The organism is Granulicella sp. L46, from assembly GCF_009765785.1.
Classification (GTDB): domain Bacteria; phylum Acidobacteriota; class Terriglobia; order Terriglobales; family Acidobacteriaceae; genus Granulicella.
This window is the reverse complement of the sequence record NZ_LMUT01000007.1, coordinates 1-57,671: the sequence shown is the minus strand read 5'-3', so window position 1 is coordinate 57,671 and position 57,671 is coordinate 1. Positions and strand designations below refer to the sequence as shown.

Here is a 57,671-nt window from a genome sequence, read left to right as displayed (position 1 = left end):
CCACACCCTCAGGTTGGCTGCTTCCCCAGTTCACCTCTTGCACCATCTGGCGGTTCTTTCCAAAGCTTTCCAGGTTACCGAAAAGGTAACGGTCACTCTGCTGCTGAGCCTTGGTCGGCTCACCCATGGTCGCCATCTGGTTGGAAGTTTGGGTCATGATGCTCAGTATACGTTCTCGGAACCCTTTGATCTCATTAGGTTATGAGATTCGGCCCATAATCGGCCATAAAAGCCAGACGCTTAGCCAACCTTTCGTGGCTCCTCAAATTCAAAACTTGTCCCTCGTGTGATGCGGCAGCCCTTGAAGCGGTTGTTCAGGGACAAAATAGTTTGCAGATTGTGAACCGGATTATGGCGAGAGTCGTCTCAGCGGCTGTTCGCCTCAATCGCTTCGATCAACCCCTGATGCAACTCCTTTTCCTGCTCGACTGTCAGCCGTTTGCCTCCCGTCGTGAGATAGAAGACATCGATCGCGGTCTCGCCTTCGGTATCGACCAACGCTACTTCCACGTTGTGCCCCCGCTCACTCAGGGTCGCGCTGATCGCTCGCAGAAGCCCCGGAATATCCTGCGCAATTACTTGCAGGAGCGTGCTGTGCGACGACGCCGTCTCATCGAACTCGATCCTGGTCTCCACCGGGACGAGGGGTGGCCTCCGCTTTGCCCGGCGGCGTCCGCTCAGCAGCTTTTCCACGGACGCACGGCCCGCCACCAGGTCCCGCACACTCGACAGGAAGCGGCCACGCTCGCTCTCATTCAGCTCCAAGGTCTTGAAGGTATCGGTAAACCGAAAGGTGTCCACGACCACACCGGCCTGGTTGGCGAACGCGTCGGCCGTCACTACATTCATTCCCCAGGCAGCAAGAGCAGCCGCCATACCGGCGAACAGTCGGGGCCGATCCTGGGTAACCAGCGTAATCTCGCTCACCGATCCGGACCGTGTGTCTCCATGCTGAAAGGTCATCTGAAACGAGTCGTCCGCAAAATGTTGGGTCATCTCGAAGTGCTGTCGCATCGTCTCTGCAGATCGGGTGCTGACATATCGCTCCGGAAAGCCCTCGAGGAACTGCTCCATCGCTGCTTCCCTGCCCGGCACCAACGAAAGCACGCGGGTGATCTTCTCATCCTTCCGCCAGCCGCCCAGCGCCCCTCCAGACACGCGCGTGTGCACCCGCACCTCGTCAACATTCCTGTCCAGCTGATTGGCCGTCGCAATGTACAGACGCCACAGGTTCTCCGCCTTCCATGGCGTCAGTGCGTCTGGATGTACGGCGGCAATATCGGCGTAGGTGAACAGCGTCAACATACGCAGCGACTCGTGCGTCTGCACCTTACCCACAAACGCCCGAACTGTTTCAGCATCGAAGATGTCTCGCCGCATCGCAGCCGACATCTCAAGGTGTGTCTCGATTAACCGCATCACCACACCACCGTCGTAGGCATCCATCTCCAGTCGACTCAGCACGCTTTGAGCAAGCCGCGCACTCTCTGCCGCGTGATTCTCGCTGACGCGCCCTTTGCCGGTGTCGTGCAGCACCGCGGCCAGATACAAAAGCCCTGGATTCTGCAGCTCTGCAAGGATCGCGCCAAACTTGACGCGCCACTCCTCAACCTCTTTGCGCGCGTCTTTCTTGGGATCTGCGGACAGGCCGTGCAATGTGTCAATCAGCACGAACGTATGCTCGTCGACCGTATACCGGTGGTAGGCGTCCCGAATCACCAGCGCATCAATTCCATGGAACTCCGGCAGGATCAACTCCAGCACACCCAGGGCATGCATGGCGCGCAAGGCGTGTCCCGCGCGCTGACCAACCAGGATCGCACTTAGCTGCCTCCATAACCCCGGCCCTTCTTCGAGGTTCGACGACAGTCTTGGAATAGCATTCGCAATCCGCTCTTCGCTGCTCTGTGAGAGCCGCGCGCCACTCTCCGCCATCGCTCGAAACGCTGCCAGGACGATCTCCGGTTCGTACGCCGCATCCACGCCACCGGAAGACGTCTCCCTCAGATCCAGGACGCCGGCCTTGATCTGGAAGCCGGCTTCCTCGGGCACGCGAATCTTTCGCGCAACCGACGGAGTTTCCACCTCAAGCCCCGCACTCTCCGCCTCCCGAAGCAAGCATTTCTCAATGACCCGCGCGTGACGGAAGTACACTCGCATCCAGTACGCTGCATCGACACTGCCGTGCCCCGGTCCCGGCAACCCGATTCGGTGCTTCGCTGCCCCATCTTGTGCCTGCCAGTCGAGCGTATTGTCGTCGCACTCATGGCGATAGTGGAGGAAGCAACGGACGGCCGCTAGAAATGCCACCGCTTCCTGAAATTCCTCGCTGCTGGGACTCGACGCCACCGCGTTCCCCACGTTCTGCGAATTCTTTCCAGTCCGCAGCCCAACCAGCCACTGGCGGACGTTCGCATCCCGGAGGCCGCCGGGACAATCCTTAATATTCGGCTCCAGGTGAAACAGCGTGTCGCCGAACTTCGCATGGCGCTCGCTGGTAAGCTTCGCCAGCTCTACACCGATCGCTTTGCCATCGCATGACCTCAGCTTTGCGACACACTTTTCTTTTAGTCGGGCGAACACGTCCTGATCCCCGCCGAGCCACCGCAAGTCCAGCAGCGCCAGGGCAAACTCGGGATTCGCCACATCCAGGCGCTCACACTCCCCCGGCGGTCGAGTCACAAAGGAAACCTGCAGGCCGCAATCCCACAGCGACTGTGAAACGCTTCGAATCGGCTCCTTGGCCAACTTCTCCGAGCCCTTCTCCACCGAAAACATCAGGTCCACATCGGAGTAAGGAAACAGCTGTCCGCGCCCAAACCCGCCGATCGCACAGACGGCAACTCCCTTACCCAGTTTCGGATTTGCGGCAACCTGCTCCTCCCAAAACTGCATCACCAGTCCGCCGACCAGTGCCGAGCGGGCGGCCGCTGCCTGCAGTCCATCGCCGCTCGATTCAAAGTTGCCGCGAATCTCTGCGAGGCGCTCTTCATAGACCCCGCGTGCCGAACCCCCCGGCTTTGGATTCATCCCACCGCCGCCCTCGTTCGCGTTGTTTGATAGTCGGTTCGTCGCTGCACCCCTTACAGCGCGATCTCTCCGCGCTCGTCGTTGCGAATCCTTATAGCCTCGTCAATTCTTGAAACAAAAATCTTGCCGTCGCCGATGCGTCCTGTCCGCGCAACGCTGATGATCGCGTCGATGGCCTTATCCTTCAGTTCATCCGACACAACCAGCTCCAGCTTGACCTTTGGAAGCAGGTCGACGGCATACTCGCGACCTCGATAGAACTCCGTATGTCCCTTCTGGCGGCCATGCCCTCGTGCCTCGAAGATCGTGATCCCAGAGATACCGGCCTCTACCAGAGCATCCTTTACCGCATCCAGCTTGGACGGCTGGATGATTGCCTCAATCTTCTGCATCTTTGCCTCTCGTTCCTTCCTGCATCCATCGCGTGCCTACCCGCCTTCCCAGTCATAGCCCTCTTCGCCATGCTGCGACAGGTCGAGTCCCGCGCGTTCGTCATCCTCACTTACACGCAGGCCAATCAGCTTATCAACTACAAATAAAATTATCAGCGTACCCACGATGGAAATCGTCCAGGCGATTAACACTCCCACCAACTGATTGAGTACCTGCCCGTGATTGCCCTCAAAGAAACCGGTCGCCTTCCCTGCTCCAAAGATCGGATTGATCACCGAACTCGCGAAGAAACCGGTCAGGATCGCTCCCAAGGTCCCGCCGGCTCCATGCACGCCAAACGCATCCAGCGAATCGTCATAGCCAAAGATATTCTTCACAACGACGACCATGAAGAAGCAGAAGATGCCGGCGAGCAAGCCGATCCACAGAGCGCTCATCGGCGTCACAAATCCGGAGGCAGGCGTAATCGCTACCAGCCCTGCCACCGCGCCCGAAATCGCTCCGAGCGCTGAAGGTTTCCCATTGCGCAACCACTCTGCTACCGACCAGCCAATCGCAGCCGCGGCCGCCCCAAAGTGGGTGGCCACAAACGCAGAAGTTGCCAAGCCGCTTGCCGCCAGCGCCGACCCCGCATTAAATCCAAACCAGCCTACCCACAGCAGGCAAGCTCCGATAAAGCTCAGCACTACCGAGTGCGGCATGAAGGCCTTCTGCGGAAATCCCAGCCGCTTGCCAAGGTAGATCGCCGTTACCAGCGCGCTTACGCCGGAGGTCACATGCACGACAGTCCCGCCTGCAAAGTCCAGGCACGGAAACCGTCCCGCCAGTCCCCCGGTTCCTACCGCGGTCGCGTTCAGCAGCCCTCCCACGCCCCATACCATGTGCGCCATCGGTGAGTACACCAGGATCGCCCACAGCACCATGAACACCAGCATCGCCGAAAACTTCATTCGCTCGGCAAACGCTCCGGTGATGAGCGCCGGCGTAATGATCGCAAACATCAGCTGGTAGACCATGTAAGTCTGAAGCGGAATCGTAGCGGCATACGCTGGATTGGGGTCGAGCCCCACGCCGCGAAGAAACACGTTGTGCAAGCCGCCAATAAACGCGTTCCCGGTTCCGAACGCCAGCGAGTACGTCACGAACGCCCATAGCACCGTAATCACGGCCATCATCGCGAACGTCTGCATCATGGTTCCGAGAATGTTCTTTTTCCGCACCAGGCCGCCGTAAAACAGCGCCAGCCCAGGCCCACTCATCATCAGCACCAGCGCCGCGCTGGTCAGCATCCAGGCGTTGTCTCCTGCACTCTGCGCCTTGGCGATCGCCGTGGCGTTCTCTCCGGCGGTCTTCTCGAGCGCCGCAATCCTGTCGGCCTGGCTTGACGCGGGCGCCTGCGCCCATGCCATCCCCGCGGCCATGCCCCAACACAGTAAAAGGGCCATCAGCCACCGCGCAGCCATCGTCCGCGCAGCCACACCGCGAGCAGCCGATCCCAGGGACCGCCGCGATCTCCGCGCGCCGACCGCCTCAGGGGAACATTGCTTCATCCAACCCATACGTCCATCACCTTCGTCGGAAATCAGAGCCATTTGGTGTATGTGCCGGCAATCGCGCCCCGCGGCACAGAAATTTGTTTCGATCTGCGAGCATACTAACGCTCGCGGACCTGCAGCTTTTGTTCAGTTCCCCCTACTTTACAACATCCTGTTCCGCCTGCAGATGCCTTTGCTCCAAGGTTGCGATACTCTTTGGACATGTCTGAAGAACTGCTTCACACCCGCTGGTCCGACATCCCCGCAACGCAGCTCAATCCCCTGCTGACGCGCCAGTTCGTTACCGGATCGAAATCCATGTTCGCGCGCATCGAGCTCAAGAAAGGCTGCATCGTTCCGCGCCATCAACATCCCAACGAGCAGATCTCCTACATCACCCAGGGAGCCCTTCGCTTCCTGCTCGGCGACGAAGGAAATGCTGTAGAAAAGATCATCCGTGAGGGTGAAATCCTCATCATTCCCGGCAACGTTCCCCATTCAGCCGAGGCGCTCGAAGACACCGTCGACTTCGACATCTTCGCCCCGCCCCGCAAGGACTGGATCACAGGCGACGACGCGTACTTGCGCTAAAGCCAGGCAATTCATGTATCGTTTTCACGCATCGTAAACTCGGCAACATGAATCCGCGAACGCTCAGGCTCGCAACCCCCATTCGTGCACTCCGGGAGGACGCACCATGATCGACATCGTCAAACGCCAGCTCGCCCAGTCCATCTCCACCATGACACGCGTCCTCCGCGATGAGACCATCCACGACGCCGTCGTCGCCGCCGCTCGCCTTACCGCCGACTCCATGAAGTCCGGCCATAAGCTCCTCGTTTGCGGCAACGGAGGCTCGGCTGCCGACGCTCAGCACCTCGTCGCCGAGTTCGTCGCGCGGCTCACCATCGACCGCCCGGCACTCCGCGCCATTGCCCTCACAACGGACAGCAGCATCATGACCGCGGTTGGAAACGATTACTACTTCGACCACATCTTCGAGCGCCAGGTGGAGGCCCTCGGTCAGCCCGGCGACGTGCTCCTCGCGATCTCCACCTCGGGCAACTCGAAGAACTGCATCAAGGCCCTGAAGTGTGCTCGCACCCTCGGCGTCCACACCATCGCCTACACCGGCAACAACGGCGGCGCGATGAAAGACATCTCCGACATCAACGTGATCGTTCCCTCCGACACCACGATGAACATCCAGGAATCCCACCTGGCCCTTGAGCACATCCTCTGCATGCTCGTCGAGCGCTTCTACTTCGGCGAACACTTCGGTGAAAAGCCCCAACATTTAGCGGAGTAGCTCATGACCTATCGCGGCGCACAAAACCTGATCAAACGCGGCGACGAGGCCGGTCTCCGCGCGGCTTTGGAACAGGGCCTCGATCCCAACTTGGCCAACCAGAATGGCTGGACCCTCCTCATGCTCGCCGCCGTCGAAGGCGACGTGTCCATCGGCCGCCTGCTTATCGAAAAGGGTGCAGGCATTAACGCCCGCAACAACAAAGAAGACAGCGCGCTCAGCCTTGCGACCCATCGCGGCTACACTCTCTTTGTCGATCTCCTCAATCCCAACGGAGCAAGCGCGACGTAATTCGAACTTCGCTTACTTCGATCTAGAGCGTTCTCGTCAGCTTATACCGCACCGGCGACTTCGCGATCTCCTCCGTGCAATCCGAGTAGACCCGTATCGATCGGCCACCCAGGATCACCTTCTCCTCCACGGCGGCGTCGCAGAAGGGGTTTTCAACATTCTCGGTGTCCAGTACCTGCCTCCATGGATTCCCATCCGGCGGCGCAGGCAACACATACTCGACGCCCTCGGCTGCGGCATTCACGAGAATCAGGAAACTGTCGTCCACCACGGGATGGCCTTCGTCGTCCATCACCTGCAGCGTCTGTCCATTGAGCATTAGCCCAATCGAACGATTCCACTCCTCGCTCCAAGCATCGTCCGAGATCTCGTTCCCATCCGTTCCGTACCACGCGATATCGCGCACCACGGAACCACGAATCTCACGATCCTGGAAGAACCTTCGCCGATGCAGGTTGGGGTGATCCTTGCGCAACTTGATCAGCTTCGAGGTGAACTCTAGAAGCCGTTTACGCGGCTCATCGAGGTTCCAGTCAAACCAGGTCAGTTCGTCGTCCTGGCAATAGCAATTGTTGTTGCCGCGTTGCGACCGCGCAAACTCGTCGCCACCCAGCAGCATGGGAACACCCTGGCTAAACATCAGCGTCGCCAGAAAATTCCTCGTCTGCCGCTCTCTCAACTTATTGATCTCTGGGTCGTCGGTCGGCCCTTCCGCACCCATGTTCCAGCTGTCATTATGGTCGGCGCCATCGGTATTGTTGTCGAGGTTCGCCTCATTGTGCTTTTCGTTGAAGCTCACCAGGTCGCACAACGTGAATCCATCGTGCGCCGTGATGAAGTTGATCGACGCCGAGGGTTTTCGCCCATCGCTCTTATACAAATCGCTCGACCCCGTCAGCCGATACGCGAAGTCCGACAGTTGCCCATTGTCGCCCTTCCAGAACCGCCTCACCGTATCCCGATACTTACCGTTCCACTCCGCCCACAGCACTGGGAAGTTGCCCACCTGGTAGCCGCCCTCTCCAATGTCCCACGGTTCGGCAATCAGCTTCACGTCTGCAAGGGTAGGATCCTGGTGGATCGTATCGAAGAAAGCTCCCAGCTTGTTTACGTCGTGCAGCTCACGCGCCAGCGTCGATGCGAGATCGAAGCGGAACCCGTCGACATGCATCTCGGAAACCCAATAGCGCAGACTGTCCATCAACAGCTTCAGCGTCTGCGGGTGATAAACATTCAGCGTGTTGCCCGTTCCCGTGTAATCCACGTAATATCGGCCATCATCAGCCACCGTACGGTAGTACGTTGTGTTATCCACGCCTTTGAACGAAAGCATCTCGCCCTTTTCGTTGCCTTCGCAGGTGTGGTTGTACACCACATCCAGGATGACCTCGAGACCCTCGGCATGCAGCCGCTTCACCATTTGCTTGAATTCGGTGACCTGTTCCCCGTCATCGCCGCTTGAGCTATACCGCGACATCGGCGCGAAATATCCCAGGGTGTTGTACCCCCAATAGTCGCGCAACCCTTTATCCAGCAGGTGCCCTTCATCAATGAAGTGGTGTACCGGCAACAACTCCACCGCGGTGATTCCGAGCTTCTTCAGGTAGTCAATGCTGGCGTCGTGGGCAAGCCCCGCGTAGGTTCCGCGCAGCTTCTCGGGGATGGCTGGATTGCTCATGGAAAACCCGCGAACGTGCATCTCGTAGATAATCGAGTCCGACATCGGCGTCTCAGGCGGACAATCGTCGCCCCAGTCAAAGTGAAAATCCACCACGACGCTCTTGGGCACAAAGTCGGCATCATCGATGTTGCAAATTTTCATGTCATCGCCGGACGCGATGTCATAGGGCATGATCGGTCCCTTGTGGTCGACCTCGCCAGCGATAGCCTTTGCATAGGGGTCGATCAACAACTTGCTCTTGTTAAACCGCAGACCTTTTTCCGGCTCCCACGGACCGTCTACGCGATATCCGTAGCGCTGCCCCGGCTTAATCCCGCGCAGCAATCCATGCCACACAAACGCCGTCGTCTCCTTCAATTCAACGCAGTCGATCTGCTTGCCCGCGTCGTCAAACAGGCAAACATGCACCGCCGAAGCATTTTCGGAGTACAACGCAAAATTCGTGCCAAGGGAAGTAGGCGTGGCGCCGAGAGGGTAAGGCTTTCCAGGAAGCAGCGTGCGTGGCATAGATCTCGTTTCGATTGTTGGAGGTTAACGCCCTTTGGTTTCAAAACTGCGATTCCTGGAGCGTGTCTTCCTAGTAGATGCACAATTGCGTCGCGAACGCTGCTTGTCTCCAAGTGCTCGTTCCGCGGCATGAACAACATACCTGGCTGCCTATTCCACCACCAACGTAACCTGCATCGAGTGACTTACCACCGTTCCCGCAAGGTTAGTGGACGTTCCCGTAACTGTGAGCATGTACGTTTTTCCACCCGCGAGAGGCGTCGAAATGCTCCGCGCACCGCATCCCACCATTGCCAGCATCCCCATCAGCAAGGTGCAGGTCGCCAACCATCCCCGGCTGATCCGCTTGCGTCTTCCCACAATCCACACCGGAAACAGCAGGCCAGCCAACACCACAGTCGACACGCGTCTCCATCCAAGCGTTAGCAGCGCCGCGCTGGTCTGCACACTGATCGTCACGTTCACTGACCCAGTTCCGGGAACAACCTGTGGCGGCGAGAACGAAACCGTCGCTCCAGCCGGCAATCCACTCGCACTAAAGTCCACGATTCCTGTAAACGCTCCCGCCTGCTCCCCCACCACCATCGCATAGTTCGCCACATCGCCTGCGGCAACCGTCTGCGTCGTAGAGCCAGTCGCCACCATCGTGAAATCTGGCATTACCGACACCGTCGTTATCTGCGCCTGCGATGCGCTCGACAGGAAGTTCCCGTCACCGCCATAGCTGGCCACCAGCGAGTGCGTGCCTGTTCCCGGCGACAGATACGTGCCATTCGCCGCACCGTTCGTCAGTGGAGCGCTAGTGATCACCGTCCCGTTATCAAGAAACGTGACGATGCCCGTCGGCACTCCCTGCGTCGTAGAGCCGACACTAGCGCTCAACAACAGTGGCAGGCCCATGTACGAACCTTGCGTGAGCGGCAGCTCTGCCGTCACACTCGCCGCCGGCACAATCTGCAACGCTCCCGATGCCGGGCTCATCACGACCGTGTAATTCGCGCTCGCGGGCCCGCTCAGCGCCGCAACGATCGGATAGTTTCCCACCGGCGACAGTAAGCCCGCCGTCGTCGTAAACGTCACCACAACGCTGGCACCCTGTAGTAACGCACCCGTCAATGTCCCCGTGAGCAACGGTATCGCCTGCCCATACTCCACCATCGCGGGATTCGCCGTCGCCGTGATGACCCCGATGCCGCCGTTCACGCTCACCGCGGCGCTCGTCGACGCCGGATTCACTCCATCTCCCAGGTAGGCTGCGTACAGCGACTGCGTGCCAGCGGGGAGCGTCTGCGGAGCAAACGTCGTCGATCCTCCCGCCAGCGTCGTCTGCGTCACCAACAACCCTGCATCCAGCAGCTCCACCACGCCCTGCACCGTTCCCGCCGGGCCTGCAACCGTGACCGCTGCGTTCGTCTGTCCGTTGCTCGAAGTCGCACTAAGCGCGACCTGGGTCGTTCGTGCCGGCGCCAGCCCTGCCGGCACGTATACATTCCCATTCGCCACGCTCTCGCGCACCAGGTGATTCAGCACGTCTGCATACACTGGCGCACCGAAGCTCGACACGGCCACCCCGCGCGGCGAATTCATCGCCACCGTCCCCGCCACCATTCCATCACTCGAGCCACCCTGCACGCCGCTGCCCGCAATCGTCGTGATCACGCCACTCGCATCTACCATGCGCAGCCTCTGGTTATTCGAATCCGCAAAGATCACAGCACCATTCGACGTCACGAACAGTCCGCGCGGCATCGCCAGCTCCGCTTCAGCCGCGGGGCCACCATCGCCTGCATACCCTGCCGCGCCATTACCCGCGAATGTGGTGATGACACCGTTTGTCGCTATCACCCGGATGCGCTGATTGCGCGAGTCTGCAACAAAGATGCGGCCGTCGCTTCCCACCGCGACACCCTGAGGCGCGTTCAGCTCAGCGCCTGTTGCTGCACCGCCGTCTCCCGCAAATCCCTGCACCCCGTTGCCCACTGCTGTCGTGATTATGCCCGCGCTGATTCGCCTCACCCGCTCATTGCCAGAATCGCAAACCAGCACCGCACCAGTCTCATCGATGGCGAGAGCATTTGGCCAGCGAAACGTTGCGCTCGTCGCCGTTCCGCCATCGCCCCCAAATCCCACGCTCCGATTGCCGGCAAATGTCGTGATTACCCCGCCCCTGACCGCCCGAATCAGTTCATTGCCCGTGTCTGCGATATACAGCGTCCCATCAGGCCCGACCGCGACTCCCTGCGGCGCGTTCAACTCAGCACTTGTTGCCACGCCGCCATCGCCGCCAAATCCCTGCACACCATCGCCCGCCACCACGCTCAGCACACCGGCGAGGGACGATTCGTAGACCACCTGCCGATTGGTATCGGAAAAGTAAAGATTTCCTGCCGCGTCGAAGGCCACACTGCTCGGCAGCAACGGCATCGCAACCGGAAGCGTCATTCCCTGCGCCTTAGCCTGCGCATTAGCCAGAACCAGCAGCAAGCCGATCAGCGCCACGACCATGCCCACCAGCACCGCCTCGCCCGACACTGCCGCAAACGTTGCCAGCAACTCTCTGCCACGGCCCTCGCCCGCGCTTTTTGACATCGACAGACTGCGCATGAATCCTCCTCAGCGATGCGCCACAGTCTTTCGCGCAAATAACGGATTCGGTGTCATCCTACCCCAGTGTTCCGACCTCCTTCTGTGTCTCCGCGCACACGACCTCTACAAGCGATAAGCTCAGACCATGCGCTTCGTTCCAAAGTTCCTGCTCTCCGCCATGAGCCCCGACCACTTCCCCGACGCGTCCCGCACCTTCGACGCCCCGGAAGTCGCCTTCCTAGGCCGCTCCAACGTCGGCAAATCGTCGCTGATCAATACCCTGCTCGGCTCAAAGGAGGCGAAGGTTTCCTCGACTCCCGGTCGCACCCGCGCTATCAACTTCTTCGCGCTCCATGACGGTACCGAAGCCAAGTTCAACGCCCGGCCGGCGCTCATCTTCGCCGACCTTCCCGGCTACGGTTATGCCAAGATCTCCAAGTCCATCTCCGCCGAGTGGCCCAAGTTCATCGAGCCCTACCTCGCCGAACGCGAACAACTCGCCCTCTGCATCTGCCTGGTCGACACCAACATTCCTCCGCAGGAGAGCGATACCCTGCTCATCAACGCTCTGCACGCTATGCAGCGCCCGCACCTGGTAGTCGGCACCAAGTCCGACCGCCTTGGCGGCAACCAGCTTACCAAGTCGCTGGCCGCTCTCAAGAAGGCGCACGGCGTCGACCGCGTTCTGCCTGTCTCGTCCAAATCCGTCGGAGGAGTCAAGACCCTCTGGCCAGAGATCCTTAACGTCATTCAGAATTAGCGATTCAACGCAGAGCCATGACAACTGACCCCGTCTAAATTGCAGCCGAGTTCTCCACCGTTCTGCGCTCAGCCTCCGTCAACCACACCACTCGGGTGCCACCGGCCACTATCCTTTGATAGTGCCCGATTCGCTGCAACCACGTGCGCCGCTTCGCATCTGTCTCCGGCAACAGCGCCAGCAGCCGGGCATCCAACTTCCGCATCTCCGCCGTCGTCGCACACTCAAGCACCACCTCGTACCATCCTCGCTCCATGAGCCAAGCCTCAAGGCGCGCGCTCGAAACCAACACCGCACCTTCCCTCGCCAGCCACAAATTCTCGGCGCCAAGTTGCCCCTCATTGTCGGCTGCCTCTCCCACCGAAACCTGCAAATCCGGCAGCACGCCTCGCTCGCGCATCTCCGTTAGTGCTGGCTCCACCTCCCCCTCCAGCGCCACACTCAGCGGCCGATGCTTGCGGATCTCATTCTTCAGAACCCTCAGCGCCTCATCCAGCGTATTCACCACGAAGTCGACGCCGCCCTGCCGGAACACCGACTTCACCGCTGCCGTATCGGGATCCAGCAGCAACGACGTCCCGCCAGCAATGCTCACCGCCGCCGGCAACCCCGTTCCGGATGCTCTCGCTCCGCACGCGAAGACCAGTTGCCCAGCCCAGCTCTCGCGCCGCGCTGCCAGCTCACCGTATAGCCGCAGGGTCTGTCGTTGAAGATCAACTCCGCTCAAGTCCACGCGTCGCACCCTTCCCCTGCAAACAGAGAAGCCCTGCAACAACCTCCGTTGCAGGGCTTCTCGGCCGTTCCAAACTGCTTACTCGCCGTAGTACTCCAGCCCAAGATGCGTGATCAAATCCTCACCCATAATGTGCCGCAGCGTGTTCTTCAACTTCATCTGCTGAATGAATAGATCATGCTCCGGATACACACCAGGCGCGCTGTCCGGATCCTTGAAGTAGAAGCTCAGCCACTCCTGGATGCCCAGCCCGCGCAGTGCCGGCGTACGTGCTGCGAGGTCCATGAACAGGCAAAGATCCAGCGCCAGCGGAGCCGCCAGGATTGAGTCGCGGCAGAGAAAATCGACCTTGATCTGCATCGGATAGCCGAGCCAGCCGAAGATGTCGATGTTGTCCCAACCCTCTTTGTTGTCGCCGCGCGGCGGATAATATTCAATCCGAATCTTGTGGAACGCGTCGCCGTAGAGATCTGGGTTCTTGTCCGGCTGGAAGATGTGCTCCAGCACGCCCAACTTCGACACTTCCTTCGTCTTGAAGTTGTCGGGATCGTCCAGTACCTCGCCGTCCCGGTTGCCCAGGATGTTGGTGGAGAACCATCCGCTGACGCCAAGCTGACGTGCCTTGAAGCCCGGTGCCAACACGGTCTTGATGAACGTCTGGCCGGTCTTGAAGTCCTTGCCGCAGATCGGTGTGTTCATCTTCTTCGACAGCTCCTGCAACGCAGGAATGTCGACCGTGAGATTCGGCGCACCGTTGGCAAACGGAATTCCTTCCTTCAACGCAGCCCACGCATACAGCATGGACGGCGAGATGTTGGGATCGTCGTCAACAAGACCTTTTTCAAAGGCCTCGAGGGTTTGGTGAACGGCTGACGGCTGGATGTAGATCTCGGTCGATCCGCACCAGATCATCACCTGGCGATCGGTCTTGGTCTTGAACTCGGCAATGTCATTGCGGATCTGGCTAGCGAGGTCGCACTTGTTCTTGCCGACCTTCTGATGTTGTGGCGTAAGCCGCTTGACCCAGCGTTGGTCGAAGGCCGCGGGCATCGGCTCGATGCCCTGCAGGAAGTCCTTCATGCTCTCGATCTGATCGCGATCGAGCACGCCGGCTGTCTTCGCCGCGTCATACAGGTTGCCGCCGAAGATATCCCAGCCCGTAAACACAAGGTCATCGAGCTGCGCAATCGGCGCCCAATCCTTGATCAGCGGTGTGTTATCGTCGGTCCGCTTGCCAAGTCGGATCGTTCCCATCTGCGACATTGACCCAAATGGCTTGGCAAATCCTCTGCGAACTGCCTCTACTCCGGCGATAAGCGTCGTCGCGACCGCTCCCATGCCGGGAATCATAATTCCAAGTTTTCCTGTTGCTGGTTTGATGCTCGCTGCATCCGGAGACGCGGCGTTGGGTGTCGACATTGCGATACGTGCCCTTCCTATCGTGCAAATTTCTAGATTTCCGTAAGAGTCATGCGGACACTCCAGTATCGCTCTTCAGCAAACCGTGTTGCAAATGACCTGCGAAACTCTGCGAATCTGCTCTAATCATCTCACTTGGAGGAGAGCTCTTTCGTGCGTCCGCATCTGGCCAGCCTGGTCGACGATTTCCGCCGCAACGGCCCGCAGATTGCCATCGTGCGCTATCGCGGCGTGCGGCGTTACACCATGACGTACGGCGACTTAGCTGCGCTGGCCGGCAGATTTGCCGCCGACCTCGAGCGCCGCGGCATCACTCCTGGCGACCGAGTCGTTCTGTGGGGCGAGAACTCCGCGGAATGGGTTGCTGCCTTCTTCGGCTGTCTGCTGCGCGGGGTGCTGGCGGTTCCGCTCGATGCCGCAGGCTCGCCCGACTTTGCGGCCCGTGTCATCGCGGACGTCTCGCCCAAACTCATCCTCGCCGACACGCCGCGTCTTTCCGCGCTGCCCGCCAACGTCCCGCAGCTCTTGCTCGACGACCTCGCCCACTCGCTCCCCACTGAGCCGCTCTTCACAGTCAATCCAGCTGTCACGCTCGATGCACCCTTCCAGATCATCTTCACCTCCGGCACCACGGCCGCTCCGAAAGGCATCGTCCACACCAACCGCAACGTGCTCGCCAGCCTCGACCCCATCGAGCGCGAGATGCAAAAGTATCTGCGCTACGAGCGGCTGGTTCATCCCCTGCGCTTTCTGCACAGCCTTCCGCTCAGCCACGTCTTCGGCCAGTTCATGGGTCTGTGGACGCCCGCACTGCTCGCCGCCGAGGTTCACTTCGAGACCAACCTCGAGCCAGCCCGCATGCTCGACCGCATCCGCCTCGAGCGCATCTCGGTCCTCATCGCAGTCCCGCGCTCCCTCGAGCTGCTGCGCTCCCACCTCCAACTCCTCTTCCCCGAACTTGGCGCGCAGCTCGCTGCCTCCGAAGGCTGGCCGATCTACAAACGCTTCGTCCGCTTCCGACACGTTCACCGCCTGACCGGCTGGAAGTTCTGGGCACTGATTTCCGGCGGCGCGACGCTCCCGCCGGATCTTGAACTCTTCTGGGGACGCCTCGGCTACGCGGTCATCCAGGGCTACGGCATGACGGAGACTGCCGCGCTCGTGACCCTCAATCATCCGTTCCACGTCGGCCGCGGAACGCTCGGCAAGCCGCTGCCTGGCCGCGAAGTTCGCATCAGCCCCGAGGGCGAGATCATGGTGCGCGGCGACGTGGTCTCCGGCTCTACGTGGGCCGACGGCGCAATCCAGCCTCGCGCGACCGAGTGGCTCGCCACCGGCGATCTCGCCACCCAGGACGACTCGGGCGAGCTGCGCTTCTCCGGCCGGCGCGGCGACGTCATCGTTACCGCCGCTGGTCTCAACATCTATCCCGTCGACCTCGAAGCCGCGCTCCTGAAGCAGCCGGGCGTTCGTGCCGCAGCCGTCGTCGCGAGCGAAGGCGCGAATGGCCCTGAGCCGGTCGCGGTCTTCATTGCCGATGCCGACGAGTCACAGCTCAGGCAGATCCTCGCGCAGGCCAACGGCTCGCTCGCCGACTTCCAACAGATTCGCCGCGTGCTGCGCTGGCCCGAGCCCAGCTTCCCTTTCACCTCCACGGGCAAGCTCCTTCGCCGCGTCGTCGCCGACTGGGCCGCCGATCAGCTTGCCGCAACCGCCGCGCATCCCTCCGCTGGCCGCGGTGATGTGCTCGTGCAGATGATCGCCACCGTGACTGGAGAAGCTCCAGCGAACGTCACCGACTCAACGCGCCTGGCCGAAGACCTGCACCTCGATAGCCTGGGCCGCGTGCAACTGCAATCTTTTCTCGAACAACGCTTCGGCCTCGAGCTGGCCGACGAGCAGATCGCACAGGTAAAGACACTCGCCGAGCTCCGCGCTCTGACCGGTGCATCCGCACCCAGCAGAGCGTCCAGCCCAACCGAAGGCCATGGACCGCAAGCCGCACCGACCGAAGCCCACCCCGTCACTGCGGCGCGTTTTGCTCCAGCTGTTCCTGCAGCGGGAGCAACGGACCCAGCGCACCGCTATCCGCGTTGGCCCTGGCTCACGCCGATCAACGCCCTCCGAGTCACAGTTCAGGAGCTTGCCATCCGGCCGCTGGTCTGGCTGCTTGCCGCGCCGCGGGTTGAGCGCCGCCTCTCATCCCGCACGCGACCGCCGCTGCTCATCATCGCCAACCACGTCACGGCTTACGATGTCCCGCTAATCCTCTATGGCCTGCCGTCGGACCTGCGCCACCGGGTCGCCATTGCGATGTCCGGAGAGATGCTGCTGGACTTCCGCCGTGGCCGCGGTGCGTCTAGCCCTGTGCTCAACCCACTGCTGCCCATTGCCTATTGGCTGATCACGGTCTTCATGAACGTGTTCCCGTTGCCGCGCCTGGGCGGCTTCCGGCGCAGCTTCGAACACGCGGGACGTGCGCTGGATCGCGGCTATTCCGTGATCATCTTCCCTGAAGGCCACCGCTCCGCCGACGGCACGCTGCAGCCGTTTCGCTCTGGGATCGGTTTACTCGCGCAGCAAGCGAACGCAGACGTTCTGCCGGTGGCGCTCGTTGGCCTCGACCAGATCGTCCAAGCGAATAAGCGTTGGTTTCATTCCGGCCGTATTACTGTCCGCGTCGGCGAGCCCATCCCGTACGATCCGCACAGCACGCCAGACCAGACCACCCAGAGGCTGCAGGCAGCGATGGCCAAACTGCTCGCCTAGTCGATGGCTAGTTTCGCGCGATTCTTCCAGTGGGTCCAGATGAAGTACGCCGCGCCAATCACCAGCACCGCCTCGACGCCATGATGGAAACGATCGAAGAACGCCTTGAACCGGGGATCGCTATTCCATTGCGCGCCGAGCCGCATGCCAATGTATGCAAGCGCGTAGCACCACGGAAACGACCCGATGAAGGTGTAGATGTGGAAGCGCGCCTGGTTCATCCGCGCGACGCCCGCCGGAAACGCGATGAACGTCCGGACGATCGGCAGCATGCGACCCACCAACACCGTGATCGACCCATACTTGTCAAAGAAGTTGTGGGCCATATCCAGGTCGTGCTTGCTCAGCAATAGGTAACGGCCGTAGCGCTCGACCATGGGCCGGCCACCCTTTGCGCCTACCCAGTAGGCCGGAATGGAGCCGAGGTTCGATGCGAGTGAGGCCACAACTGCCAACAGGATAAGCTGCAGTTGCGTGTGCGCCAGCGCATAGCCCGCGAGGGGCATGATGACCTCGGACGGGATAGGAATGCAGGCCGATTGGATGGCCATGAGCAACGCAACCATGGCGTAACCGCCGCTGGCGATGAGGGCAACAATCAGTGCGATCAACTTTGCAGACATGAGGCTCCAGTATACCGGCTGCGATCTGTTTCGCTCATTAGCCTGGTTGCCGCGTTTGTTAGCATAGATGCATGTCTGAAGCCGTTACCGCACCCGTCGCCGCCGCACCCGAGTCAGCAGTTCCCGCACGTCCTCAGCCCAGCGGCTATGGAGCGCCTGCCGCTCACGGTGCGACTCCGGTAAAGCGACAGGTTGTGTGCTTCAGCTTCTACAAGGTGATGCCCGAGTGGCGGCGTTTGCCGGCAGAGGAGAAGGCTGCTCACAAGCTGGCCTTCGCAGAGGTGTTGACGAAATGGAATAAGCCGGGCGAGTTTCTCTCCCTGACCTACTCGACGATTGGCACGCGCGGCGATGTGGACATGTGCGTTTGGTCGATTGGCTACGCTGTCGATGAATTGAACAAGATGCGTTCGGAGCTGATGGCTACGCCGCTGGGCGGATACCTCAGCACGCCGCACAGCTTCCTGGCCATGACCAAGCGCTCGCAGTACTCAATCGACCGCGAGGACGAGAGCGAGGGCGAAGGGCGCGGGGCGATTCGTCCTGGCGGGCAGAAGTACATCTTCATCTACCCGTTCTGGAAGACGCGGCCTTGGTACCTGCTCTCGGCCACCGAACGCAAGCGCCTGATGGACGAGCACATTCGCATCGGGCTGATGTATCCGCGAGTCAAGCTAAACACGACCTACTCGTTCGGGCTGGATGATCAGGAGTTCGTGGTCGCCTTCGAGACCAACTTCCCTGAGGACTTCCTCGACCTCGTGCAGCAGCTGCGCGAGACCGAGATCAGCGTCTACACCCTCAAGGACTATCCCATCTTCAGCTGCGTGCGTCTCAAGCCGATGGAGATGCTGGACCGCCTCGGGTAATCAATGGCGACGACCAAGGCAGCAAAGAAGCTGACTCCGCCACAGAAGCTGAAGCCTGCGGCTCGGAAAGCTGCGGTTGAGGGCATTCCAGCCGCGAAGGCGAGGGCGATTGCGGCCAAAGAGCCTGTCTCCGCCAAAGTGAAGCGTGGCAAGACCGCCAAGCCGCTCGCACCAGAACGCATCCGGGCCATTCTCGACGCGCTGCAGAAGACCTACCCGAACGTCGTGTGCGCGCTTACTCACCACAATGCTTTCGAGCTGACGATCGCGACAATCCTGTCCGCACAGACGACGGATGTTGGAGTGAACAAGGCTACTCCTGAGCTTTTTCGGATGTATCCGACGCCGAACAAGCTCGCCGACGCGCCGTTGCCGGAGCTCGAGCGGATTATCAAATCGACTGGGTTTTATCGGGCGAAGGCGAAGAATATTAAAGGTGCGGCGAAGGTGTTGGTGGAGAAGTTTGGGGGGAAAGTTCCAGAGACAATTGAGGAGCTGACCGAGCTTCCGGGTGTTGCTCGGAAGACCGCGAACGTCGTGCTGGGAAGCTGGTTTGGGATTGCTTCGGGTGTCGTCGTCGACACGCATGTTGGTCGACTGTCGCGGCGGTTGGAGCTTACGAAGCAGGATGATCCGGTGAAGGTCGAGCAGGATCTGGAGAAGGTCATTCCGCAGGATCACTGGATCCAGTTTTCGCACGAACTGATCCATCATGGACGGCAAGTTTGTATTGCGCGGAAGCCGCGATGTGTGGATTGCTCGCTGGAAAAACTATGCAACTCTGTGGATAAAACGTGGAGTTCGCACTAGGAAGGGGTACCCCCCTCCCCTCCAAGTATGACTTGAGGTTCAAGTCTCTCATCCTATTGCCCTTAGAGGCCAAAGTATCCCCCTATAGGGCCGGAGACTTGCTTGTAAGTATTGCAATCGCTTGGCTTAGGTCCAAAAAGTACCCCTCCGGCACCGGATAATTCGACAGGGCAGGCGCGTCGCGGGCTGTGGATTTTTGGTGGGCCTGTGGGGAACTCGGAAAGCTCAAGCGAGCCGGTTTGGCTCTACTTTTCGGCTGGTGGGGGGCTTGTTTCAATTATAGGCGTTCCGATGGGGTCACTATGCCAAGTTCCGGCAAGTTTCTTCTCGTTTGCAATGAGCTAGTTACGAAGATTTGGTCAAGGTGAGGGCCTTGACAACTTCGGCGACTAACGAAGGGAGGCTGGGCTCGGCGGCCTCGGCGTGGGGTGGGAGATTGAGGTCACAGAGGGTTTGGGAGGTGATGGGGCCGATGGAGATGCGAAGGATCTCCTGTGGAAGACTTAGGTTAGAAACCTCAAGTAATCCTATAAAGTTGGTCGCTGTTGAGCTGCTGGTGAACGTGATAGCGGCTGGCCAGTTCTCGCGCGTGGAGAAGAGTTGGCGGATGGCGGCGATGGACTCTGTGGGGACGATGGTGCGGTAGGCGGGAGCGATGGTGACGTCGGCTCCTGGGGCGCGGAGGGTATCGGGGAGAAGCTCGCGGGCGGTTTCGGCGCGAAGGAGGAGGAAGCGGGTCGGGGTTCCGTCGGGCTGGAGGGCGTGGGGCAGGAGGGCTTCGGCGAGGGACTCGGCCACGGCTTGCGGGGGGAGGAGCTCGGCGTGGAGGCCTGCGGCTTCGAGGGCGCGGGCCGTGGCCGCGCCGATAGCTGCGATGCGGAGGTTGGCCGGGAGGGTTAGGGGCGGAAAGGGACATGGGGTTGAGGTCGGATTGGCGGCGTCGGGGTCCTTCGGCTGCGGGCTCTGCCCTTCGCTCAGGATGACAGAGATTTTTGCCGGGGCTTGATTCTCGCTCGGGACTACCCAGGTCTCAGAAGCGAGACCTGGGGCACCCGGTTCTGCGGCGGGATGGGTGAGGCGGCGGTGGAAGGCTTCTACGGCGTTGGCGCTGGTGAAGAGGAGCCAGTGGAAGTGGTCGAGGTGGGCGAGGGCGGCGTCGAGGGGGGCGAAGGTGGTGGGGTCGGCCAGCTCGATGGTGGGGATGAGGATGGGGTCGGCACCGTGGGCGCGGAGCTGGTCGGCGAGCGCGGAGGCCTGGTGGGGGGAGCGGGTGATCAGGACGCGGGGGGCAGGCATGGTGGTTCTCTGCCCTTCATCTTCTCATCTGAAGGTGAGGGGTGTGGCGATGCGGGAGCGAGCATGAGTGCGGCATGTGGCGAACAGCAGATTCCCGGAGGGAATGGCAGAAAGAAAAGCAAGGGGGTCAATTTTCTGATGGCAATTCTACGTGGTCGACGACCAGAGTTTGGACTGGGCCCTTTGAGGGTTGGAGCTTGAGACCGAGTTGCTCTTCGACCGCGGTGAAGATGGACGAGGCCGAATTCTGCGAGTCGGCCTGGCCGTTGTCCGCGTCGGCCTGGCCTTCGCGCTCGGGTGTCCATTTGAGCTCGAAGTTGTAGGTACCCGTCAGGCCGGTTTTATCGATGACGGTGCGACCCGCCGCCCCGGTGAGGCTATAGGTTAGCGTGGATACCGGCGTGTCCCCCGCGATTAGCTCCCCGTCGCTCATCATCATGCCGCCATTCGTGAGATTTCTTTTGGCGATCGTGGCGGCAATCTCCTTACTCGATTCACTACTTCCTGTGAACTTCGGGCCACCCTTGGCAATGACGAGGTCGTAGACGGGAAGGGTCCTGGTTTCGAGATGCGCCTGGAAATGAAACCGATCCTTGAGGATAGCGAGGAGCATTCCCCTGCGTTGGTCAACCGTGAGCTTCTCGATTTGCTTCGGGTCAGGGTCGACCATCTTTGCGTCGACATCAAAGTGGTCGGAGCGCGCCCACCCTGGCAGACCGAAGATGAGATTCTCCGAGGTCAGGTTATAAGCGCTGAAGACAAGATTCTCGACCGTAATATTTTTGGCCTGGAAGATTGCTGTCACGTCGGTGAGACTCATGCCGCCGCTACCAGATTTGTTGGGCTTGACGGAGACGACGTCATAGGCGGGCGCGGCCACTTGCGACGCGGAAACGGGCGCCTGGCCCCGGCTGCGTGCAGCCACGGCAACCAGCAATGCAACGGCAAGCAGCGAGAGATTCTTATAGACGGTGCTTCGGCTAACTCTGCTGACAGATGGCATCGACTACTCCGTGGCGGATGGATTGCTTGCGATCGAAAGACTCTTCCCTTTTGGTTTGGTGATCGTGTCGTGATGCAGGCAGCGTCACTATTTCATTGCGACGGCTGTCTTCTCCGGGTAGGTGACTTGCAGGGTCAGGATCTCGTAGGGCTTGATGGAGACAGTTACCGTGTCGTCGGCTAGGGGTAGGTGCTCGGCGTTGGGGATTGGGTCTTCCATCAGGTTGGTTTCTATAGCGTACCGGGCGCCGGCGGGGATGTGGAGTTTGACCTCCGTCGGCTTCCCAGCCCACTCGTACATGCGGAAAATTAGGGCGTTGCCGTCTTCGGCTTTCTTGACCGCGCTGAGGGTTACATTGGGCGCGTCGAGGGAGACGAAGGAGTGGGTGGCGGGCATCTCGCCGGTGTGGGCGAAGACTTGTTCGGCGATCAGGGGGGTGTTGAGTTCGTAGCCGCGGCGGACGGTGAGCGCGTCTTTCCAGGAGCCGGCGTGCGGGTAGAGTTCATAGACGAAGTGCTGGGTGCCGCGGTCGGCGTCGGCGTCAGGCCAGGTGGGCGAGCGGAGTAGAGTGAGGCGGAAGACGTTGCCTGCAGCGTCGTAACCGTACTTCGAGTCGTTGAGGAGGGAGAAGCCCTGGTGCTGGTCGCCGAGGTCGGCCCAGCGGAGGGCCGGGACTTCAAACTGCGCCTTCTCCCACGAGTTGTTGCGCGTCGTGGTGCGCTCGATGTTGCCGAAGGGGATCTCGTAGGTGGCCTTGGGGCCGGAGGCGGCTAGGGGGAAGGCGGCCTTGAGGAGGACGTGGGTCTCGTGCCATTCGACCGTGGTCGACACGCGAACGACGTCGCTGCCGGCGTCGAGCGAGATGTCCTGGATGAAGTGCGACTTGCTCCAGGTGCGGGTGATGCGGATGGTCTTGCGGAGGGGGCCGTTGTCGGTGATGGCGATGGAGTCGACGTGGTCGATGGGAGTCATGGGACGGTCGAGCGTTCCGGGATCGATGTTCCAGGCGTCGTATTGCTTGGGGGTGTCGACGTAGGTCTGGAGTTGGTTGCCACAGGCTTGCGGGGCGAGGTATTCAGCTTTGTCGGAGAGGATGCTGGTGATGCAGCCGTTCTCTTTGCCGATGACGAGCTTAATCCGCGCGTTCGCAAGGGTGAAGGAAGAGGCGTCCGATTCCAGGCTCAAGTCAGTGTTCGGCTTCGCAGATTGTTTGCTGCTGTCCGCATGCAGAACGGTGTAGCCCAGTGCGGGGATGTTGGCGACGTTGGCGAGGACTTCGAAGTCATCGGTTCCGGCGATGTGATTGGTGACCTGCGCGGGGACGAGGTCGCCTTTGGCGTCGGTGAGCGTGATGACGTTGGAGGCTTCGGGGAGCTCGACGTGCAGCGTGACGAGTTCGCTGCGCGGCCAGGCCATGGTGTTGTAGACGATGACGGGGACGCCGGTTTTTGAGCTGGTGTCGACGCTTGAGTTGAGGGTGTGGAGGGCGGCTTCGTTGATGTTGTGGTCGGCGTCGAAGACCTGGGTGAAGTCGTCCTGAGCGTCGCGGTAGATGACGGCGATGCCGGAGCCGGCGGCTAGATCGTGGAACTCGTTAAAGGTGATCTTCTGCCAGTTGGTGTTGAGCAGATGGTCGGGATAGGCGTCGCCATCGAGCCAGGCGAAGGAGGCCAGCTTCTCGGCGTCGAGCGTGGCGGTTTCGCTGGTGCGAATGTTGCGCTTGTGGTTGGCTTGCGTGGTGTAGACGCCGCGGTGGTACTCGAAGTAGAGCTCGTCTTTCCATGTGGGGATGCCGACTTCTCCATTCGGACCAGCCGGGGGCGCGGTGTAGCCCTTGGCGATGGAGTCGTAGTCCCAGGTGGGCGAGTTGGGGTTGAGGTGCGTCTGCACGTCGTCGAAATAATGCTGCACCGTGCTGTAGCGCATGGCGGGAACGGCGGTGTCGGGCTTGGCGCCTTCGGCGATCCAGTGGTCGCCTTGGTCGAGCATGTCGCGGGTGGGGCCGCCGCCGTGATCGCCTATGCCGTAGAGGTCGAGGTGCTCGATGGTGCCGGGGTTGCGGGCGACGGACTCGGCGTAGTCAGCCGCGATGCGGGTGGGGTTGAGGTCCATGTGGACGTAGTCGGTTGGGAAGTAGGTGAGAACTTTGGAGCCGTCGGGCGACTCCCACCAGAAGAGGCGGAAGGGGAGCTGGTTCGTGTCGTTCCAATGCATCTTCTGGGTGACGAAGTAGTCGAGGCCGGAGCGCTTGTAGATCTGCGGAAGCTGCCAGTTGTAACCGAAGCTGTCGGGGTTCCAGCCGATGCGGGCGGTGACGCCGTACTCCTTTTTGAAGAAGCGCTGGCCGACGAGGAGTTGACGGACTTGCGACTCGCCGGAGGGGAGATTGAGGTCGGGCTCAACCCACATACCGCCGACGACTTCCCAGCGGCCTTCCTTGATGCGCTGCTTGATCTGGTCGTTGAGGTCGGGATACTTGTCGGCCATCCAGGCGTAATACTGCGCGGCGGATTGGGTGAAGACGTAGTTGGGATACTCGTTCATCAGTTGCAGGGCGGTGGTGAAGGTGCGGCGGACAGCGTCGACGGTTTCGGTGCGGGGCCAGAGCCAGGCGGCGTCGATGTGCGCGTTGCCGTCGAGGTCCATGGTGGCCTGCTGGAGGATGGGGTGGAGCGGCGCAAGAAGTTGCTGGGATTTGCGCAGGGAGGCGTCGAAAGCTGCTTGGTTGGCGGAGGCGAGCGCCTTGAGGTCGATCGCAGCGATGGCGGCTTCGACGGTGGGGAGGAGGTCGGTGCGTGGCTTGGGCAGCGCGGGAAGGATGTTCGCGGCGGCGATGCACTGGATGCGGATGTCCTGGGGGTTGGGGCGGGCGCTGGAGATGGGGTCGTCGGGGTTGGGATCGACGCGGAGGCTGATGCCCTCAAAGGTTTTGACGTCGACAGTGTGGAGGAGCTTGACGGCTACGAGGATCTTGTCGCCGGGCTTGGCGGGGGCGAAGAGCACGATGGGCTCGAGGTCATCACCGAGGGCGACGCGCCGGCCGTTGAAGTAGATGATCTCGGGCATGGGGCCGTTGGCGTCGGCCTGAAACTGGAACCAGATGCGGGAGCCGGTGATGTCGTAGCCGTTGAGGGTCTTAGGGACTTCGATGGTGCGGCGGTACCAGACGGCGTCCTTGGGGGCGGTCGAGTGCGGCGCTACGAGTTGCCAGGAAGAGTCGTCGAGTGCGGGCGATTCGCCGTGCGGAACGTCGCCTACGTGGAGGCGCCACTCGCCGGCAGGAAGCTCGGTGAGGGTCTCGAGAGTGTGCAGCGTGGTGAGCGCAGAGGGCGAGAGATTCTTCAACTCGCGCTTGGGCGTGAAGGACTGCGCAGTGAGGGTCGTGGGAAGAAGAATCGAGGAACTGACAGCCAGGCCGAGGACGAAAGAAAAGACACGAACACGCATGCAGGAAGGGTAACAAACTGAGCGGGTGACAATAGAAGCGGCGGAAACCCGGTGGTGGTCGGTTGAACGGAGTTTCCGCAAACACCGTTTTCCGGGAGTCCGCGGGAAGGACACGAGAGCGCTATCTTTCCTGTTTCAGCTACGCGTAAAGCTTCCAGGACTTTGCGGACTGCTCTCGCTCTCCGGGCTCAACTTCTGTCATACTTGCCCCCATGGGTCTGCGCCGATCCACTCCGCCTCGAGCATCCTCTGCGGGCGTACACCGTCCATCTTGCCTCTTGTTCCTTGCTTTTCTGACGATTATTACCTGCAAAGCTCGCGCACAATCGCCGCCCGACGCGCCCCCCGCTTACACCCTCCACGTCTACACTGACCTGATTGAGCTTCCAACCCTCGTTCTTGGTCGAAACGATCACCCCGTTCGATCCCTGAACCCAAAGAACATCAACATCCGGCTCGACGGAGGTTCACCCTTCCACCCCAGCGGCATTCGCCTGGAAGGCGACGACCCCATCCTTCTCGCCATTCTCATTGATACGCAAGGGAAACAATCTCCTTTGCTCACCGCGTTTCAAAACGGCTTCCCGGCGTGGATCACCAGTTCGTTTCGGCCTCAAGACCGGGTTTCGTTGTACGCGATGAACTGTGCGCTCTTTCGAACTGCATACGATCAGCCCCCGAACGCAGCGCTTCTCGAGACCGCCCTCAACTCCGTCATTGGATCCGCGCAATCCGATGGCAAGAAAGGTGACGTCGCATGTCAGGATCAATCGGGTCTTCGCGACTACCTCGACTTGATCATCGAGCGCAGCTATCCAATGCCCGGTCGCCGCGTCGTGCTCATCCTCAGCGACGGGATGGACGACAAAGGCCTTCTCGTATGGACGGATTTAATTTCGGATGCCGCCTTGTACTCGGTGACGACCTTCGGCATCAACGTTCCTGACGCGCAGCTCTTTCCTTGGGGCGGCTCCTTCAACGACCTCTCCCAGCGGTCCGGCGGCCTCAACATGACCACCACGCCCGAACGCGTCTCCCACACGCTCGCGCAGTTCATCGACTTCCTTCGTCAGCGTTACATCCTTCAGTTTCCGATGCCCGCCCCAATAAACAACAATGTTCATGAGGCGCTGGTCACTATCGATAGGTCCACCAAGCTGATCCGCCCTTCCCAAATTACCGTCCCAATCACGCACCCCTCGACGCAGGCAGGCCCCGTCAACGTCCCCGTTGAGGATCGGCCAGCGAATCCCAACCAACCGTAGCGTGCTTGGATATTTGAAACGCGCTTCAGTTCAACGCCGCATTATTTGGTCGTCGCCCATCCGTAGACTTCTGGAGTTTTCCTGAACTTCGCTGTGAGGTTGAGCGTGGCGAGATCCAACTCGTAGATGTTTACCCGTGGATTCACCTCGTCTTCCTGCGGCCGTTCGATGAGGAGGTCTTTGGAATCGGGAGACCAGATGGCTGGCAGGAACAAATCCTCGTTCCATTTGAGAAACGTGACGACTTTGGAACCCGTCCCGTCGGGATGAACCAGGCTCAGGCGGCTGGGCGTGTCGGCATACTTTCCACTTCGAAATGCGGAGAAATCACTGAACGCAATCCACTCTCCCGAAGGCGACCAGGAAGGTTCGGTGCCCTCTGCAATCTTTGAGACGGTTCCGTCTTCGACATTAAAAACGTAGATCTCCGGAGACAGCAAAACTGAAGCCCCATCCGCTCCTCGTTGAAACTCCTTGTCGAAAGCAATGCGCCGGTTGTCAGGAGACCAGGTGAGGAAGCGAGCACCCTCCGTCGCTTCTGGGCCTACCGTTATCTTTCCAGTCTTCAAGTCGAGTACGTGAAGTAGAGAAGGCTCAGAAGCCATGTTGCTGCACGCCAGCTTGGTGCCATCCGGAGAAATTGCAACCGAGCCCCCCTTGATTTGGAGTTCGTTGTAATCCTTCCATTGATTGCCGGCAATATCGTAGGTTCCAACGATATACGTCGGCTTGTCTGCCAGGGTATTCACTGGGATCATGCGAGCGGAAGCCACGACGCGCCCATTCACCGAGATGCTTGGAATCACCACCCAACCGCCGCCACCTTGTATCTGTGTTGTCCTGTCGCCGACAGTTACCGCCAGGTCGTCCCTTAAATTTCCGACCAACAACGCTGCTGCCGGCAATCGTGGGAGGTTGTCCTTGCCTGCATCGACGGAGGAAGTGAAGGACAGGACACCGCACGCGGCGACCAGGAAGCTGGCAAGTCTTGCGATCCAAATGCTCTTCATGTCCGGATCCCCCGTCGTCGAATGATGTGCTTGTTTCCAGCTTAGTGCAACAGCCGATTCGCTTATTGACGGAGTTGATGCGTCGCTCGTTAAGCGCTGGTTACGAAGCCCGCGCTCGACCTGCCCGCGATAGAGCGGGCTACCGCTACTTTTTCTGCGGTAGCTGCTTCGCGGTTTTCTGGGGTGGCTGGTTCGTTTTCTTCTTGGGAACCTTCGGGGTGTCGCTGTCGAGGGCCTTCTTTGCGTCCCGCAGGTCCTTCGACTTGATCAGCGCTTCCCAGTCGCGCTCGGTCTTGTCCGAGTAGGCACGCGCGAAGCTGAGGATGGCGCGATCGAAGCGGTTGGAGGTGCCGAGGTAGGCGGCGATCGTGACCGGGTCGCCGGCGCGCGCGTGTCCGCGGGCCAGCATCTCGCCACAGATGTCGGCGAACCCGAGCAGCGAAGTCGGGTTCAGAATTTCGAGGTCGAGCGACGCCTTGTGATCGTTCAGCTGGCGCACCAGGTAGTCGCGCCCCTCAATGGTGGTGTAGCCGAGGAACGGGTCGGAGGTGAGCTGCATGGCGCGCTGTCCATCGACCACGCGGTGGCCTTCGTGGGTGTGGCCGGAGCCTTCCGGCAGATAGGGCGCGTAGGCCGACGCAGGCTCTTCCTTGAACTGGAGAAAGAGCGGGTCGACGCCGTGCGGACGGCTGAGGCCCTCGAAGTAGATGACGTAGTCGCGCAGGCCGACGGAGCCAGTTCCAACCACCTTGAAGGCGACGTCCTGCGCGACGTACTGATTCAGGAAGTGGACGCGCTCAGGCTGAAGCGTGCGACTGTAGGGCCCCAGCGCCGCCAGGACGAGGGCAGCTTCCTTCGCGCTGACACGCTCGAGCTGCGGAGGATTGGAGTGGAAGATGCGCGGGATTGCCGAGTTGCCAGTTGAGTTCAAAGTCGGGCTGGCCGCCGATCGGGCCGCCGCAGGGGCTGGCTGGGTGATCGACTTGAGCAGCTTTTGTGGCGTCGAGTGAGCGGCCTGCGACAGAATAGCGGGCATGGGTTCGGTCGCGCCGAGGCGATGAATCTGGTAACGCGCAAGCTCCAATACAGGCATGGCGGCAAACGTCTGCATCATGGTGCGATACTGCTGGGCAAAATGAAGCACCGCATCGCGCCGCGCCGCTCGCTTGACGCCGGCTGCCCTGCCCGCGAGGAGCAGGCTGGTGGCGAGACGCTTGACGTCATACTCGAACGGTCCGCGAATGGTCTCGTCAAAGTCGTTGATGTCGAAGACCAGCCGCCCGTCGAGCGCCGCAAAGGCACCGAGATTGAGGACGTGGGCGTCGCCGCAAAGCTGCGTGGTGATGCCGGTGTTGGGATGGCAGGCGAGATCGGCCGCCATGATCGGCACCGCTCCTCGAAAGAAGCCGAAGGGGCTGGCGGCCATGCGCTCGTACTTGATCGGGATGAGGCTGGGCACGCGCCCGGTCATGGCGGCCCGCAGGACCGCGAGGGGATCCTGTGTGCAGGTGGAAGCCTGAAAGTTGCCGTGCTCGCTGCGGGCAAGCTGCTTGCGTGCGCTGTGGCCGAGGGCCTGGCGATCGGCGTGATTGAGTGGTGCTACAGGTGTCGTCATAAAGTTGGGTCCGACTGTAAGATATAGGGCTTACAAATGCATAAATGTGGGTGTAGGATATCGGCCAAGTAATCCGGTATCTGGAGGAAAGACGCCTCCGATATCGCTTCGGGCCACAACTCGAACGAGCCTTTCATCATACTGCGCTCCCCGCGGCAAGGCCAAAACGCTCCCACCGCACAATGTACGCCTCCCGCGACCGTTATAGTCCGGCAAATGAGACCTTTACCGATTTTGCCGACTGCACCTGCAGGCAATGGAAGGACTCGTTCTCAAGAGATAAGAAGGACCGAACGTGCCTGCTACGACTGGAAACCTGCTGCTTGACGCGTTATCGCCTGAGCTTCGCGAAGGAATCCTAGCGCCCTGCCGCGCTATTGATCTTCCTAACCGAACCCAGCTCTATGAACAGGGCGAGGCGCCGGCTTACGTCTATTTCCTGTGCACGGGGGTAGCCTCGCTCGAGGTTGCGATGGCGGAAGGAGGTAGCGCCGAGGTGGGCCTGACTGGCCACGAGGGCGTGGTCGGCGCCATGCACCTGCTGGGACCGACCCCTACGCCGTCCCAGGCCTGCATCCTGGTGCAGGCTACGGCGCTAAGGATTCGGCTGGACGACCTGCGCGCAATCTTCATCACATCGGAAGAGCTGCGCGGCCGCATCCTCGAGTTCGTGCAACAGCAGAATGTCGCGCTCGAGCAGGTTGCAGCCTGCAACCGGCTGCACGAGGCCGAACAACGTCTGGCTCGGTGGCTGATGATGTGTCGCGATCGCTCCCAGCAGGACACCATGACCCTCACCCAGGAGTTCATGGCCGACATGCTCGGCACGCGCCGCACCACCGTCACCCTGGTGGCCGGCTCGCTGCAGGAGCGCGGCATGATCAGCTATCGCCGCGGCAAGGTCACCATCCTCGCCCCTGCAGAGCTAGAGAAGGCCGCGTGCCATTGCTATCGCATCTGCAACAATGCCCTGCGCAGTTTGTATCGCCCTCTGAACGCATAGCTCGGGGTGAGGCACGGAGCGCGACCGTAAGCCTTGCGGTATACACTTAATCGTTATCACCCTTAGCGGCCTGCCAGTGGATGGCGGGCCGGATTGTTTGGGTTTGCGCTGCGGGCGTGAGGCGGCGCGGGAGAGTTTTATGGCGACCAAAGAGGCGAAGGTGACGGAGCTACATAGGCACGCGGAGGCGGCCGCGCCGGTGATGTTGTATGGGCGCGAGATGTCGGCGAACCGGCGAATGCCGCTCAATCTCGATTGGGTGGAAGAGATCCGTGTGAATACCAGCGCGGTCGAGCGGCGCGCGGCTACGATACCTGCGCGGCGCAGTGTGAAGAAGGAGTGGCAGGCAGCGTGGCTGCTGCGCGCGATCGCTTGCATGGACCTGACGACTTTGTCAGGAGATGATTCCGCGGACCGCGTGCGGAGGTTGTGCGCGAAGGCGCGGCGGCCGGTGGAAGACAAGATTGTGAAGGCACTGGGGATTGAGGAGCTGGGGCTGACCGTCGGCGCGGTGTGCGTGTATCACGCGTTTGTCGAGACAGCCGTGAAGGCGCTGGAGGGCTCGGGGATACCCGTGGCCGCGGTGTCGACGGGCTTCCCTGCCGGGCTGTCGCCGCTGGAGACGCGGGTCGCGGAGATTCGGCGGAGCGTGGAGGCTGGGGCCAGCGAAATCGATATCGTCATCACGCGCGCGCATGTGTTCAACGGCGAGTGGAATGCGCTGTACGACGAGGTTGCCGCGTTCAAGGATGCGTGCGGACCGGCGCACATGAAGGCCATTCTCGGCACGGGCGATTTGCTGACGCTGCGCAACGTTGCGCGCGCGAGTTGGGTGGCCATGATGGCGGGGACGGACTTTATCAAGACATCGACCGGCAAAGAGGCCGTGAACGCTACGCTGCCCGTTTCGCTTGTCATGATTCGCGCGCTGCGGGAGTATGGCGAGCGGACAGGCATGGCGGTCGGGTTCAAGCCGGCGGGCGGGATTAAGACGGCCAAGCAGGCGCTGGATTGGATGGCGACCATGAAGGATGAGCTGGGGCGGTCGTGGCTGGAGCCGACGCTGTTCCGGTATGGCGCGAGTTCGATGCTGGGAGATATTGAACGGCAGTTGGAGCACTTTGTTACGGGAAGGTATTCGGCTGCGTATCGGCACCCGATTGCGTGAGGCACTCCTTGGCAAATCATTCAAAGCCGCAGACCGACCTTCTACCAGGCGCAGTACATGAAGAAATGTTCGTGCAGTCTTTCATCGAGAAAGCGCGGCGGGAACGTGCACTTGTCTTGATGAAAACGCCCGCCAAGAGGCATGAATTGACCGGCAAGCTAGCGCACTTAAATTGGCTCGACGAACGCTATGCAACGCAAGTTCCGGCCAGCGTAGCCCATACATCGGACGAGCTTGTGGCGCTCCTCAAACGAAATGGTGCAGGCCAATACGCATGGGTAATTTCTGAAGATAAAACGTTGGACGGGCGCCAACTCCCGCTTGATGAAGCTATGAAAACTATTTGGGGAATTTGCCAGTTCACCGCACTTTCGTGCATCCCGGGCAAACTTGCATTCGTACGCGGCGAGTCGATGAAGAGCGAATATCTGCTCCAACATCCGTAATCAGAGCAATTGAGAGGTCAGTAATGGCAAGCAGCATTGTGGAGAAGTTTGAGTCGATGGAGTATGGGCCGGCGCCGGAAGATGCTGGTGAGGTGAATCGCTGGCTGGAGGCGCATGGGCGGGCGTTTGGGTCTTACATTGATGGGGCGTGGACGGCGGCGGGATCGACGGCGAAGAGCGAATCGTTTGCCGTGAAGAATCCGGCGACTGGCGAGTTGTTGGCGACCGTGAATTCCGCTGGTGCCGCGGAGGTGGATCTTGCGGTGAAGGCTGCGCGGGCTGCGCTGCCGGGGTGGCAGGCGCTTACGGGGCATCAGCGGGCGCGGTATCTTTACGCGCTGGCGCGGCAGGTGCAGAAGCATGCTCGGCGGCTAGCCGTGCTCGAGACGCTGGACAATGGCAAGTCAATTCGCGAGTCGCGGGATATTGATATTCCGCTGGTGGCGCGGCACTTTTATCATCATGCCGGGTGGGCGCAAATTCTTGACGAGGAGTTTCCCGGGTATGCGCCGGCGGGTGTCGTCGGGCAGATTATTCCTTGGAACTTTCCGCTGCTGATGTTTGCGTGGAAGGTGGCGCCAGCGCTGGCTGCCGGATGCACCGTCGTGATCAAGCCGGCCGAGTACACGCCGCTCACCGCGATCATGTTTGCGGAGATCGCCGACGAGATTGGGCTGCCCAAGGGCGTGCTGAATGTGGTGAACGGCGATGGACGGACGGGCGCGGCCATTGTCGAACATCCGGGCATCGACAAGATTGCGTTCACCGGCTCGACCGAGGTTGGACGGATTATTCGGAAGGCCACGGCGAAGACCTCGAAGAAGCTGTCGCTGGAGCTCGGCGGGAAGAGCCCGTTCATCGTCTTCGACGACGCCGATCTCGACTCCGCGGTGGAAGGCCTCGTCGACGGCATCTGGTTCAACCAGGGGCAGGTATGCTGTGCCGGTTCGCGCCTCCTCGTGCAGGAGCGAATCGCCGAGCGGCTGTTCGAGAAGATTCGAGCGCGCATGCAGACGCTGCGGATTGGCTCGCCGCTGGATAAGGCCATCGACATTGGCGCGATCGTCGACCAGGTGCAGTACGACCGCATTGCGGCGCTGGTGAAGACCGGAATCGCCGAAGGCGCGACCTGCTGGCAGCCGGACGTGACGATGCCGGAGAAGGGGCTGTTCTTCAAGCCGACGCTGCTGACCGGCGTATCCCCAAGTGCAACCGTCGCGCAGGAGGAAATCTTTGGGCCGGTGCTGGTGGCGATGACGTTCCGCACGCCGGCCGAGGCTGTCGAGCTGGCGAACAACACGGCGTACGGGCTGGCCGCGAGCATCTGGAGCGAGAACATCAACGTCGCCTTGGATGTTGCGGCTCAAGTGAAGGCCGGCGTCGTGTGGGTGAACGCGACGAATCTTTTCGACGCGGCGTGTGGCTTCGGCGGCTATCGCGAGTCGGGCTACGGACGCGAGGGCGGCAAGGAAGGGATGTACGAGTACCTCGAGCCGGCGTGGCTGCGGGGGCAGGTTCTCAGTCCTCAGTTGTCAGTTGTCAGTGAGGTTGTTGCAACTGAGAACGGAGAACTAACAACTGAGAACGCCGTTGGCATCGATCGTACGGTGAAGAACTACATCGGCGGCAAGCAGGCTAGGCCTGACTCGGGGTACAGCTATCCAGTGTATGGACGCAATGGAAGCCTTGTAGGCGAAGCGCCGCTGGGGAGTCGCAAGGACCTTCGCAATGCCGTAGAAGCAGCGCGCGCCGCGGGCAAGTGGGCGAAGACAACAGCGCATGGGCGGGCGCAGGTGCTGTACTTCCTCGCTGAGAACCTCGTGCAGCGTCGCGCGGAAATCATCGCCAAGCTCGCCGCGTTTGTTGGACCGGAGCAGGCTGCGGTCGAGGTCGACCAGAGCGTTGAACGGACATTCACGTATGCGGCATGGGCGGACAAGTTCGAAGGCACGGTGCACAATCCTCCCGCACGCATGGTGACGCTGGCGATGAAAGAGGCGGTCGGCACGGTTGGAATTCTTGCGCCGGACGAGGCTCCGCTGCTTTCGCTACTCTCGCTCGTGCTGCCCGCAATTGCGATGGGCAACACGGTTGTTGCGGTTCCGAGCGAGCGCGCCGCTACCTTGATGGGCGAGCTCTACCAGGTCTTCGACACGAGCGATCTGCCGGGCGGCGTTGTGAATCTTGTTGCCGGGAAAGCCAGCGAGCTCGGCAAGACACTCGCCGAGCATGACGACATCGACGCGATCTGGAGCTTCCGCGACGAGGCGGCTTCCGCGATGGTAAAGGCTGCGTCCATCGGAAACCTCAAGCAAGTCTTCAGCAACGATGGCCGCGCCATCGATTGGTTCGATCCCGCGCAGGCGCAGGGCCGATGGTTCCTTCGCCACGCCACGCAGGTAAAGAACATCTGGGTACCCTACGGCGAGTAGTCTTTATTTCCGACGCCTACGCCGCGTCCGAGAGCGCACCGAAGCTCACGCCGGTAAGCCGCTCCGACTCCGCCCAGAGACGTTGCGCGAGTGCGACATCCTTCGCTGCAGCGGTGATCTTTGCGGGGACGGGGTAGCCCTTAAGCTCCTGGAAACCGCTGGGGCCGTAGTACCCGCCGGGGGTGGCTTCGGGCGCGGTTGCAGCGTACAGCGTTGGCAGCGCGCCATGAGCCGCATCCTGTGAGGCAAGGGGTTTGAGGATCATCATGCCGAAGCGCATAAGGAATGGAACGTTTTCGCCCGGGCCGGTTGTCTGCAGATTTGTGATCGCATAGCCGGGATGGGCGCCGGTGCTGAGGATGGGCGAGCCCATGGCCGTGAGTCGGCGCTGCAGCTCTTGCTGGAAGACTAGGTCGGCCAGCTTCGACTGCGCGTACGCCTGCCACATCGGGCTGTAGCGGCGCTGGGACTGCAGGTTGTCGAACTCGATCTTGCCTTGGTTGCTGACGCCGCTCGAAACCGTGACGATGCGAGAGCCGGGCTGCGGTTTGATCGACCAGAAGAGCAGCGCCGTAAGCGCGAAGGGGCCGAGATAGTTGGTCGCGAACTGGCGCTCGTAGCCGTCGACGGTCAGTTCGCGCGTCGGCACGGCCATCACGCCGGCATTGTTGATCAGCAGGTCGAGGCTCTGGCCCGGGAACATCTCGGCGACCCGCTTGGCAAACGCGTGCACCGAGTTCAGGTCGGCGAGATCGAGAATCTCCGGGATCAACTTTGCGTTCGGAACCTGGGCGCGGATGCGGGCGATCGCGTCGTTAGCCTTGGCCTCGGTCCGCGCTGGCAGAATAATCTCCGCGCCTTGCCGGGCCAGCTCCAGGGCTGCTTCCCAGCCAATGCCACTGTTTGCGCCGGTGATCAAAACCCGCCGGCCTGCTTGCGAGGGGATATCTTTGGTAGTCCATTCAGTCTTCATGAGAGTAGTATTGGCCCATTAGTATCTCTTGGCAAGTAGGCACCTTTCTTGCGCGTAGGTACCCGGAGGTAACCAATGGGAAACAGCGGCAAAGTCGAAGCGAATCGGTGGGAAGAAATCAACGCCGCGTGCGACGCCCTCTCTGAAACCGAAGAGGAACTGACGCGCGAAATGGTAATGCGCCTGGCGGATAAATGGTCGCTGTGGACGCTGGCGATCCTGGCCGAGGAGGACGGCCCGCTGAGATTTACTCGGCTCATGGAGCGGGTGGAAGGGGTGAGTCAGAAGTCGCTTACCAAGACGCTGCGGGCGCTGGAGCGCGATGGATTGATCACGCGTCAGATCTTCGCCGAAGTGCCCCCGCGCGTGGAATACACCATTACGGCTCTGGGGCTGGAGCTGCTCTCGCACGTTGAGCCGCTGTGGAACTGGGTCGCTCGGAGCGTTCCGCAATTTCAGCGCACCCGCCAGGAGTTCGAAGCACGGTAAGGCTGTGTCAGGCAGGCGCGGTTTCCGCCAACAACTCCTGCGCCCCGCGTTCGATCAACGCCTCTGCAACCGAAGCGCCGAGGTCGCATGCGGCAGTGCCTAACGGAGCCTTCTTGATTACGTGCGCGGCCTGCTCGCCATCACGCGCGACAACCATTGCGTGTAGATGCCACGTGTCGTCCACACGATGACAATAGGCGCCCAGCGGCAACTGGCAGCCGCCACCGAGCGCATTCAGCACCGCGCGCTCGGCCTGCGTGGCAAACTCCGCATCGGGGTCGTTGAGCGCACGCACCGCCTTGTAGATAAACGGATCGCGCTCGGGATCTTCGGTGTCGAGTGGATGCTCTGCGCTGCGCGTCTCGAGGCCAAGTGCTCCCTGCCCTGGCGCCGGCGTCAATTCGTCGACGCTAAATCTATAGTGCACATGTTCGGTGTGGCCGAGGCGATCGAGACCGGCGCATGCAAGCACTAGCGCGTCGGCTTGACCTTCGGACCACTTGCGCAGGCGCGTGTCGATGTTGCCGCGCATCTCGACGAAGCGTACATCGGGGCGCAGAGCGAGAATCATGGCCTGCCGCCGCGGGCTGGTGGTCGCGATGGTCGAGTCGGAGGGGAGCATGTGCAGGCCCCAATGCTTCTCACAGACGAAGGCATCGCGTGCGTCGACACGGGGAGGAATCGCGGCGAGTGCAAAGCGCTCATGCAGCGTGGTCGGCAGATCTTTGAGCGAGTGGACGGCAAGGTCGATCCTGCCAACTAGCAGCGCGTCTTCGATCTCCTTGATGAAGATGCCCTTTGCATCGAGCGGCGTGCCGTCCTCAAAGGTTGCGGGGGCGACGAAGCTTGGGTCCTGCATGCGGTCGCCGACCGTGCGGATGACTTCAATCTCTACCGTGTGGCCGTGGCTGCGAAGCTCGGCGGCAACATGGTTGGCCTGCCACAAGGCAAGCTGCGAGCCGCGCGATCCAATTCGAATCGTGTATGTATTCACATTCGTTAGGATACGCGGTTTGGGTGGGTGCTCGCATGTGCTTCGAGTCGCGGCGCACGTTTATCATGGAGACGTAAGGAAACGGTGAAGCGATTGAGGCTGGGACTGAAGGAACTTGGAGCGGCGGTGATGTTTGCGGGAAGTCTGGCTTCCCCCCTGCTGCACGCGCAGGGCTATGAAGCGGACAAACCCATGGGCATGGCTGCCCAGCAGATGCCCGCCTATCTCGCCCACGCAGGAATCGAGCAACGTCTCGGCCAGCCCCTGCCGATGGCCGCCGTCTTCACCGACGAAACTGGTCGCACGGGCCCGCTCAGCAGCTGGTTCAGCAACAAGCCGGTAGTGATGGCGGAGGTGTATTACCAGTGCGCGATGATGTGTCCGCAGGTGCAGCATGGCCTCGCCACCGGCCTCGCGCAAACCACGCTCAAGCCCGGCAGCGACTATCAGGTGCTCGTGGTCAGCATCGACACAATGGACAAACCCGCCAACGCCGTCGACGAAAAAAAGACCTTTCTCAGTGAAGCCGGATGGACGAATAATCCAACAGCCGCAAACGCTGTGCACTTCCTCACCGCTGACCAGCCGAGCATCGACGCAATCACCAACGCTTCCGGTTTCCACTACGTGCGCGTGCCCGGTCCCGACGGCAAGATGGACCAGTTCGCGCACTCCAGCGTCATCATGTTTGCCACGCCGGATGGCCGCATGTCGCGCTATCTTTCCGGCATCGACTACCCTGCCCGCGACCTGCGTATGGCACTGCTCCAGGCGGGCGACAAGAAGATCAGCAACCCGGTCGACCTGCTCATCCTCTACTGCTGCAACTACAGCCCGGCGGTGGGCCGCTATTCGGTGTCCATCGTGCGCATCCTTGGAATCGCCGGCATGATCACGATGGTCATTGTGGCCGGGATGATTTTCCTGCTCACGCGCAAACCAAAGGGGCTCGCACCTACGGTCGCAGGACACTCGCCGCAGTCCTAGCGCGGCAACTCAGGCAGTCACTGGGAACTCGACCCGGAACTGTGTCGTCGCACCCGAAGGCAGCTCTTGTTCTGTGCTGCTTTCGGCGAAGATGTGGCCACCGTTTTTCTCCACCAGCTCGCGCGTCACCCACAACCCAATGCCCGTGCCCACTTCTTCCTTGGTGCTGAAGAAGGCCTCAAAGATTCGCGGCAGATGGATGGGGTCGATGCCCTCGCCGTTATCTTCCACCTCCAGCACGGCCTTCTCACCTTCGCGCGCAATACGAATTCGAATCCACGCGTGCTCGATGCCCACCGCATCCGCGGCGTTGGCGATGAGGTTGGTCACAATCTGCCGCAGCTCATGCGGAGCGATCGTGATGCTGACGTCCGGCTCGTAGCGGCGCTCCACCCGGACGCCCTTGGTTTCGAAGCGGTGGTTGAAGATCGAGAGAACCTCATTGACCACGTCGGCCATCTCGGTCTCATCCGTGCTGGCACTGGTGCGAACAAAGCCCAGCGTCAGGCGAGTGATGTTGCTCAGCCGCGCCAGCTCGCGCTCAGCGGTGGCCAGGTAGATCTGCGTCTCGGAATCCAGCGATTGGCTCGCCTGCGCAAGAAACAGCAGGTTGGTCACCGACTCCAGCGGGTTGTTGATCTCGTGCGCCACCGTCGACGCCAATCGGCCCATCGCCGCCAGCTTCTCGGCGCGCAGCAGAGCGGCTTCTGTCTTCTTGCGCTCTGTGATGTCGAGCGTGACGCCGCGCCACACGCAGCCCCGTCCAGCCACACGATTGCCACGCATCTCCAGCGTATGAATCTCTCCATTCGGCCAGGTCACGCGATGTTCAAACACCACCGGCTCCCACGATGTCCGCATGCGCAGCATCAACTCGCGCAGCCGCACATCATCCTCGGGATGCACCAGGGGTTGGAGCGAAGAGAGCTGTTCCAACTCGCTGTACGGCCGGCCATAGAGCTGATAGCTGCCGCTGTACCAGCGCTCACTGCGGCCGCTATCCAGATCCAGCGTCCAGCATGCGCAGCGGCTGCTGTTGAGCGACGACACCAGGTCATCCGTGCGCTCCTGCAGCGACACCAGCGTCGCCTCCAGCTTCTCTTCTGATTGCCTCCGGTTGCGGCTCATGAACCAGACCACCAACGCCGCGGCCAGCATGATCAGCACATGCAGCAACTCGTACGAAAATGAAAAAGAGTGATCGGGAATGATCGAGAGATAAAGGATGCGCGTGACCACTGCGACCGCGATCGCAACCAGCGAAGGCGCAAGGCCGCCAAGGATCCCGACAATCACCACCGCCAGCAGGTTTGTGGAGTTGGGTATGCCGTGCAGAAACGCCATGTGTTGCGTCAGTACCGTTCCCAACACGGGCAGCAGCACGGCAAGCACATAGGCTAATCGAAGGCGCGATTGCCGACCGGGCCGCAATGGCGCTATGGGACTCATTTCAGCTTGCTCTCCTACCTGTCACTCTATGGTTATGATTCGCGGCCTGACATCACCGGACCCCTCTTAAGTTTACCTCAGCGCCGTGAAGCATTCATGGCATCAACGATCGCTGCGACCCGTGTTCATCGAAAGAAATTTCCGCGTCGCGCGCCAGCTCTTCTGGGTAAATACGTAGTAATCACAATCATTGGTTAGACGCAGCCCGGTCCTACTCGTCTGACTCGCGTTCGGCTGCCATTTCGCGCAGCGCCGCAATCTGTGGATGAAGCAGCTTGCCAGTCAGCGACTTGGTCAGGCGATCGACCGCAGCCAGTTGCTCGGGCGTCAGAGGCTGTCCCGCGAGCTGATGCATGATTCGCGCCATTTCCTGGTGCCGCACCTCTTCTGCGCTCGTCAGCAGTTCCTTAATCGACTCCGTTACCGGCGCCTGCGAGATCCGGTCGCTGTAGCGCGCCACCTCCCGCGTCACAATCGACTCGGCCGCCTCGGCCTCGCGATTGCGCACCGCCTTGTTCTGCATCGCCACCTGTTGCAGGTCGTCGATGTCATATACAAAACAGCCGTCGACTTTATTCACCTCGGGCGCTACGTCGCGGGGCACCGCAATGTCGATGAAGAACACCGGCCGATTCTTGCGACGCTGCAAGACCGCCCGCGCGCTCTCTGGCGTAAACACCTGGCCCGCGCCCGTACTCGTGATCACGATGTCGGCGCGATGCGCCTGCTCATGCAGTTGATCGATCGGAATTACCCCGGTCGTAATGCTCGGCGTGCGCAGCGCATCGGCAATCGCCTGCGCCTTCGACTCGGTCCGATTCGCCACCAGCAGCACCGTCGCGCCCTGCTGGATGAGGTGCCGCGCGGTCAGGTCGCTCATCTTGCCCGCGCCCACGAGCAGCACTGTCTTGCCGGCGAGCGATCCAAAGATCTTGCGCGCCAGCTCCGCGGCAACCGAGGCTACGGAGACCGTCGTGTTACCGATCTGCGTCTCCGTCCTCACCTTCTTGGCCACCGAGAACGCCCGCTGCAGCAGCGGGTCGAGCATCGTCTTCACCGCACCGACTTCGCGGCCCACCGTCCAGGACTGCTTCACCTGCCCCAGGATCTGCGGCTCGCCCACGACCATGGAGTCGAGGGAGCTCGCCACACGAAACAGATGCCGGATCGCATCGCGCTCGTGATACTCGTACACGTGCGGCTCGATATCGGTCGTTCGGACCTGCAGGTACTCATGCAGAAAGTGAATCACGCTCAGCGCCGGCGCCTGCCGCTTGCCCGCGCGCGCCTCCGCGTTCTCTTCGTTCACTCCGTCCTGGACGGTCAAAATCTCAACGCGATTGCAGGTGGAAAGGATCAGCGCCTCGCGAATCCCCGGCTGATCCACCAGCGTGCGCGTCGCGTCCGCCAGCCGATGCCCAGGGATCGCCAACCGCTCGCGCACCGCAATCGGCGCGGTGGTATGGCTCACCCCCAGCAACAGCAACTGCTGCGAAGACTGCGGCGTCGACCGCACAGTCTCTTCGAACTTCGCGTCATGCGTCAAATCGCTCATGGCGTCTTGAACCTATGCACGGCCGACAGCGAGTTCGCTGCCCATACCCCGACCATCACGAGAAACACGAAGCATGACAAATACACCGCGCGCCGTCCGCGCAATCCGCTGTTGCTGCGGATATAGATCATCAGGATGTAGGCAATCCACATCGCAATCGAGAGCAGCACCTTGGGGTCCGCGAAGAAGGCAGGCCCAATGGATTGGATCGCAAGCACCGACCCAATCAGCAACCCCGCCGTCATGCAGGGGAGGCCAAAGCGCAGCGAATTCAAGCCGATCTGGTCCAGGGTCTCGAGCGGCGGCAGCCATCCGCGCTGCGACTCCGTTCGCTTCTCCTTCAGCCGTCGTTCCTGGATCAGGTAGAGCATGCTCGCGATCAGCGACAGAAACATCGCCGCATAGGCCGCCAGCAACAGCGCAATGTGCAGCAGAATCCAGCCCGTCCGCACCAGCGGGTAGGCGATTTGCTCATGGCCAGGATGGAACGCCGGAACAATCGCCAGCAGCACCGCGATCGGCAGCAGAAAAATCCCGAAAGACACGGTCCGGTAGCGCGCTGCCAGGATCAGGAACCCCACCACCAGCAGGAGGCCCAGCATAGACAGCGTCTCGTGGGTGTCTACGGGTAAGGCGCGATGCGCCGCGTACAGGGTCTCAGCAATGGAGACAAAGTGGAAAAACGCCCCCAGGAACGCCGCCGGCACCGCGATATGGCGCCAGCGCGGGCGGTTATAGAGCGCGGCGGGCAGTACCGCGAGGGCGGCAACGCCGTAGAGAATCACCGCAAGTCGGAGCCAGAGCAGGGTCATACGTTCAGCTTCGCGCGCAGATTATGCACGAAAATCCAGTATATCTGCATTGCTCGGTCGATTTGTGACCACGCTCACAGACCGGAGATCGCAACCGCCTCAGTGCGCAGCCAGCCGATATATCTGGAACGTAAACCAGCCGATTGCTGCCCAACAAAGGGTTGAAGCGGCTAGAACGATCACCACGCGAAGGATCTTGCGGAGACTCACCGGCGCACGACCACTCTTGCGCGAGCGCCGCACATTCAAACCAACGGGATCAAAAGAAAACGTATTCCCAGAATTGTGCATCATCGTACCTTTCGTACGCCACACAACAGCAGGAAAAATAGAATCCTACATCCGGCGTACGTGAATGGGCAAGGCAAACTTCACATTTAGCGCGCTTTACTTGAGTCGTACGCTATGGATTGCTCGAGATACGACTGAAGTTTCCCCTCAATCAGCGAAATGGGCAGCATAAACGGCCGATCCACGATCTCGACCGCCAGTTTGCCCTCCCCGTAGACATACTTCGCTGTCACGCCGTCTTTGCTCAGGGTCCCCGTGGTTCCAGCCAGCTCGATACCGTTTGCACGCAGACGTTCGGTGGCCGCAGCGAACTGCGTCTCAGACATCGGAATCTCGATCATCCTGCCAGTCTAGGGGCACGCGCAGGGTTTCGCCAAGCGGGTGGCACAGGCGTCTGCGATATGACTACAGGCGCGTGCGATATTCTGGGCGTTCAGATACGAGTGCATGACCTTGTCCACCGAAACTACCGCAGCCGCCACTGAGCGCGACCTTACCCCGGTCATGCGGCAGTATCGCGCCGCCAAGGACGAGCATCCCGACGCTCTGCTGTTCTTCCGTCTCGGCGACTTCTACGAGCTCTTCTACGAGGACGCGCTGATCGCCTCCCGCGAGCTGCAGCTCACCCTCACCTCGCGCGACAAGACCAAGTCCGTTCCCATGTGCGGCGTTCCCTACCACTCCGCCGGCACCTACCTGCAGCGGCTGCTGCGCAAGGGCTATCGCGTCGCCCTGTGCGAGCAGATGGAAGATCCGAAGACCGCGAAGACCATCGTTCGCCGCGAAGTCACGCGCGTTCTCACCCCCGGCACCGCGGTCGACGCAGCACTCGACGCGAGCGAGAGCCAGTGGCTTGCCAGCATCTCTGCTTCCGGCAACGGGCCTGCCGCGGCTGTAGGTGTTGCCGCGCTCGATCTCTCCACCGGCGACTTCCGCGCCACCGAGTTCTCGGGTCCCTCGGCCTGGGCGCTGGCTCTAGACGAGCTCGCGCGCATGCGTCCCGCCGAAGTGATCTACGCGCGCGGCAGCGCTGGCTTCGGCAGCACGTCGCAGAGCGTTCGCCAGGGCGTCCTGCACGATCCCGCCGCGCCGAAAGAAGCCGCCGCTGAGCAGCCCGCGCAACTCGACATCTCCGGAGCCCGTACCGAGGTCGAAGACTGGGCCTTCACCGAGGACTACGCCCTTCCCCTCCTCCGCCAGCAGCTGCGCGTGCACTCGCTGGACGGCATGGGCCTCGGCCAACACCATGCCGCAGCCGTTGCCGCCGGCGCCATCGTGCACTACCTTCGCGCCACGAAGCAGGGCGCGCTCGCGCATCTCGACACCCTGCGCTACTACGAGCGTAACGACGCGCTCGAGCTCGACGCCGTAAGCGTGCGCAACCTCGAGCTGGTCGAGCCGCTCTTCTCCAGCGAAGGCCCGCAGACCACCCTCTTCTGGACCCTCGACGCCTGCTGCACGCCCATGGGCAAGCGCCTTCTGCGAGCACAACTGCTGCGCCCTATGCAGTCGGTCGACGCCATCAATAGCCGTCTGGACGCGGTAGCCGAAGCCGTCTCTGACCTGCGCCGCCGCGAGGCCCTGCGCCGCGCCATGGACGGCATCCTCGACCTCGAGCGCCTGCTCGGCCGCGTCTCCCTCGAAACCGCCGGGCCGCGCGAAGTCGTCGCCCTGGGCAAAACGCTCGCGCGCCTTCCCGGCCTGCGCGTTGCGGTCTCCGAATTTGTCGCCGCGAATCCCAACAGCCGCTGGGCCGAACTCGCCACCAGCCTCGACACGCTCGACGATCTCAACGAGTTGATCGCACGCACCCTGGTCGACGAACCTCCCGTCGCACTCTCCGACGGCGGCGCCATTCGCGAAGGCGTCGACGAGGATCTCGACGCTGTGCGCAACCTCTCGTCTACAGGCCGCCAGCGCATCGCCTCCATCGAAGAGCGCGAGCGCGAACGCACCGGCATCGGCTCGCTCAAGGTCCGCTTCAACTCTGTCTTCGGCTACTACCTCGAGGTCACCAAGGCCAACGCCAAGTCCGTCCCCGCGGATTACGAACGCAAGCAAACTCTCGTCAACGCCGAGCGCTTCACCACCCCGGAACTCAAAGATCTCGAAGTAAAAATCCTCACCGCGCAGGAGCGCTGCGGCGAGATAGAGCGCCGCATCTTCGCCGAACTTCGCCGCCAGCTACTCGCCAACGCCACACGTATCCGCGAGACGTCCCGCGTGATCGCGCGCATCGATCTGCTCGCCTCCTTCGCTCATCTCGCAGCTCTGCGCGGCTGGGTGCGCCCGCAGGTCGACAATAGCGGGCTGCTCGAGTTTCACAACGGCCGCCACCCCGTAATCGAGCGCCGCTTCGAGGACCAGGGCGCCGGCCGCTTCATCCCCAATTCCCTTCACCTCTGCGCCGGCGATACCGCCGCAGCCGAAGCCTCGTTGCTGCTCATCACCGGCCCCAACATGGGCGGCAAGAGCACCTATCTTCGCCAGGCTGCACTGCTGGTCATCATGGCGCAGAGCGGCTGCTTCGTTCCGGCAGAGAGCATGCGCCTCGGCCTCGTCGACCGCATCTACACCCGCATCGGAGCAGCGGATAACGTCGCGCGCGGCCGGTCTACCTTCATGGTCGAGATGACCGAGACCGCCGCGATTCTCAACACCGCAACCTCGCGCTCGCTGGTTCTTCTCGACGAGATGGGCCGCGGCACGGCCACCTACGACGGCCTCTCGCTCGCCTGGGCAACGGTCGAGCACCTGCACGACACCATCGGCTGCCGTACCCTCTTCGCCACGCACTACCACGAGCTCACGCTGCTCGCTGACCGCCTTGCCCACCTGCGCAACGTGCGTGTCACGGTGCGCGAAAACTCCGGCGGCATCGTCTTCCTCCACACCGTCGAACCCGGCGCGGCGAACAAGAGTTACGGCATCGAGGTCGCGCGACTTGCCGGCCTTCCCAACGCCGTCATCAGCCGCGCTCGTGAGGTCCTCAAGGTCCACGAGCGCGCCGAAACCCAGCAGGTCCGCGAGGCCGCGCCTTCCCGCGAAGCGAAAATCCAAATGACCATGTTCACGCCGCTCTCGCAACTCATCGTCGACCGCATCGAGCAGGTAGACATCGACGGTCTTACCCCGCGCGAAGCTCTGCAGCTTCTGGCCGAACTACAGCGCGAGCTCAAAGGGGACGCATGAAGCCACCGCAACCCAAGCCGCTTCTCATAGCCGGCGTCATGTCCGGCACCTCTGCCGACGGCGTCGACGTAGCTCTCTGTCGCATCTCACCGGCACTCCGCACCGAGACAGCGCCGCGCCTCAAATTTCTTGGCCACCGATCGTTCGCCTACGACAAGAAATTGCGCGCAATGATCCTCTCCATCGCCGCCGGCAATAACACCACGGCAGCAGAACTCAGCCAACTCTCCTGGCGGCTCGGCGAACTCTACGCCGACTGCATCGCCACCACCTCCCGCGAGCTCAACCTCAAGCCGCAACTCGCCGCCATGCATGGCCAGACGATCTACCACCAAGCCACCGCCGCAAAGTTTCTCGGCGTGCCCATCCGCTGCACCTCGCAAATCGGAGAAGCCGCGGTACTCGCCGAGCGACTGCGCATCCCGGTCGTCAACGACTTCCGCCCCGCCGACCTCGCTGCCGGAGGCCAGGGCGCGCCGCTGGTCTCCATGCTCGACTTCTGCCTCTTCCGCCACGCCACGAAAAACCGCGTGCTGCTCAACCTCGGCGGCATCGCCAACGTCACTGTGCTCCCGGCAGCCTGCACCTCAGCTGACGTTCTCGCCTTTGACACCGGCCCTGCGAGCATCCTCATCGACCTGCTCATGCAGCAGCTCTACAACCGTCGCTTCGACAAGGACGGCGCAATCGCAGCCAGCGGCCAGGTTCTCAAGCCCGTTCTCCACCGCCTCCTCACCACTCCTTACTTCTCTGCCCCAGTACCGAAATCCTGCGGCCGCGAAGAGTTCGGCCCCGCCTTCGCGCACCAGCTCCTCGCCCTCTGCAAGCAAGCTCCGAAGCAGGACGTGATCGCCACAGCCACCGCGCTCACCGCCTCCACCATCCTCGACGCCTACCGCCGCTTCTGCTGGCCACACCTCGGGCAGCACGCCCCCCTCGCCCGCGCCACAGAACTCATCGCAGCCGGCGGCGGCACCAAGAACCTCACCCTCATGCGCATGCTCACCGAAGGCTTCGCACAACTCGGCGTCAAGGTCTCCACAACCGCCAACGCAGGCCTCCCCGTCGAAGCCAAGGAGGCCGCCGCCTTCGCGCTACTAGGCTGGCTCACCTGGCACCACCTCCCCGGCAACATCCCCAGCGCCACCGGCGCCGCTCACCCCGCAGTTCTCGGGAAGATAACCTATGCCTCTTGAGGATCGCGTATGACTGTCACGGTCGACGATAAAAAGACGATCTGGAACAAACCGATTCCGCTCCGCCCTTTTGTTTACGTCACCCTCGCGATCATCGCGCCTCTATTTCTATGGGTAACCGTGGGCGACCGCGCCAGCGACTGGATCTGGTATGCGCAACACCACGGCGTGGCCAACTATGAAGGAATCCTCATCAAGGTTCCCTTTCCCTGGAGGCAGGAAGACACCCTTCGAGGAGAGCACGAACTCTTGCTCCGCCGCGCGAGCAGAAACTTCGGGATGATTGACGAGTCAATCATGATTAACCAAGGGAAGTCTTCCCCGAACAGCGGGCGCGAACGAATCGAACGCTTCCGTGACGTCATGCTTGCATCAAGACTTTCACGACAAACCACCGTAGAGACCTACTCCGCAGACCCATTCGTCGACAGCAACTACGACTGCATCATCTCGCGCACGCCGACTCCTGAAGAGATCCAACTATTCTGCGTTTCGGCAGACGGGCCGTGGAATTTAATTCTTACCTGGGGCAAGGAAGCCAGCCTCGCGGACGCAGTCAAAATCCTTCACCAGCTCCCGATCACGGGAAAGGCCAACGGATCATGACCTCCCGCACCCGCCCCTTGCTCGCAACACTTTTTTGCCTGGCGCTCGTCGCGTGTTCGTCGTCCGCGAAGGACCCGCACACCCTTACCTTCCTCATCGAGTCCTCGCCGAACAACCTGGACGTCCGCCAGGGCACCGACTCGCAATCCGAACGCATCGGAAGCCTCATCTTTGATCCCCTCGTCCGCAAAGATGCACACTTCAACCTACAGCCCTGGCTAGCCTCCTCATGGGACCGCCCCGACCCACTCACCTGGGTCTTCCATCTGCGCGCGGGCGTGCACTTCCACGACGGCCATCCACTCACCGCAACCGACGTCGCATGGTCCATTCGCAGCATGACCAACGGAGCGATCATCACAGCCAAGGGTGGTGCATTCAAATCCATCACCGCGGTCGAGACGCCTGACCCACTCACCGTCATCGTGCACACCAGCACGCCGCAGCCCAGCCTCCTCTTCAACCTCAGCGATGGCCTCTTCGGCGTCGTCGAGGCCGGCGCCGCGCGCGACGAAGGTCTTCATCCCATCGGCTCCGGCCCCTTCCGCTTCGTCTCGCAGGTGCAGGACAAAGAAGTCCTTCTCGACCGCAATCCAACCTACTGGGCCGGCCCGCCCAGCCCTACCATCGAGCACGTTCGCTTCCAGGTCGTCCCCGATACGATCACCGCCGCGCTCGAGATGAAGAAAGGTTCGGCCGATGTCGAGAGCAACGTCCTCACCATGGACATGGTGCACGCCCTCAGCGATTCACCCAACCTCCGCGTCTCCACCGGTCCAGGCGCGCGCGTCGACTACCTCAACTTCAACGTGCAGGACCCCGCACTACGCGACCCGCGCATTCGCCAGGCCATCGCGTTCGCCATCGACCGTCCCGCGCTCATCGCAGCTCTTTGGCGCAGCCACGCCCATCTCGCCGACACGCTGCTCCCGCCCGGCCACTGGGCTGCCGCGCCCGACGCAGATCTCGCGCAATACCCGCACGACCCGACGCGCGCGATCCAGCTACTCAACGCCGCCGACAGCCGCGGCATCCGCCTTCACCTCACCATGAAGACCTCCACCGACGAGACCACGCGGCTCGAAGCCCAGGCCATGCAGGCCGAGCTTCGCGACGTCGGCATCGACCTCTCGTTGCGCTCGACAGAGTTCGGCACCTTCTACTCCGACATCACCAAGGGCGCGTTCCAGATGTATCTGCTGCGCTGGATCGGCTCCAACGAAGACCCCGACATCTTCCACTACAGCTACTCCAGCGAGATGTTTCCGCCCAAGGGCGCCAACCGCGGCCACTATGCAAACCCCCGCGTTGATGCGCTGTTGCAAGCCGCCACCTCAAGCACCGACGAAGCCACGCGCCGCCAGGACTATCTTCAAATCCAGCAGATCCTCGCCACAGATCTTCCCACCATCCCTCTCTGGTATCCAGACAACATCGTCATCCACTCTGCGCGCCTGACGAACCTCACGCTCGACCCCGGTGGCAGTTTCGACTTTCTCCGCACTGCCGAGCTGCACTAGTCCTCCTTCAAACCCGCCTGGCGAGCTCCCCTGCCTCCCGCGGGAGCCTTTCTGGATTTCATCACCTGTTATGCTTTCTTCTTCATCGGTCATGCACCACAGCGTCGCATTGTCGAAGCCTGCCGTACCCAGCGACTCCGACTACCGCAACCGAGGCCAGCCCGGTTACAGCAGCGTAGATCAAGCGCTACAGCGCCAAAAAGGACATCTCGAGCGATGGCTTCTCCAGTTCTCTTCTTCTTCGTCTCCCTTATTGTTCTCTGGATCTCAGAGAGAATCGGCGCGGCCATTCGCAAACGCCGTCCGCCGGCCGACGACATGCGCAAGGACTTCGATGTGATTCTCACGGCCGCGCTTACCTTACTCGGGCTCATGATCGGATTCACATTCTCCATGGCCGTGACTCGCTTCGATCAACGCAAGAATTTTGAAGAGGCGGAGGCGAACGCAATCGGCACGGAGTACCTGCGAGCCGATCTGCTGGCACCGGCCGATGCGGACCGTGTGCATCAACTGCTTCGCAGTTATCTCGATCAACGCATCGTCTTCTACCGCGCCACGGATGAGCGCAAGCTGCCACAAATCAACGCGGATACCGAGAAACTTCAGACCGCTCTCTGGTCCGCAGTTCAAACACCCGCCCTCGCTAATCCCACGCCGGTCGCCGCCCTCGCCGCCTCCGGTATGAACGACGTCCTGAACTCGCAGGGCTATACCCAATTTGCCTGGGACGACCACATCCCCGCCACAGCCTGGATGCTGTTGCTAGCCATCGGCATCGGCTGCGACCTGATGATCGGCTATACCTCCCGCAGGCCATCACAAGAAAGGCTGCTATCGTTCATTCTTCCGCTCTTCGTCGCCATATCCTTCCTGCTCATCGCGGATATCGAGTCCCCGCGAGCCGGACTTATCCGCCTCGAGCCTTCGAACCTTCTCATCCTCTCTCAATCCCTGGGTCGACAGTAAATCGACTCGCCGCTACCTCGCACAAGCGATCATGTGGTTCACGAGCCTGTTTGGAATCACGATGATCGCTGCAACGATACTTGGCAATCGCCGAGAGTTATTATGTATCCCGAGACGTAACAGCCTGCATCTAAGCAGGCAAACACGACAGTACTTCCCCGATGTCAACCGTCACTGGAAAGAGGTTTCGATGCGAACCAGGATTGTACTTACATCAACATTGCTCCTAAGTTTTGCGGTATGGGGCACAGGCTGCAAGAGCACTTCATCAGCGCCAGCTTCGTCTGACACGAGCTCCTCTCAGACTTCACCGAATTCACCCGCTTCGCCCGGCGCGGCTCCGTCCTCTGCATCCCCGTCCTCCGCCCCAACTTCTTCACCCAACTCTCCGGCTTCGTCCGCCCCCGAACCCGCACCCATGGAAGCCACCGCTCCGCCTCCGGCCGTTGAGCCCACTCCCCCGCCACCGCCGCCCCCTGTCGTTATCCCGGCCGGAACAACCCTGCGGGTCAGGCTCGTGCAGCCGGTAGGATCCAAAATCAGCGACCCCGGCCAGAGTTTCGATGCAACGTTCTCTTCCCCCGTTGTGGTCAACGGCAATACGGTGGTCCCCGTCGGCACCAGGGCTGTCGGAACCGTGACGGAGGCCCACGCCTCGGGACGTTTCAAAGGCGGAGCAACCCTCAATCTCCGTTTGAATAGCTTTCGTCTCAACGGCGCGACCTTCGCCATCAACACCGCAACCTATGCTCAGACCTCAACCGGCAAAGGCAAGCGAACCGCTGCTATGGTCGGCGGCGGAACAGGCGGCGGCGCTTTAATCGGCGGAATCGCGGGCGGCGGCAAAGGCGCCCTCATCGGCGGCCTAATCGGTGCAGGCGCGGGCACGGTCGGCGCTGCTACCACCAACCGCGACATCACGCTTCCGTCCGAAACCATCATCCATTTCAGACTGAACTCCTCTGTGAGGCTGGGCAACACCCAGTGATCTCAGCCTTCGGCGGGATTGCGTTGCTGCGTGATGCGAGCACCGGCAACGCCGTCCTTCCCACCGTCTCCTGGGCTCTCGAGGTAGACGAACTCCGTCGGCCCAGCAAAGCCGCTGCCCGATGCCTCGACGATCTCCGCAACCTCCAGCAGTAACTGTTCGCGGATCTCGTAGAAGGTCAACGTGTCGGCAGTCAAGACGTAGAGATACAACTCGATCTCCATACCTCGCTCCGCAAAGCCAATCAGCCGAATGCGCTTCGTGTCTTGCTCGACTCGTCGATGGTTCGCGACGAGCTCTTGAATCTTGGCAAGCACGTCGCGCAGTTGCGCAGCGGTCGCTCCGTATCGGAGCCGCAGACGCGTCTCCATCAACGTCTTTCTGCGCGTCGCGAAGTTTTCGATGTTCGACTGCGCGAGCGCTCCCGCTGGAATCGACAGCAGGCTCTGATCATCCGTTCGCAACTTTACCGAGCGTAGCGTGATGTCCTCGATGTACCCGATCCGGTTGGAGATCGAGCACCGGTCGCCGACAGCCAGGGCGTTGTCCATCAGCAGAAAGATCCCGCCAAGAATATTCTCGATCGACTTCTGCGCACCCAGCGCGACCGCGACGCCGCCGATCCCGACGCCGGCCAGGGCAGTCTTCGTGTCAACGCCCAATACCGTGAGGATCGCGAAGATCGCTACCACGACGACGAAAACATTCATCAATCGCTCGCCCAGCAGCATCAGCGATTTCCTGTTCGTCTCGCCATGAATCCACGCAACCCTGCCCGCTCGCTCAAAGAGCAGCTTCAGTACGCGGCGAATGAGCCATGTCACCCCGATGAGGACAAGAACCGATCCCCCTCGCATGTAGGCCAGTCGGAAGCTCAGCGAAAAGCCGAGCGTGCGCACCGTGAGCAGATGAAAGGTAAGCAGAACAAGAAATGTTATCGGCCCGCGAATTTCGCCGAGCCATGTTTTAATCCGCTCTCTGGCGTAGGCATTGACGACTGCTCGTTCAACAGCGACAAGACAGACTCGCCATACCAACCACATCAGCAGAAGAGGAAGAATGATCGAAGCCGCCCACACGATCCATTGCGCAGCCGAGAACCCCAGAAATGCGCGTTCGACCAAAATCCGCGGCATCAGCCGGTTGACCCAGGTCTCTTCCATCAGGTCATACATCTCTGGTACCTGGGCGAGCGTATCCGAGGAAACCAGCCAGATCTGGCCCCCCTCCTCATCGTGTACGTGGATAAGAAGGATGTCGAGCTTCTGCGATCCGATCTTCAGCGTCCCCACGTTTTGACGATCCAGTGGGAGGCCGTCATTCACATTGCCCGCGGGCTTGTCACTGATGCTCTCGATCGAATGAACATAGTACCGATCCATCAATTCTTTGAGCTGACGAGCCACGGGCTCCGCGTCCGGAGATTGCGCCGTCGGCACTTGCATGAACCGTGTGGCGCCCGCAAAATCTCCCCGCTGCGTCGCCCGAATGAAGCCCGTGACGGTGCCCCTGGGCGTAGTACGGCCATACGGATCGACGTGGGTCTCCGGGTGCGTGCTCGGTGTCTGCGAGGCCACCGGACTGGGCAGTTGGGCAAAGACATGCGCGCACAGGAAGAGGAGCAGCGCAGCAGCCAGCCTTCCCCACTGCATTCTCCACGGACCTTTACCGATTCTCAACCGCATCGCACAGCTCCTCCGCCCACGCCACACCGCTGTAAAAGCATAGGTTACTTGAAGCCGCTTCACACCGTCCGCCGATCCCAGCGAAATCTTCCGGTAAACAGCGAACGCGGGTAAGCTTCCAGCAAGTCAAGACCGTTGCCAATCGCGCGCAATCATTACTTCAGAGAATGGAGAAAATGCCGCCCAGAGGCGTAGGTGCCATCACCTGCTCACGCGGTGTTGTTCGCGCTGTCTCCGGCGGTAACGTCATAGGTTGAGCCCGAGACCATTCGCGCAGCATCCGATGCCAGGAACACCACAACTGGGGCCAAATCCGAAGGATCGATCCATGGCACTCCAAATGGCGATCGTGCTTGAAGTATTTTTTTGGCCTCCTCTTCGTCCTTCTGCAGATTGCCCGTCGGAGTCCGACCAGCCACTTCGAGCGCTTGTGCGTAGCGTTCTTCATGTCTCGTCAATGGAGTATCAATCAATCCTGGAACAAGCGCGTTGACCGTGATCTTGTGCTTGCCAAGTTCGAGCGCCGCCGACTTCATCAGCCCGATGATGCCCCACTTCGAGGCTGAGTAGGCAGAAGCATTCAACGTTCCGTGGCGTCCTTGCGTGGAGGTTGTCACAATGATCCGGCCGCTGCCTCGCTTCACCATCGCGGGTGCGAATGCGCGAATGGCATTTGCTGTTCCCGTCAGATTCACGTCGATCGTAATTTGCCAGTCGGAATCTTCCATCTCAAGGATGGGCCAGAAAGATTGAATTCCGGCGTTCGCAAACAGAATGTCAATCCCCCCAAATCCCTGCTCGATCTGTGCGGCCGCGGAGCGAAGGCTTGGGAGGTCACGTTGATCCGCCACGAAGCTATGCCACTTGCGACCAGCCTGCCGGACGAGCTGTCCGGTTTCGTCCAGATCTGCCTGCGTTGCCGGCGTCACACCCGATCTCGGATCGACAGGTGCACAAATATCAATCCCCGCTACATCCGCCCCGCTTCGTGCCAGCGCGATTGCTGCTGCCCTTCCAGTGCCACGCGCGGCTCCCGTAACTACCGCCACCCTACCCTTCAAAATCTCACTCGAAGTAGCGTCTTGAGGTCTCATTTGTTCGTTCCCCTTTGCTGAAAATGCAACCTGGCAATTGCCGCCGAACCGGCACCGACGTATTCGGAGGGATATCTACCAACTTCTTGACAGAGGCAGATCCCGACCGTACTCGAATCCTCCGAACTTAGATGCCCCGCACTTCGCGTCGGCGTCAGTAGTTAGACAGCCGCTGTCGAAATCTTGACGCATTCTGTCGGCGTCCTGGAGTTAACAAATCTTTAACTCTCGGATTGCAAGAAACTATGGGAAGTTTACGTGGCGTAGGTGTAAATTGTTTGGCATTAGAAGTGCAGCCTATGGCTTGCGATTGGGGGTGTCTGCGATTCAACTCAGTGGCAAAGAAACCAATTGAGATCGCAAACCGTATTGCGTTGGTGGCCACTTCTTCTTTCGCGGGAGAACGGGCGATTTACCAGTGCGAAGCCTGAACCGGCCACCGGCCCCAAATGAGTTGCTACGAAATCAGATGAATCCTTTCGTGCGATTCACCACTCAATATTCACAAGTGATGTTTGGAGAGAAAGTATGCCGAAAAGCAATCGCTGGGCAATCGCAGTAGCGGGCTTCCTGATGCAAATGGCTCTGGGGGCCGTCTATGCCTGGAGCGTTTTCAGGGCTCCTCTCGTCAAGCAGTTTCACTGGTCTATCGAGGAAGTAACCCTTACCTTCACCATCTCGATCTTTGTCCTGAGCATCGCTTGTTTCTTCGGTGGTCTATGGCTAAACAAGAAAGGACCTCGCGTCGTCGCCCTCACGGGTGGCTTCCTCTACGGCCTCGGCGTCTTCCTCGCAAGCTTCTCCGCCAACAAGCTATGGTGGCTCTACCTTAGTTATGGAGTCATTGGAGGAATAGGCGTTGGGCTCAGCTACATCGTTCCCATCGCTGTGCTGGTCAAGTGGTTCCCTGATCGTCGAGGCCTCATTACAGGCATTGCGGTAGGTGGCTTCGGCGCCGGCGCTCTTGTAACTGCGCCGGTAGCGACCCGCCTGATTCAGAGTGTCGGAGTCTTGCAGACCTTCGCGTATCTCGGTATCGCTTATCTCGTAATTACCATGGCAACCGGCTACTTCATGCAGAACCCGCCCGACGGGTGGAAGCCGGAAGGCTGGACCCCAAGTGCGACTCAGTCATCCCAGCGCGCAGCAGCCGATTACACCCTGGGCGGCGCATTAAAGACGTGGCAATGGTGGGCTCTGTGGTCGCTGCTGTTTCTGAATACCTCGGCAGGCATCTCGATCATCTCGCAGGAGTCGCCGATGTTTCAGGAGATCGCCAAGGTCAGCGCCGTCGTCGCTGCTGGAATGGTTGGCATCGTCAGCATTGGCAATGCGTTTGGTCGAGTCTTCTGGGCCTGGGTCTCCGACGCAATCACCCGGCGCTGGACATTTGCGATCATGTTTCTCATTCAGATCGGCCTGTTTTGGATCCTGCCAGGCATCTCTTCCGCAGCGATTCTCGCGGTCCTGGTGTTCATCATCCTCATGTGCTACGGAGGAGGCTTCGGAACCATGCCGGCGTTTGCGGCCGACTACTTCGGCTCCAAAAATGTTGGGCCGATCTACGGCCTTATGCTAACGGCATGGGGTTTCGCAAGTGCATTCGGTCCTCTCCTCATCGCACACATGCGGCAAATCAGCGGATCCTACGTCAGTGGTCTTCACGTTGTAGCAGGCATCGTGGCAGTGTCGGTGATTCTTCCCATTCTTATCTCGCCGCCGAAATCGATTGCTGCACCGGTTGCACTTGACGCTCGTCCTCCAGCGAACCTAAGCGCCAGTAAGTCCGGGTCAACAGCTGGTTCCAAATGAGTCTTCCCGAAGCTCAACTCGAGCATCAACCTTCCGAACCGGAAGTGCCCGCTGACGCCTCGTTCGAGGACACAAATCCTTCGGTAAGGCCTGCGGAGATCGTCCGAGTGAAGCGCGGCGAGACCACCATACTACAGGATGCTGTAGCCGCAGAGGAGCCGCTTGAGATCCAACTTGTATATGGAGCCGCCGCCAATCGCAAGGTCAAGTCGATCTCCATCACGATGCGGACGCCAGGCAACGACGATGAACTGGCTGCCGGTTTCCTGATGACCGAAGGCGTGGTGCGTGACGCAACACACATTGCCTCAATCGGAACTCCATCAGCAGCCAAAACGGCCCCACCGAACAGGACCGACGGCAGGCAGGTAGCTCTACCGACGGGATTACGATCGCAGGTGATTCGTGTAGAACTTTCACCCGAAGTCGAAGTGAGCATGTCGACCCTGGAAAGAAACTTCTACACCACTTCAAGTTGTGGTGTCTGCGGAAAGGCATCTCTCACAGCTCTTAGAACGCTCTGCCCGTTGCCGCAACACGACAACTTCATGATCCGCTCCGACATTCTGTCTACACTTCCTCAACAACTTCAGCCGGTCCAGGCAGCCTTCAAAAAAACAGGCGGCCTGCATGCCGCGTCGCTTTTCACCGCGGACGGGCTGCTGTATTCCGTGCGGGAAGATGTCGGGCGGCACAACGCCGTCGACAAACTTCTCGGCGAAGCCTTCCTTCAGGACGCAATCCCTCTTCGCAACCATCTGTTGCTTCTCTCTGGACGCGCAAGCTTTGAGCTCCTGCAGAAAGCAGTCATGGGCGGCATCCCAATGGTTGCTGCGATCGGTGCTCCCTCAAGTCTGGCAATCGAAGTCGCCCGCGAGTTTTCTATCACCCTCGTGGGGTTTCTGCGCCCCGAGTCTTTCAACATCTACTCCGCTCCACATCGCGTGCTGGGGCTCAGTGGAACGCCCTACCGCTGTTAGGAGGTCTGCAATGAAACTGCGAATCAAAGGAAACTCTCTACGCCTCCGCGTAACGCCCTCAGACGTCGAGCAACTTCTGCGCGACGGAGCCATTCGAGAGCACGTTCAATTCACTCCCAATCCTAAGGATCGGCTTACGTACGAAATAATCAGTTCCCTGTCTGAACCAAATGCAACTGTGGCCTATCGCTCAGGGAATATCACGGTAAGCGTGCCGGAATTCCAACTAAAAAAGTGGGCAGGCAGCGTCGAGGTTGGGATCTACACCGACGTAGCGCTAGCTGACGATCAGGTACTCTCCGTCGCTATCGAAAAGGATTTCGCCTGCCTGGATCTGACCGACGCGGAGAACGAAGATACATTTCCAAACCCGAATCTAGCCGCCGCCTGCTGATGAATCTGAACATCTGTCCTCTCCGTTGAGCGTCTTCTAACCTGCACGACACGCACCACCCAAAGGAGAATTCATGTCAACCACCAAAGAACGCGTTGCCCTCCAAAAGGCGCCACTGAAGGTGCCAACCGATATCGCTCCAGAAGCAGTCGCCGATATCACTGGAGCCCTGAATGCCCTGCTTGCCGATGTGTTTACCCTCTACCTCAAGACCAAGAACTTCCATTGGCACATGACCGGTCCTCACTTCCGCGACTACCACCTTCTGCTTGATGATCACGGCGATCAACTCTTCGCGATGACGGACGAGATCGCCGAGCGTGTTCGTAAGATCGGTGGGGCCACCATCCGGTCCATCGGAAACATCGCTCGTCTACAGCGCATCCCCGACAACGATGCGGAGTATGTAACTCCGAAAGATATGTTGAGCGAGCTTCGCGAGGACGAGAAGGCCCTGGTCTCGAGCATGCGAGCTGTCCACACTGTCTGCGATGAAGCAGGCGATGTTGCCACCGCCAGCCTCCTCGAAAACTGGATCGATCAAGGCGAACGTCGCATCTGGTTCCTCTTTGAGACGACCCGCGAGTAAGACGATCAAGCCAGGTCCATCAAACGGTGGCGGGCGACGCAAAGTTACAGAAAGCTATTCTGGCAACGCGATCCGTCCCTCCACGTGAAAGCGCCCGGTGGCTCCAGCCGCCCCGGTATCGGGCTGCCCGCCGCCGATGCTGATGGTGTAATCGCCACCAGCGATGATAGGCTGGCCCTCCTCCGTGACCATGCTGAGGTCGCGGTTCTTGAGTTCGAAGCGGAGTTGCTGACTCTGCCCAGGCTCAAGATGAACTCGTTGAAACCCACGCAGAGCGACCCGCGGCGCACCGGCTACTGATGGAAACTTCAGGTAAAGCTGCGCAACTTCATCTCCAGCAACCTTCCCCGTATTTGTCACGGTGACGGTAGCAATCACCGGATCGCCCGCATTCACGCTTTTCTCGGGAACAGCCAGCGCGCTGTAGCTGAAGCTGGTGTAGCTCAGGCCATAGCCGAAGGGATAGAGTGGCTTACCGGTGAAGTACCGGTAGGTGCGATTGTCCATTGAGTAGTCTTCGAAGTGCGGAAGCTGACTCACGTCCTTGTAGAAGGTGACAGGAAGCCTGCCAGCGGGATTGTTTTCACCGGCGAGAGTATTGGCGACGGCTGCACCGCCCTCCTCCCCGGGGTACCAGGCTTCGAGAACAGCGTTGGCATGCTTGTCAATCCAATTGACGCCGAGCGCACTGCCATTCATCAACACGACGACCAGGGGCTTGCCCGCCGCCGCCACTGCTTCCACCAGGTCCTCCTCGGGCTGTGGCAGATCGATGCTGGTCCGATCTCCTCCGAGGAATCCTGGCTGACTCACCGGCATCTCTTCGCCTTCAAGGCGGCTGGTAATGCCTACAGCCGCGATGACGAGATCAGCTTTACGTGCGGCGGCAACTGCTTCGGGCGCGGGCGCGTCATTTACGACCGACCAGATAAGTTTGGCGGTGGGTTTGCGGTCGTCCGCGCTTCGATACTGGACGTCCAGGGCAACCTTCTCGCCCTTCACGAGATGAACGCGCCCAAGGTGAGTTTCGACTCCCTGCGATCCGTACTGCAGCGCGACCATCTTGCCGTCGACCGAGACGCGCGCGAAACCGTCG

49 protein-coding genes (1 of these 49 running past the window's edge) are annotated in these 57,671 nt (G+C 60.8%); 24 read left to right on the top strand and 25 right to left on the bottom strand.

Annotated features, from left to right (window positions below; all coding sequences use genetic code 11):
• The 4 genes from GSQ80_RS05455 to GSQ80_RS05440 form a co-directional block, all read right to left on the bottom strand.
• On the bottom strand, window positions 1–46 hold the start of the coding sequence (locus GSQ80_RS05455; RefSeq protein ID WP_216850159.1) for an NADH-quinone oxidoreductase subunit B. The gene continues 461 nt to the left of window position 1, outside the view; the window shows 46 of its 507 coding nt (coding positions 1–46); it begins with the start codon at window positions 44–46; the stop codon falls past the left edge of the window.
• A gap of 320 nt (window positions 47–366) precedes the next feature.
• Entirely contained in the window at window positions 367–3,030 is a 2,664-nt protein-coding gene (locus GSQ80_RS05450; RefSeq protein WP_158786649.1) for an HD domain-containing protein, read from the bottom strand.
• A gap of 53 nt (window positions 3,031–3,083) precedes the next feature.
• Window positions 3,084–3,422, bottom strand: a complete 339-nt coding sequence (locus tag GSQ80_RS05445) for a P-II family nitrogen regulator (RefSeq protein WP_158786648.1) — start codon at window positions 3,420–3,422, stop codon at window positions 3,084–3,086.
• 36 nt (window positions 3,423–3,458) lie between these two features.
• Window positions 3,459–4,844 carry an ammonium transporter gene (locus tag GSQ80_RS05440; protein WP_305794642.1) on the bottom strand — a complete coding sequence of 462 codons (1,386 nt, stop codon included), beginning with the start codon at window positions 4,842–4,844 and terminating at the stop codon, window positions 3,459–3,461.
• A gap of 336 nt (window positions 4,845–5,180) precedes the next feature.
• On the opposite strand from GSQ80_RS05440, the gene GSQ80_RS05435 reads away from it, so the two are divergent.
• The 3 genes from GSQ80_RS05435 to GSQ80_RS05425 all read left to right on the top strand — a co-directional run bounded on the left by GSQ80_RS05435 (window position 5,181) and on the right by GSQ80_RS05425 (window position 6,558).
• On the top strand, window positions 5,181–5,549 hold the full coding sequence (locus tag GSQ80_RS05435; protein ID WP_158786647.1) for a cupin domain-containing protein: 369 nt from the start codon (window positions 5,181–5,183) through the stop codon (window positions 5,547–5,549).
• A gap of 106 nt (window positions 5,550–5,655) precedes the next feature.
• Entirely contained in the window at window positions 5,656–6,267 is a 612-nt protein-coding gene (gene gmhA / locus GSQ80_RS05430; RefSeq protein WP_158786646.1) for a D-sedoheptulose 7-phosphate isomerase, read from the top strand.
• Between the two features lie 3 nt (window positions 6,268–6,270).
• A complete protein-coding gene (locus tag GSQ80_RS05425; RefSeq protein ID WP_158786645.1) occupies window positions 6,271–6,558 on the top strand; it encodes an ankyrin repeat domain-containing protein in 288 nt (95 codons plus the stop codon).
• A gap of 22 nt (window positions 6,559–6,580) precedes the next feature.
• Here GSQ80_RS05425 and glgX read toward each other — a convergent pair whose 3' ends face one another.
• Both glgX and GSQ80_RS05415 read right to left on the bottom strand, forming a co-directional pair.
• Window positions 6,581–8,746, bottom strand: coding sequence for a glycogen debranching protein GlgX (gene glgX / locus GSQ80_RS05420; protein ID WP_158786644.1), 2,166 nt, complete (start codon window positions 8,744–8,746; stop codon window positions 6,581–6,583).
• Window positions 8,747–8,896: 150 nt separating this feature from the next.
• Entirely contained in the window at window positions 8,897–11,350 is a 2,454-nt protein-coding gene (locus GSQ80_RS05415) for an Ig-like domain repeat protein (RefSeq protein WP_158786643.1), read from the bottom strand.
• Window positions 11,351–11,477: 127 nt separating this feature from the next.
• Between GSQ80_RS05415 and yihA the strand changes: the two genes are divergently transcribed.
• Window positions 11,478–12,092: a ribosome biogenesis GTP-binding protein YihA/YsxC gene (gene yihA, locus GSQ80_RS05410; protein ID WP_158786642.1), complete on the top strand. Its 615-nt coding sequence runs from the start codon at window positions 11,478–11,480 to the stop codon at window positions 12,090–12,092.
• 34 nt (window positions 12,093–12,126) lie between these two features.
• Here yihA and GSQ80_RS05405 read toward each other — a convergent pair whose 3' ends face one another.
• Window positions 12,127–12,825 (bottom strand): hypothetical protein, encoded by a 699-nt coding sequence (locus GSQ80_RS05405; RefSeq protein WP_158786641.1) that lies wholly within the window; start codon window positions 12,823–12,825, stop codon window positions 12,127–12,129.
• Between the two features lie 78 nt (window positions 12,826–12,903).
• Entirely contained in the window at window positions 12,904–14,244 is a 1,341-nt protein-coding gene (locus tag GSQ80_RS05400) for an inositol-3-phosphate synthase (RefSeq protein WP_158786640.1), read from the bottom strand.
• 153 nt (window positions 14,245–14,397) lie between these two features.
• On the opposite strand from GSQ80_RS05400, the gene GSQ80_RS05395 reads away from it, so the two are divergent.
• Window positions 14,398–17,013 carry an AMP-binding protein gene (locus tag GSQ80_RS05395; RefSeq protein WP_158786639.1) on the top strand — a complete coding sequence of 872 codons (2,616 nt, stop codon included), beginning with the start codon at window positions 14,398–14,400 and terminating at the stop codon, window positions 17,011–17,013.
• Here the strand turns inward: GSQ80_RS05395 and GSQ80_RS05390 are convergent.
• A complete protein-coding gene (locus GSQ80_RS05390) occupies window positions 17,010–17,636 on the bottom strand; it encodes a DedA family protein (RefSeq protein ID WP_158786638.1) in 627 nt (208 codons plus the stop codon). The two genes, GSQ80_RS05395 and GSQ80_RS05390, sit on opposite strands and share 4 nt — an antisense overlap.
• Before the next feature lie 71 nt (window positions 17,637–17,707).
• Between GSQ80_RS05390 and GSQ80_RS05385 the strand changes: the two genes are divergently transcribed.
• Both GSQ80_RS05385 and nth read left to right on the top strand, forming a co-directional pair.
• Complete coding sequence (locus tag GSQ80_RS05385; protein WP_158786637.1) at window positions 17,708–18,505, top strand: chlorite dismutase family protein; 798 nt, start codon at window positions 17,708–17,710, stop codon at window positions 18,503–18,505.
• 3 nt (window positions 18,506–18,508) lie between these two features.
• Window positions 18,509–19,315: an endonuclease III gene (gene nth, locus GSQ80_RS05380; RefSeq protein ID WP_158786636.1), complete on the top strand. Its 807-nt coding sequence runs from the start codon at window positions 18,509–18,511 to the stop codon at window positions 19,313–19,315.
• Window positions 19,316–19,660: 345 nt separating this feature from the next.
• Here nth and GSQ80_RS05375 read toward each other — a convergent pair whose 3' ends face one another.
• The 3 genes from GSQ80_RS05375 to GSQ80_RS05365 all read right to left on the bottom strand — a co-directional run bounded on the left by GSQ80_RS05375 (window position 19,661) and on the right by GSQ80_RS05365 (window position 25,061).
• Window positions 19,661–20,611 (bottom strand): uroporphyrinogen-III synthase, encoded by a 951-nt coding sequence (locus tag GSQ80_RS05375; protein WP_158786635.1) that lies wholly within the window; start codon window positions 20,609–20,611, stop codon window positions 19,661–19,663.
• Between the two features lie 127 nt (window positions 20,612–20,738).
• Window positions 20,739–21,614, bottom strand: coding sequence for a TIGR03435 family protein (locus GSQ80_RS05370; protein ID WP_158786634.1), 876 nt, complete (start codon window positions 21,612–21,614; stop codon window positions 20,739–20,741).
• A gap of 87 nt (window positions 21,615–21,701) precedes the next feature.
• Entirely contained in the window at window positions 21,702–25,061 is a 3,360-nt protein-coding gene (locus GSQ80_RS05365) for a glycoside hydrolase family 38 C-terminal domain-containing protein (RefSeq protein ID WP_158786633.1), read from the bottom strand.
• Between the two features lie 278 nt (window positions 25,062–25,339).
• On the opposite strand from GSQ80_RS05365, the gene GSQ80_RS05360 reads away from it, so the two are divergent.
• Window positions 25,340–26,326 (top strand): hypothetical protein, encoded by a 987-nt coding sequence (locus GSQ80_RS05360; RefSeq protein ID WP_158786632.1) that lies wholly within the window; start codon window positions 25,340–25,342, stop codon window positions 26,324–26,326.
• A 41-nt stretch (window positions 26,327–26,367) separates the two neighbouring features.
• Here GSQ80_RS05360 and GSQ80_RS05355 read toward each other — a convergent pair whose 3' ends face one another.
• Both GSQ80_RS05355 and GSQ80_RS05350 read right to left on the bottom strand, forming a co-directional pair.
• Window positions 26,368–27,336 carry a PD40 domain-containing protein gene (locus tag GSQ80_RS05355; protein WP_158786631.1) on the bottom strand — a complete coding sequence of 323 codons (969 nt, stop codon included), beginning with the start codon at window positions 27,334–27,336 and terminating at the stop codon, window positions 26,368–26,370.
• A gap of 145 nt (window positions 27,337–27,481) precedes the next feature.
• The gene (locus GSQ80_RS05350; protein WP_158786630.1) at window positions 27,482–28,951 is read right to left on the bottom strand and encodes a DUF2252 domain-containing protein; all 1,470 of its coding nucleotides are present in this window, start codon (window positions 28,949–28,951) and stop codon (window positions 27,482–27,484) included.
• Between the two features lie 295 nt (window positions 28,952–29,246).
• On the opposite strand from GSQ80_RS05350, the gene GSQ80_RS05345 reads away from it, so the two are divergent.
• The 4 genes from GSQ80_RS05345 to GSQ80_RS05330 all read left to right on the top strand — a co-directional run bounded on the left by GSQ80_RS05345 (window position 29,247) and on the right by GSQ80_RS05330 (window position 34,000).
• A complete protein-coding gene (locus GSQ80_RS05345) occupies window positions 29,247–29,954 on the top strand; it encodes a Crp/Fnr family transcriptional regulator (RefSeq protein ID WP_158786629.1) in 708 nt (235 codons plus the stop codon).
• A 139-nt stretch (window positions 29,955–30,093) separates the two neighbouring features.
• Window positions 30,094–31,122, top strand: coding sequence for a deoxyribose-phosphate aldolase (gene deoC, locus GSQ80_RS05340; protein ID WP_174241310.1), 1,029 nt, complete (start codon window positions 30,094–30,096; stop codon window positions 31,120–31,122).
• A gap of 8 nt (window positions 31,123–31,130) precedes the next feature.
• The gene (locus GSQ80_RS05335; protein WP_158786628.1) at window positions 31,131–31,568 is read left to right on the top strand and encodes a hypothetical protein; all 438 of its coding nucleotides are present in this window, start codon (window positions 31,131–31,133) and stop codon (window positions 31,566–31,568) included.
• A 23-nt stretch (window positions 31,569–31,591) separates the two neighbouring features.
• The gene (locus GSQ80_RS05330; RefSeq protein WP_158786627.1) at window positions 31,592–34,000 is read left to right on the top strand and encodes an aldehyde dehydrogenase family protein; all 2,409 of its coding nucleotides are present in this window, start codon (window positions 31,592–31,594) and stop codon (window positions 33,998–34,000) included.
• A gap of 16 nt (window positions 34,001–34,016) precedes the next feature.
• On the opposite strand, the gene GSQ80_RS05325 is transcribed toward GSQ80_RS05330, so the two are convergent.
• Window positions 34,017–34,973 carry an oxidoreductase gene (locus tag GSQ80_RS05325; RefSeq protein ID WP_158786625.1) on the bottom strand — a complete coding sequence of 319 codons (957 nt, stop codon included), beginning with the start codon at window positions 34,971–34,973 and terminating at the stop codon, window positions 34,017–34,019.
• Window positions 34,974–35,048: 75 nt separating this feature from the next.
• Here GSQ80_RS05325 and GSQ80_RS05320 point away from each other — a divergent pair, with 75 nt between their 5' ends.
• On the top strand, window positions 35,049–35,462 hold the full coding sequence (locus GSQ80_RS05320) for a helix-turn-helix domain-containing protein (RefSeq protein WP_158786623.1): 414 nt from the start codon (window positions 35,049–35,051) through the stop codon (window positions 35,460–35,462).
• Window positions 35,463–35,469: 7 nt separating this feature from the next.
• Here the strand turns inward: GSQ80_RS05320 and hemC are convergent, their stop codons facing one another.
• Window positions 35,470–36,456, bottom strand: a complete 987-nt coding sequence (gene hemC, locus GSQ80_RS05315) for a hydroxymethylbilane synthase (protein ID WP_158786621.1) — start codon at window positions 36,454–36,456, stop codon at window positions 35,470–35,472.
• A gap of 84 nt (window positions 36,457–36,540) precedes the next feature.
• Between hemC and GSQ80_RS05310 the strand changes: the two genes are divergently transcribed.
• Window positions 36,541–37,443: an SCO family protein gene (locus GSQ80_RS05310; RefSeq protein WP_158786619.1), complete on the top strand. Its 903-nt coding sequence runs from the start codon at window positions 36,541–36,543 to the stop codon at window positions 37,441–37,443.
• Between the two features lie 9 nt (window positions 37,444–37,452).
• Here GSQ80_RS05310 and GSQ80_RS05305 read toward each other — a convergent pair whose 3' ends face one another.
• The 5 genes from GSQ80_RS05305 to GSQ80_RS05285 all read right to left on the bottom strand — a co-directional run bounded on the left by GSQ80_RS05305 (window position 37,453) and on the right by GSQ80_RS05285 (window position 41,876).
• Entirely contained in the window at window positions 37,453–38,892 is a 1,440-nt protein-coding gene (locus GSQ80_RS05305) for an ATP-binding protein (RefSeq protein WP_158786617.1), read from the bottom strand.
• Between the two features lie 211 nt (window positions 38,893–39,103).
• Entirely contained in the window at window positions 39,104–40,447 is a 1,344-nt protein-coding gene (gene hemA, locus GSQ80_RS05300; RefSeq protein WP_158786615.1) for a glutamyl-tRNA reductase, read from the bottom strand.
• Window positions 40,444–41,259: a cytochrome c biogenesis protein CcsA gene (gene ccsA, locus GSQ80_RS05295; RefSeq protein WP_158786613.1), complete on the bottom strand. Its 816-nt coding sequence runs from the start codon at window positions 41,257–41,259 to the stop codon at window positions 40,444–40,446. Before ccsA ends, hemA begins: the two co-directional genes overlap by 4 nt.
• Before the next feature lie 99 nt (window positions 41,260–41,358).
• The gene (locus tag GSQ80_RS05290; RefSeq protein WP_158786611.1) at window positions 41,359–41,553 is read right to left on the bottom strand and encodes a hypothetical protein; all 195 of its coding nucleotides are present in this window, start codon (window positions 41,551–41,553) and stop codon (window positions 41,359–41,361) included.
• A gap of 83 nt (window positions 41,554–41,636) precedes the next feature.
• Window positions 41,637–41,876 (bottom strand): hypothetical protein, encoded by a 240-nt coding sequence (locus tag GSQ80_RS05285; RefSeq protein WP_158786609.1) that lies wholly within the window; start codon window positions 41,874–41,876, stop codon window positions 41,637–41,639.
• Between the two features lie 121 nt (window positions 41,877–41,997).
• Here GSQ80_RS05285 and mutS point away from each other — a divergent pair, with 121 nt between their 5' ends.
• From mutS to GSQ80_RS05260, 5 genes are all read left to right on the top strand, one after another.
• Entirely contained in the window at window positions 41,998–44,742 is a 2,745-nt protein-coding gene (mutS, locus tag GSQ80_RS05280; RefSeq protein ID WP_158786607.1) for a DNA mismatch repair protein MutS, read from the top strand.
• Complete coding sequence (locus GSQ80_RS05275) at window positions 44,739–45,938, top strand: anhydro-N-acetylmuramic acid kinase (RefSeq protein WP_158786605.1); 1,200 nt, start codon at window positions 44,739–44,741, stop codon at window positions 45,936–45,938. The genes mutS and GSQ80_RS05275 overlap by 4 nt, the downstream gene beginning before the upstream one ends.
• A 9-nt stretch (window positions 45,939–45,947) precedes the next feature.
• Window positions 45,948–46,544, top strand: a complete 597-nt coding sequence (locus GSQ80_RS05270) for a hypothetical protein (RefSeq protein ID WP_158786603.1) — start codon at window positions 45,948–45,950, stop codon at window positions 46,542–46,544.
• Window positions 46,541–48,064: an ABC transporter substrate-binding protein gene (locus tag GSQ80_RS05265; RefSeq protein ID WP_158786601.1), complete on the top strand. Its 1,524-nt coding sequence runs from the start codon at window positions 46,541–46,543 to the stop codon at window positions 48,062–48,064. Before GSQ80_RS05270 ends, GSQ80_RS05265 begins: the two co-directional genes overlap by 4 nt.
• Before the next feature lie 216 nt (window positions 48,065–48,280).
• Entirely contained in the window at window positions 48,281–49,033 is a 753-nt protein-coding gene (locus tag GSQ80_RS05260; protein ID WP_158786599.1) for a hypothetical protein, read from the top strand.
• Between the two features lie 300 nt (window positions 49,034–49,333).
• Here the strand turns inward: GSQ80_RS05260 and GSQ80_RS05255 are convergent, their stop codons facing one another.
• Entirely contained in the window at window positions 49,334–49,702 is a 369-nt protein-coding gene (locus tag GSQ80_RS05255; protein WP_158786597.1) for a hypothetical protein, read from the bottom strand.
• Window positions 49,703–49,727: 25 nt separating this feature from the next.
• Here GSQ80_RS05255 and GSQ80_RS05250 point away from each other — a divergent pair, with 25 nt between their 5' ends.
• Window positions 49,728–50,021 carry a hypothetical protein gene (locus GSQ80_RS05250; RefSeq protein WP_158786595.1) on the top strand — a complete coding sequence of 98 codons (294 nt, stop codon included), beginning with the start codon at window positions 49,728–49,730 and terminating at the stop codon, window positions 50,019–50,021.
• A 2-nt stretch (window positions 50,022–50,023) separates the two neighbouring features.
• Here GSQ80_RS05250 and GSQ80_RS05245 read toward each other — a convergent pair whose 3' ends face one another.
• A complete protein-coding gene (locus tag GSQ80_RS05245) occupies window positions 50,024–51,706 on the bottom strand; it encodes a mechanosensitive ion channel family protein (RefSeq protein WP_158786593.1) in 1,683 nt (560 codons plus the stop codon).
• A gap of 209 nt (window positions 51,707–51,915) precedes the next feature.
• Window positions 51,916–52,800, bottom strand: coding sequence for an SDR family NAD(P)-dependent oxidoreductase (locus GSQ80_RS05240; RefSeq protein WP_158786591.1), 885 nt, complete (start codon window positions 52,798–52,800; stop codon window positions 51,916–51,918).
• Window positions 52,801–53,328: 528 nt separating this feature from the next.
• Here GSQ80_RS05240 and GSQ80_RS05235 point away from each other — a divergent pair.
• The 4 genes from GSQ80_RS05235 to GSQ80_RS05220 all read left to right on the top strand — a co-directional run bounded on the left by GSQ80_RS05235 (window position 53,329) and on the right by GSQ80_RS05220 (window position 56,575).
• Window positions 53,329–54,612, top strand: coding sequence for an OFA family MFS transporter (locus tag GSQ80_RS05235; protein ID WP_158786589.1), 1,284 nt, complete (start codon window positions 53,329–53,331; stop codon window positions 54,610–54,612).
• 44 nt (window positions 54,613–54,656) lie between these two features.
• Window positions 54,657–55,592 carry a formate dehydrogenase accessory sulfurtransferase FdhD gene (fdhD, locus tag GSQ80_RS05230; RefSeq protein WP_254059457.1) on the top strand — a complete coding sequence of 312 codons (936 nt, stop codon included), beginning with the start codon at window positions 54,657–54,659 and terminating at the stop codon, window positions 55,590–55,592.
• A 10-nt stretch (window positions 55,593–55,602) separates the two neighbouring features.
• Window positions 55,603–55,986 carry a hypothetical protein gene (locus tag GSQ80_RS05225; protein ID WP_158786585.1) on the top strand — a complete coding sequence of 128 codons (384 nt, stop codon included), beginning with the start codon at window positions 55,603–55,605 and terminating at the stop codon, window positions 55,984–55,986.
• Window positions 55,987–56,059: 73 nt separating this feature from the next.
• Window positions 56,060–56,575, top strand: a complete 516-nt coding sequence (locus GSQ80_RS05220; RefSeq protein ID WP_158786583.1) for a Dps family protein — start codon at window positions 56,060–56,062, stop codon at window positions 56,573–56,575.
• Between the two features lie 54 nt (window positions 56,576–56,629).
• Here the strand turns inward: GSQ80_RS05220 and GSQ80_RS05215 are convergent.
• Window positions 56,630–57,671, bottom strand: a 1,042-nt coding sequence (locus tag GSQ80_RS05215; protein ID WP_174241309.1) for a glycoside hydrolase family 3 C-terminal domain-containing protein, incomplete at its 5' end; no start/stop codon positions are given.

What these genes read in the sequence shown, in the direction of transcription:
- GSQ80_RS05450 (WP_158786649.1), bottom strand. Translation starts at nt 3,030, where the DNA reads ATGAATCCAAAGCCGGGGGGTTCGGCACGCGGGGTCTATGAAGAGCGC.
- GSQ80_RS05445 (WP_158786648.1), bottom strand. Translation starts at nt 3,422, where the DNA reads ATGCAGAAGATTGAGGCAATCATCCAGCCGTCCAAGCTGGATGCGGTA.
- GSQ80_RS05440 (WP_305794642.1), bottom strand. Translation starts at nt 4,844, where the DNA reads ATGGCCGCGGGGATGGCATGGGCGCAGGCGCCCGCGTCAAGCCAGGCC.
- GSQ80_RS05435 (WP_158786647.1), top strand. Translation starts at nt 5,181, where the DNA reads ATGTCTGAAGAACTGCTTCACACCCGCTGGTCCGACATCCCCGCAACG.
- gmhA (WP_158786646.1), top strand. Translation starts at nt 5,656, where the DNA reads ATGATCGACATCGTCAAACGCCAGCTCGCCCAGTCCATCTCCACCATG.
- GSQ80_RS05425 (WP_158786645.1), top strand. Translation starts at nt 6,271, where the DNA reads ATGACCTATCGCGGCGCACAAAACCTGATCAAACGCGGCGACGAGGCC.
- glgX (WP_158786644.1), bottom strand. Translation starts at nt 8,746, where the DNA reads ATGCCACGCACGCTGCTTCCTGGAAAGCCTTACCCTCTCGGCGCCACG.
- GSQ80_RS05415 (WP_158786643.1), bottom strand. Translation starts at nt 11,350, where the DNA reads ATGCGCAGTCTGTCGATGTCAAAAAGCGCGGGCGAGGGCCGTGGCAGA.
- yihA (WP_158786642.1), top strand. Translation starts at nt 11,478, where the DNA reads ATGCGCTTCGTTCCAAAGTTCCTGCTCTCCGCCATGAGCCCCGACCAC.
- GSQ80_RS05400 (WP_158786640.1), bottom strand. Translation starts at nt 14,244, where the DNA reads ATGTCGACACCCAACGCCGCGTCTCCGGATGCAGCGAGCATCAAACCA.
- GSQ80_RS05390 (WP_158786638.1), bottom strand. Translation starts at nt 17,636, where the DNA reads ATGTCTGCAAAGTTGATCGCACTGATTGTTGCCCTCATCGCCAGCGGC.
- GSQ80_RS05385 (WP_158786637.1), top strand. Translation starts at nt 17,708, where the DNA reads ATGTCTGAAGCCGTTACCGCACCCGTCGCCGCCGCACCCGAGTCAGCA.
- nth (WP_158786636.1), top strand. Translation starts at nt 18,509, where the DNA reads ATGGCGACGACCAAGGCAGCAAAGAAGCTGACTCCGCCACAGAAGCTG.
- GSQ80_RS05375 (WP_158786635.1), bottom strand. Translation starts at nt 20,611, where the DNA reads ATGCCTGCCCCCCGCGTCCTGATCACCCGCTCCCCCCACCAGGCCTCC.
- GSQ80_RS05370 (WP_158786634.1), bottom strand. Translation starts at nt 21,614, where the DNA reads ATGCCATCTGTCAGCAGAGTTAGCCGAAGCACCGTCTATAAGAATCTC.
- GSQ80_RS05365 (WP_158786633.1), bottom strand. Translation starts at nt 25,061, where the DNA reads ATGCGTGTTCGTGTCTTTTCTTTCGTCCTCGGCCTGGCTGTCAGTTCC.
- GSQ80_RS05355 (WP_158786631.1), bottom strand. Translation starts at nt 27,336, where the DNA reads ATGAAGAGCATTTGGATCGCAAGACTTGCCAGCTTCCTGGTCGCCGCG.
- GSQ80_RS05350 (WP_158786630.1), bottom strand. Translation starts at nt 28,951, where the DNA reads ATGACGACACCTGTAGCACCACTCAATCACGCCGATCGCCAGGCCCTC.
- deoC (WP_174241310.1), top strand. Translation starts at nt 30,094, where the DNA reads ATGGCGACCAAAGAGGCGAAGGTGACGGAGCTACATAGGCACGCGGAG.
- GSQ80_RS05330 (WP_158786627.1), top strand. Translation starts at nt 31,592, where the DNA reads ATGGCAAGCAGCATTGTGGAGAAGTTTGAGTCGATGGAGTATGGGCCG.
- GSQ80_RS05325 (WP_158786625.1), bottom strand. Translation starts at nt 34,973, where the DNA reads ATGAAGACTGAATGGACTACCAAAGATATCCCCTCGCAAGCAGGCCGG.
- GSQ80_RS05320 (WP_158786623.1), top strand. Translation starts at nt 35,049, where the DNA reads ATGGGAAACAGCGGCAAAGTCGAAGCGAATCGGTGGGAAGAAATCAAC.
- GSQ80_RS05305 (WP_158786617.1), bottom strand. Translation starts at nt 38,892, where the DNA reads ATGAGTCCCATAGCGCCATTGCGGCCCGGTCGGCAATCGCGCCTTCGA.
- hemA (WP_158786615.1), bottom strand. Translation starts at nt 40,447, where the DNA reads ATGAGCGATTTGACGCATGACGCGAAGTTCGAAGAGACTGTGCGGTCG.
- ccsA (WP_158786613.1), bottom strand. Translation starts at nt 41,259, where the DNA reads ATGACCCTGCTCTGGCTCCGACTTGCGGTGATTCTCTACGGCGTTGCC.
- GSQ80_RS05290 (WP_158786611.1), bottom strand. Translation starts at nt 41,553, where the DNA reads ATGATGCACAATTCTGGGAATACGTTTTCTTTTGATCCCGTTGGTTTG.
- GSQ80_RS05285 (WP_158786609.1), bottom strand. Translation starts at nt 41,876, where the DNA reads ATGTCTGAGACGCAGTTCGCTGCGGCCACCGAACGTCTGCGTGCAAAC.
- mutS (WP_158786607.1), top strand. Translation starts at nt 41,998, where the DNA reads ATGACCTTGTCCACCGAAACTACCGCAGCCGCCACTGAGCGCGACCTT.
- GSQ80_RS05275 (WP_158786605.1), top strand. Translation starts at nt 44,739, where the DNA reads ATGAAGCCACCGCAACCCAAGCCGCTTCTCATAGCCGGCGTCATGTCC.
- GSQ80_RS05270 (WP_158786603.1), top strand. Translation starts at nt 45,948, where the DNA reads ATGACTGTCACGGTCGACGATAAAAAGACGATCTGGAACAAACCGATT.
- GSQ80_RS05265 (WP_158786601.1), top strand. Translation starts at nt 46,541, where the DNA reads ATGACCTCCCGCACCCGCCCCTTGCTCGCAACACTTTTTTGCCTGGCG.
- GSQ80_RS05260 (WP_158786599.1), top strand. Translation starts at nt 48,281, where the DNA reads ATGGCTTCTCCAGTTCTCTTCTTCTTCGTCTCCCTTATTGTTCTCTGG.
- GSQ80_RS05245 (WP_158786593.1), bottom strand. Translation starts at nt 51,706, where the DNA reads ATGCGGTTGAGAATCGGTAAAGGTCCGTGGAGAATGCAGTGGGGAAGG.
- GSQ80_RS05240 (WP_158786591.1), bottom strand. Translation starts at nt 52,800, where the DNA reads ATGAGACCTCAAGACGCTACTTCGAGTGAGATTTTGAAGGGTAGGGTG.
- GSQ80_RS05235 (WP_158786589.1), top strand. Translation starts at nt 53,329, where the DNA reads ATGCCGAAAAGCAATCGCTGGGCAATCGCAGTAGCGGGCTTCCTGATG.
- GSQ80_RS05225 (WP_158786585.1), top strand. Translation starts at nt 55,603, where the DNA reads ATGAAACTGCGAATCAAAGGAAACTCTCTACGCCTCCGCGTAACGCCC.
- GSQ80_RS05220 (WP_158786583.1), top strand. Translation starts at nt 56,060, where the DNA reads ATGTCAACCACCAAAGAACGCGTTGCCCTCCAAAAGGCGCCACTGAAG.